This is a genomic window from Microbacterium sp. H6 (genome assembly GCF_003314775.1).
Classification (GTDB): domain Bacteria; phylum Actinomycetota; class Actinomycetes; order Actinomycetales; family Microbacteriaceae; genus Microbacterium; species Microbacterium oxydans.
The window spans coordinates 67608-110534 of sequence record NZ_QOAY01000306.1; the positions used below are offsets into that span (position 1 = coordinate 67608).

44 protein-coding genes and 1 pseudogene are annotated in these 42927 nt (G+C 67.0%); 31 read left to right on the forward strand and 14 right to left on the reverse strand.

What is annotated here, in order from left to right; all coding sequences use genetic code 11:
• The 3 genes from DSP71_RS24430 to DSP71_RS20345 form a co-directional block, all read left to right on the forward strand.
• Positions 1-1279 (forward strand): AAA family ATPase (locus tag DSP71_RS24430; protein WP_258546582.1); only part of this gene is annotated, 1279 nt, incomplete at its 5' end.
• A 56-nt stretch (positions 1280-1335) separates the two neighbouring features.
• Positions 1336-2208: a signal recognition particle-docking protein FtsY gene (gene ftsY / locus DSP71_RS20340; RefSeq protein ID WP_113681914.1), complete on the forward strand. Its 873-nt coding sequence runs from the start codon at positions 1336-1338 to the stop codon at positions 2206-2208.
• 44 nt (positions 2209-2252) lie between these two features.
• Positions 2253-2753, forward strand: coding sequence for a DUF2004 domain-containing protein (locus DSP71_RS20345; protein ID WP_046748457.1), 501 nt, complete (start codon positions 2253-2255; stop codon positions 2751-2753).
• Between the two features lie 33 nt (positions 2754-2786).
• Here DSP71_RS20345 and lipA read toward each other — a convergent pair whose 3' ends face one another.
• Both lipA and lipB read right to left on the reverse strand, forming a co-directional pair.
• Positions 2787-3776, reverse strand: a complete 990-nt coding sequence (gene lipA, locus DSP71_RS20350; RefSeq protein ID WP_113681915.1) for a lipoyl synthase — start codon at positions 3774-3776, stop codon at positions 2787-2789.
• Positions 3773-4426, reverse strand: coding sequence for a lipoyl(octanoyl) transferase LipB (lipB, locus tag DSP71_RS20355; protein WP_061017677.1), 654 nt, complete (start codon positions 4424-4426; stop codon positions 3773-3775). The genes lipA and lipB overlap by 4 nt, the downstream gene beginning before the upstream one ends.
• Before the next feature lie 97 nt (positions 4427-4523).
• Here lipB and DSP71_RS20360 point away from each other — a divergent pair, with 97 nt between their 5' ends.
• On the forward strand, positions 4524-5108 hold the full coding sequence (locus DSP71_RS20360) for a TetR/AcrR family transcriptional regulator (protein WP_046747082.1): 585 nt from the start codon (positions 4524-4526) through the stop codon (positions 5106-5108).
• Positions 5109-5160: 52 nt separating this feature from the next.
• Positions 5161-6726, forward strand: a complete 1566-nt coding sequence (gene ffh / locus DSP71_RS20365) for a signal recognition particle protein (protein WP_113681916.1) — start codon at positions 5161-5163, stop codon at positions 6724-6726.
• A gap of 6 nt (positions 6727-6732) precedes the next feature.
• Here the strand turns inward: ffh and DSP71_RS20370 are convergent, their stop codons facing one another.
• Positions 6733-7647, reverse strand: coding sequence for an EamA family transporter (locus DSP71_RS20370; protein ID WP_058630602.1), 915 nt, complete (start codon positions 7645-7647; stop codon positions 6733-6735).
• Positions 7648-7724: 77 nt separating this feature from the next.
• On the opposite strand from DSP71_RS20370, the gene DSP71_RS20375 reads away from it, so the two are divergent.
• Entirely contained in the window at positions 7725-8648 is a 924-nt protein-coding gene (locus tag DSP71_RS20375; protein WP_113681917.1) for a LysR family transcriptional regulator, read from the forward strand.
• Between the two features lie 30 nt (positions 8649-8678).
• Here DSP71_RS20375 and glpK read toward each other — a convergent pair whose 3' ends face one another.
• From glpK to DSP71_RS20390, 3 genes are all read right to left on the reverse strand, one after another.
• A complete protein-coding gene (gene glpK / locus DSP71_RS20380; protein WP_113681918.1) occupies positions 8679-10193 on the reverse strand; it encodes a glycerol kinase GlpK in 1515 nt (504 codons plus the stop codon).
• A gap of 26 nt (positions 10194-10219) precedes the next feature.
• Positions 10220-10972: an MIP/aquaporin family protein gene (locus DSP71_RS20385; protein WP_028501983.1), complete on the reverse strand. Its 753-nt coding sequence runs from the start codon at positions 10970-10972 to the stop codon at positions 10220-10222.
• 92 nt (positions 10973-11064) lie between these two features.
• Complete coding sequence (locus DSP71_RS20390) at positions 11065-12774, reverse strand: glycerol-3-phosphate dehydrogenase/oxidase (RefSeq protein ID WP_113681919.1); 1710 nt, start codon at positions 12772-12774, stop codon at positions 11065-11067.
• Positions 12775-12876: 102 nt separating this feature from the next.
• Here DSP71_RS20390 and DSP71_RS20395 point away from each other — a divergent pair, with 102 nt between their 5' ends.
• Complete coding sequence (locus tag DSP71_RS20395; RefSeq protein ID WP_021200458.1) at positions 12877-13848, forward strand: sugar-binding transcriptional regulator; 972 nt, start codon at positions 12877-12879, stop codon at positions 13846-13848.
• A 32-nt stretch (positions 13849-13880) separates the two neighbouring features.
• Here DSP71_RS20395 and DSP71_RS20400 read toward each other — a convergent pair whose 3' ends face one another.
• Positions 13881-15032, reverse strand: a complete 1152-nt coding sequence (locus DSP71_RS20400; RefSeq protein WP_046747076.1) for a glutamate--cysteine ligase — start codon at positions 15030-15032, stop codon at positions 13881-13883.
• A 210-nt stretch (positions 15033-15242) separates the two neighbouring features.
• Here DSP71_RS20400 and rpsP point away from each other — a divergent pair, with 210 nt between their 5' ends.
• Genes rpsP through trmD form a run of 4 tightly spaced genes read left to right on the forward strand, consistent with a single transcriptional unit; the run spans position 15243 to position 17250 of the window.
• Positions 15243-15677 (forward strand): 30S ribosomal protein S16, encoded by a 435-nt coding sequence (rpsP, locus tag DSP71_RS20405; protein ID WP_046747075.1) that lies wholly within the window; start codon positions 15243-15245, stop codon positions 15675-15677.
• Positions 15678-15683: 6 nt separating this feature from the next.
• The gene (locus tag DSP71_RS20410) at positions 15684-15914 is read left to right on the forward strand and encodes an RNA-binding protein (RefSeq protein ID WP_017830729.1); all 231 of its coding nucleotides are present in this window, start codon (positions 15684-15686) and stop codon (positions 15912-15914) included.
• Complete coding sequence (gene rimM, locus DSP71_RS20415) at positions 15907-16515, forward strand: ribosome maturation factor RimM (RefSeq protein ID WP_113681920.1); 609 nt, start codon at positions 15907-15909, stop codon at positions 16513-16515. The genes DSP71_RS20410 and rimM overlap by 8 nt, the downstream gene beginning before the upstream one ends.
• 18 nt (positions 16516-16533) lie before the next feature.
• On the forward strand, positions 16534-17250 hold the full coding sequence (gene trmD / locus DSP71_RS20420; protein WP_058630607.1) for a tRNA (guanosine(37)-N1)-methyltransferase TrmD: 717 nt from the start codon (positions 16534-16536) through the stop codon (positions 17248-17250).
• 28 nt (positions 17251-17278) lie between these two features.
• Here trmD and DSP71_RS20425 read toward each other — a convergent pair whose 3' ends face one another.
• Positions 17279-17872: a histidine phosphatase family protein gene (locus DSP71_RS20425; RefSeq protein WP_218867351.1), complete on the reverse strand. Its 594-nt coding sequence runs from the start codon at positions 17870-17872 to the stop codon at positions 17279-17281.
• 85 nt (positions 17873-17957) lie between these two features.
• Positions 17958-18740, reverse strand: a complete 783-nt coding sequence (gene map, locus DSP71_RS20430; RefSeq protein ID WP_046747071.1) for a type I methionyl aminopeptidase — start codon at positions 18738-18740, stop codon at positions 17958-17960.
• A gap of 109 nt (positions 18741-18849) precedes the next feature.
• On the opposite strand from map, the gene DSP71_RS20435 reads away from it, so the two are divergent.
• The 9 genes from DSP71_RS20435 to DSP71_RS20475 all read left to right on the forward strand — a co-directional run bounded on the left by DSP71_RS20435 (position 18850) and on the right by DSP71_RS20475 (position 25917).
• Complete coding sequence (locus DSP71_RS20435) at positions 18850-19338, forward strand: MFS transporter permease (protein WP_113681922.1); 489 nt, start codon at positions 18850-18852, stop codon at positions 19336-19338.
• 168 nt (positions 19339-19506) lie between these two features.
• Complete coding sequence (rplS, locus tag DSP71_RS20440) at positions 19507-19854, forward strand: 50S ribosomal protein L19 (RefSeq protein ID WP_045265383.1); 348 nt, start codon at positions 19507-19509, stop codon at positions 19852-19854.
• 117 nt (positions 19855-19971) lie between these two features.
• A complete protein-coding gene (lepB, locus tag DSP71_RS20445) occupies positions 19972-20697 on the forward strand; it encodes a signal peptidase I (RefSeq protein WP_058630610.1) in 726 nt (241 codons plus the stop codon).
• Positions 20694-21353 carry a ribonuclease HII gene (locus tag DSP71_RS20450; protein WP_046747069.1) on the forward strand — a complete coding sequence of 220 codons (660 nt, stop codon included), beginning with the start codon at positions 20694-20696 and terminating at the stop codon, positions 21351-21353. The genes lepB and DSP71_RS20450 overlap by 4 nt, the downstream gene beginning before the upstream one ends.
• A gap of 72 nt (positions 21354-21425) precedes the next feature.
• Positions 21426-21752: a DUF2469 family protein gene (locus DSP71_RS20455; protein WP_045265213.1), complete on the forward strand. Its 327-nt coding sequence runs from the start codon at positions 21426-21428 to the stop codon at positions 21750-21752.
• Positions 21753-21880: 128 nt separating this feature from the next.
• A complete protein-coding gene (locus DSP71_RS20460; RefSeq protein WP_046747068.1) occupies positions 21881-22243 on the forward strand; it encodes a YraN family protein in 363 nt (120 codons plus the stop codon).
• A complete protein-coding gene (locus DSP71_RS20465) occupies positions 22240-23769 on the forward strand; it encodes a YifB family Mg chelatase-like AAA ATPase (RefSeq protein ID WP_113681923.1) in 1530 nt (509 codons plus the stop codon). Before DSP71_RS20460 ends, DSP71_RS20465 begins: the two co-directional genes overlap by 4 nt.
• The gene (gene dprA, locus DSP71_RS20470) at positions 23766-24959 is read left to right on the forward strand and encodes a DNA-processing protein DprA (protein WP_113681924.1); all 1194 of its coding nucleotides are present in this window, start codon (positions 23766-23768) and stop codon (positions 24957-24959) included. Before DSP71_RS20465 ends, dprA begins: the two co-directional genes overlap by 4 nt.
• 55 nt (positions 24960-25014) lie before the next feature.
• Positions 25015-25917, forward strand: a complete 903-nt coding sequence (locus DSP71_RS20475; RefSeq protein ID WP_113681925.1) for a tyrosine recombinase XerC — start codon at positions 25015-25017, stop codon at positions 25915-25917.
• A gap of 22 nt (positions 25918-25939) precedes the next feature.
• Here DSP71_RS20475 and DSP71_RS20480 read toward each other — a convergent pair whose 3' ends face one another.
• The gene (locus DSP71_RS20480) at positions 25940-26476 is read right to left on the reverse strand and encodes a M23 family metallopeptidase (protein ID WP_113681926.1); all 537 of its coding nucleotides are present in this window, start codon (positions 26474-26476) and stop codon (positions 25940-25942) included.
• Positions 26477-26847: 371 nt separating this feature from the next.
• On the opposite strand from DSP71_RS20480, the gene rpsB reads away from it, so the two are divergent.
• The 9 genes from rpsB to DSP71_RS20525 all read left to right on the forward strand — a co-directional run bounded on the left by rpsB (position 26848) and on the right by DSP71_RS20525 (position 33584).
• The gene (rpsB, locus tag DSP71_RS20485; protein WP_046747065.1) at positions 26848-27798 is read left to right on the forward strand and encodes a 30S ribosomal protein S2; all 951 of its coding nucleotides are present in this window, start codon (positions 26848-26850) and stop codon (positions 27796-27798) included.
• Positions 27799-27839: 41 nt separating this feature from the next.
• The gene (tsf, locus tag DSP71_RS20490) at positions 27840-28667 is read left to right on the forward strand and encodes a translation elongation factor Ts (RefSeq protein ID WP_045265219.1); all 828 of its coding nucleotides are present in this window, start codon (positions 27840-27842) and stop codon (positions 28665-28667) included.
• A gap of 92 nt (positions 28668-28759) precedes the next feature.
• Positions 28760-29476 carry a UMP kinase gene (pyrH, locus tag DSP71_RS20495; protein ID WP_046747064.1) on the forward strand — a complete coding sequence of 239 codons (717 nt, stop codon included), beginning with the start codon at positions 28760-28762 and terminating at the stop codon, positions 29474-29476.
• Between the two features lie 67 nt (positions 29477-29543).
• Positions 29544-30098 carry a ribosome recycling factor gene (gene frr, locus DSP71_RS20500; RefSeq protein WP_017830710.1) on the forward strand — a complete coding sequence of 185 codons (555 nt, stop codon included), beginning with the start codon at positions 29544-29546 and terminating at the stop codon, positions 30096-30098.
• Positions 30099-30103: 5 nt separating this feature from the next.
• Positions 30104-31249: a phosphatidate cytidylyltransferase gene (locus DSP71_RS20505; protein WP_061018443.1), complete on the forward strand. Its 1146-nt coding sequence runs from the start codon at positions 30104-30106 to the stop codon at positions 31247-31249.
• Entirely contained in the window at positions 31249-31827 is a 579-nt protein-coding gene (locus tag DSP71_RS20510) for a DivIVA domain-containing protein (RefSeq protein ID WP_058630616.1), read from the forward strand. The genes DSP71_RS20505 and DSP71_RS20510 overlap by 1 nt, the downstream gene beginning before the upstream one ends.
• A gap of 66 nt (positions 31828-31893) precedes the next feature.
• A complete protein-coding gene (locus DSP71_RS20515; protein ID WP_218867353.1) occupies positions 31894-32568 on the forward strand; it encodes a transglycosylase SLT domain-containing protein in 675 nt (224 codons plus the stop codon).
• A gap of 9 nt (positions 32569-32577) precedes the next feature.
• Positions 32578-32865, forward strand: coding sequence for a hypothetical protein (locus DSP71_RS24435; protein WP_113681927.1), 288 nt, complete (start codon positions 32578-32580; stop codon positions 32863-32865).
• Positions 32862-33584 carry an alpha/beta hydrolase gene (locus DSP71_RS20525; protein WP_058630617.1) on the forward strand — a complete coding sequence of 241 codons (723 nt, stop codon included), beginning with the start codon at positions 32862-32864 and terminating at the stop codon, positions 33582-33584. Before DSP71_RS24435 ends, DSP71_RS20525 begins: the two co-directional genes overlap by 4 nt.
• Before the next feature lie 19 nt (positions 33585-33603).
• Here DSP71_RS20525 and DSP71_RS20530 read toward each other — a convergent pair whose 3' ends face one another.
• Positions 33604-34665, reverse strand: a complete 1062-nt coding sequence (locus tag DSP71_RS20530) for an AI-2E family transporter (protein ID WP_046747060.1) — start codon at positions 34663-34665, stop codon at positions 33604-33606.
• Between the two features lie 179 nt (positions 34666-34844).
• Between DSP71_RS20530 and DSP71_RS20535 the strand changes: the two genes are divergently transcribed.
• Both DSP71_RS20535 and DSP71_RS20540 read left to right on the forward strand, forming a co-directional pair.
• A complete protein-coding gene (locus tag DSP71_RS20535) occupies positions 34845-36794 on the forward strand; it encodes a hypothetical protein (protein WP_058630618.1) in 1950 nt (649 codons plus the stop codon).
• Positions 36791-37714, forward strand: a complete 924-nt coding sequence (locus DSP71_RS20540) for a tetratricopeptide repeat protein (RefSeq protein ID WP_113681929.1) — start codon at positions 36791-36793, stop codon at positions 37712-37714. The genes DSP71_RS20535 and DSP71_RS20540 overlap by 4 nt, the downstream gene beginning before the upstream one ends.
• A 55-nt stretch (positions 37715-37769) precedes the next feature.
• Here the strand turns inward: DSP71_RS20540 and glgB are convergent, their stop codons facing one another.
• The 3 genes and pseudogenes from glgB to DSP71_RS24440 form a co-directional block, all read right to left on the reverse strand.
• Complete coding sequence (gene glgB, locus DSP71_RS20545) at positions 37770-39974, reverse strand: 1,4-alpha-glucan branching protein GlgB (protein ID WP_113681930.1); 2205 nt, start codon at positions 39972-39974, stop codon at positions 37770-37772.
• On the reverse strand, positions 39971-42112 hold the full coding sequence (locus DSP71_RS20550; protein WP_396652071.1) for a maltotransferase domain-containing protein: 2142 nt from the start codon (positions 42110-42112) through the stop codon (positions 39971-39973). Before DSP71_RS20550 ends, glgB begins: the two co-directional genes overlap by 4 nt.
• Positions 42109-42927: pseudogene (locus DSP71_RS24440) on the reverse strand (glycogen debranching enzyme); the annotation flags it as partial. The pseudogene DSP71_RS24440 and the gene DSP71_RS20550, both read right to left, overlap by 4 nt.

Genomic DNA, 42927 nt, shown 5'->3' on the forward strand with positions numbered 1-42927 from the left:
CGCAGCGCCGCGGCCGGTTCTGGATGCATCCGCACGGGACGGACTCCTCGAAGCTCTCGAGCTGGCACGTGAGGGCGAGGTGCGGGCTCGACTCGAGATCGAGACCCTGCGCGAGCGCGTCCGCGCCGCGCAGTCCCGGGTCGCGAGCCTGGAACGGCAGCGCGAGCAGGAACGTGACGCTGCGGCTGAGGCGGCCCGACGCGCGGTCATCCGCCGCGCGCAGCGGGAGTCGGCCTCAGGCGTTGCGGACGAGTTGCCGCGCATCCTCGATTCGCTCGATCGTTCCGTAGCCGAGGCACGTCTCGCGCTCAAAGAGGCCGAGGCCGCTCGGTCGGCCCAGAACCAGGAACTCGTCGGCCTCAGGGCTCAGGAGGCATCGCTGCGCGAACGTCTGACAGGGCTCACCGAGAGCGTGCACGGGCTCGAGCTGCAGATACACGAGAAGAAGCTGCACCTGAACAGCCTGCTGGAGCGGGTCTCCTCCGAACTGGCCCTGGACGAAGATATTCTCATCGCGGAATATGGTCCTGACCAGCTCGTCCCGCGCGATCCGACCACGACGACAGCGGCGGACCGAGACGCCGGAGACGGCGCCGCGGCGATTCCTTTCGATCGCCGCATCCAGCAGCGCCGTCTCGCAGAGGCGGAGCGCAAGCTGGCGCAGCTCGGACGCGTCAACCCGCTGGCCCTCGAGGAGTTCGCCGCGCTGGAGCAACGCCACGCCTTCCTCACCGAGCAGCTGGCCGACCTCACTCAGACGCGACAGGACCTGCTGACGATCATCGCCGACCTCGACGAGCGGATGCAGACCATCTTCGCGAGCGCCTTCGAGGACACGAAGGAGGCCTTCGGCCAGGTGTTCCCGCTGCTGTTCCCGGGGGGAACGGGCAGCATCTCGCTCACAGATCCCGACAACATGCTGACCACCGGCATCGAGGTGTCGGTCCGTCCTGTGGGAAAGAAGATCGAGCGCCTGTCGCTGCTGTCGGGCGGCGAGAGGTCGCTCGCGGCGGTGGCTCTGCTGGTCGCGATCTTCAAGGCTCGGCCGAGCCCGTTCTACATCCTTGACGAGGTGGAGGCAGCTCTGGACGACGCGAACCTCGGTCGTCTGCTGACCGTGTTCGAGCAGCTGCGGGAGAGTTCGCAACTCCTCGTCATCACGCATCAGAAGCGCACGATGGAGATCGCTGATGCGCTGTACGGCGTCTCGATGCGGCAGGACGGCGTCTCGGCGGTCGTAGGACAGCGGGTCGGCGACCGAGCTGCGGCCGCGGTCTGACCGAGTCCATCGGCGCGCACGCCTTCCATCCGCTGAGCACCCCGTAGGCTGGTGGGATGGCGGAGAAGTCCTTGTCTCTTGGTCGTGCACTGCGCGGCATGTTCGTCAAGCCCACCATCGATGAGACGACCTGGGAGGATCTGGAGACCGCGCTCATCACGGCTGATTTCGGCCCTGACATCAGCGAGCGCGTCGTCGACGAGCTGCGCCAGAAGGTCGACCGTTACCGGACGACCGACCCCAAAGACCTCCAGCGCATGTTGCGGGAGACGCTCGAGGAGCACTTCGCGAAGTTCGACACGACGCTGAAGCTCACCGAGCGCCCCGCAGTGGTCCTCGTCGTCGGCGTCAACGGCGTCGGCAAGACCACGACCATCGGGAAGTTCACCAAGTTCCTCCGGGGGTACCAGCGCAGTGTGGTGGTCGGTGCCGCCGACACGTTCCGCGCAGCAGCGGTCGATCAGCTCGCGACCTGGGCGCAGCGCGGTGGGGCGGCGACCGTCCGTCCGCAGCAGGAGGGTCAGGACCCCGCCTCAGTGGCATTCCAGACGGTCGAGTATGCGAAGCGCGAAGGCATCGAGATCGCGATCATCGACACGGCGGGCCGCCTGCACACGAAGGGCGGCCTCATGGACGAGCTCTCGAAGGTCCGGCGCGTGATCGAGAAGCAGGCGCCCATCAGCGAGGTGCTGCTCGTGCTCGACGCCACCACCGGCCAGAACGGCGTGATGCAGGCGGAGGCATTCCTCGAACACGCTGGCGTCACCGGACTCGTCCTCACCAAGCTGGACGGGTCGGCCAAGGGCGGCTTCGTGCTGGCCGTGCAGGAGCGCACGGGCATCCCGGTCAAGCTGCTCGGACAGGGCGAGGGGATCGATGACCTCACCGGTTTCACTCCTCATGTCTTCGTCCAGTCGCTGGTCGGTTGACGACGGGACTACCGCAGTGAGCACGAGGCTGGTTTCATAGCGTTATGGCGATCGAACACGACTACTTCGGACTCCTGTCCTCGGGCCCGGACGGATCGATCTTCTGGTCGGAGACCGTGGAGCTCGGTGATCAGAGTGTGACCGTGGACCTGACCGCTCCGGACCAGGACGACGTCTCGTCCGATGCGCTCGACATCGCCGCCTCGCTCATCGCGGGCCTGGAGAGCGTCGACGACACGGCGCGTCGAGGCATGCTCGCAGAGGTGGACGACCGCACCAGCGAGGTCACCGAGTACATCCTTCAGCAGCAGGAGGCGTACGGCGATGACTTGCCCGACGTGCTCGTCGACGTGTCGGGAGACGCCGCCGTCGACATCATCCGCTCGCTCCGGCTCATGAGCATGACGATCCTCGCCGACGAGCATGGGGGCTCGGAACCATTCGCGGTGCTCGAGTACGCGCTCGACGACAGCTCGTCAGATGACGTCCTGCTCGTCAATCTCGGCTCCGACGGCAGCGTGCAGTCGGTGATGAGCGCGGACTAGCCGCACGAGCGGCTACCCCGGGCAGCGACGAGGTCAGACGGCCTGGGCGAATCCGAGATCGGCGCTCTCTGCGATGTGGGAGAGGTGCGCGGGGATCTCGCGGCCCTTGGACGTCATCGACTGCGCCCACAGGCGCCCCGCCCGGTAGGAGGAGCGCACGAGCGGACCGGCGAGGACGCCGAGGAAACCGATGCGCTCGGCTTCCTCCTTGAACTCCACGAACTCCGCTGGCTTCACCCAACGAGAGACCGGGTGGTGCCGCGGTGTCGGGCGGAGATACTGCGTGATCGTGATGATGTCGCAGCCGGCATCGTGCAGATCGTTGAGCGCCTGCACGACCTCCTCCGGCTCCTCGCCCATGCCCAGGATGAGGTTGGACTTCGTGATGAGCCCGGCGTCGCGGGCTTGAGTGAGCACGTTCAGCGAGCGCTCGTAGCGGAAAGCGGGTCGGATGCGCTTGAAGATGCGGGGAACGGTCTCCACGTTGTGCGCGAACACCTCTGGTCGGGCGTCGAAGATCTGGTTGAGGAAAGCCGGATCGGCGTTGTGCTCGTTCGCGAGCAGCTCCACCCCGGTGTTCGGGTTGAGCTCGTGGATCTTCCTGACAGTCTCCGCGTTGAGCCAGGCACCCGTGTCGGGCAGGTCGTCACGGGCCACGCTGGTCACGGTCGCGTACCGGAGGTTCATCCGCTGCACACTCTCGGCGACGCGGCGGGGCTCGTCGGTGTCGTAGTCAGCCGGCTTGCCGGTGTCGATCTGGCAGAAGTCGCAGCGACGCGTGCATTGCGACCCGCCGATGAGGAACGTCGCTTCGCGATCCTCCCAGCACTCGTAGATGTTCGGACAGCCGGCCTCCTGGCACACGGTGTGCAGGTCTTCGCTCTTCACGAGCGAGTGCAACGCCGTGTACTCCGGACCCATCTTCGCCTTGGTCTTGATCCACTCGGGCTTGCGCTCGATCGGTGTCTCGGCGTTGCGGATCTCCAGACGGAGGAGCTTCCGGCCCTCGGGTGCGGCGGTCATGCGTGGGCTCCTGACAGTTCGGGGGTCGAGTATTCGGCGAGAAACGCACGGGTCACGGCATCGACGAGGTCACGGGGCGAAACGGAGGATCCCGTGACCTCGCTCACGGTCGTGACACCCGCGTCGGTGATGCCGCACGGGATGATGCCGCGGAAACCGGCCAGGGAGTTGTCGCAGTTGATGGCGAAGCCGTGCATCGTGACTCCTTGCTGCACCCGTACCCCGATCGCGGCTACCTTGTCCTCGGAGAGCGGGCGGCGCACCCAGACGCCGCTGCGGCCCTCCACCTGATAGCCGTCGACTCCGAGCGGGCGCAGCACCTCGATGAGCAGACGCTCCAGTCGGCGCACGTGGGCGACCACGTCGATGGGCTCGCCGAGGCGGACGATCGGATAGCCGACCAGCTGTCCTGGGCCGTGCCAGGTGATCTTGCCGCCGCGATCGACGTCGATCACCGGCGTGCCGTCGTGCGGACGCTCATGCGGTTCCGTGCGCTTGCCCGCCGTGTACACGGCTTCGTGCTCGAGCAGGATGAGGGTGTCCTGCCGAGTGCCTGCGACCACGTCGGCATGGACCCGGCGCTGAAGCTCCCACCCGTCGAGGTACGGCACCGGCGTAGGAACGAACCCGGGCGTGAGGATCTCGAGCATCACAAAACCGCCTTCGGTGTAAATGGACTGAGAGCAACAATACTCCTTCGGGTCGAGGACGGCGTTCTCGATCCGCGCCGCGCGGTAGCGTGAGTGCATGAGTTCGACGGGGAAAGCCGGGCGCCCGAAGGCATCGTCACGGGAGACGCTCGCCGAGGCTGCGTGCGAGCTCTTCTTGGAACGCGGTTACGCTGCCACTTCGGTGGCGGACATCACGCAGCGCGCCGGGGTGAGCCGTTCGAGTTTCTTCAACTACTTCGCTTCGAAGAGCGACGTGCTGTGGTCAGGAATCGACGAACGGGTCGGTGAGGCTGTCGAGTCTCTCCGGGGCCTGGGCCGGGTCGCGACGGGGGAGTCGGTGCGGGAGATCCTGCTGCGGGTCGTCCACGACTTCGCACCGGATCCGCTTGCTCTCGCCCTTCGCAACGCGGGGGCGATGGGGCTGGAGGACGAGCTCGTGCGCGACACCGGCCTGCGAATGGCACGCTTGTCCGCTGCCGTGTCGCTCGCGGCGTCCTCGGCGGGCGTGGACGTGATCCGGGCCGACATCCTCGGGGCGGCGCACGCGGCTGCGGTGCTCTCGTCGCTGCGCGTGTGGGCAGAGCAGGGCGCGGGGCGCGGAACGCCGGAGACCGTGTTGCGGGAAGCGCTGGCGATGATTCACGACCTGCCCTGGTCCTGAGCCCGCACGGCGCTGAGCGGCGCCGCTTCACTCGCGTAGAATCGTACGCACCATGGCTACCTTTGGCACGCTCTCCGATCGGCTCACCGAAACCTTCCGCAATCTGCGCACGAAGGGAAAGCTCACCGCCGCCGATGTCGACGGCACCGTGCGCGAGATCCGTCGCGCTCTGCTCGACGCCGACGTCGCGCTCGTGGTGGTCAAGGACTTCACGGCGAAGGTGCGCGAGCGTGCCCTCGGCGACGAGGTCAACAAGGCGCTGAACCCGGCGCAGCAGGTGGTGCAGATCGTCAACGAGGAGCTCGTGCAGATCCTCGGCGGCGAACAGCGCCGCCTGCAGTTCGCGAAGACGGCACCGACCGTGATCATGCTCGCGGGACTCCAGGGCTCGGGTAAGACGACCTTCGCCGGCAAGCTGGCCAAGCAGCTCGAGGGCGAGGGGCACACGCCTCTGCTCGTGGCCGCAGACCTCCAGCGTCCGAATGCCGTCAACCAGCTGCAGGTGGTCGCGGAGCAGGCGGGCGCGACCGTGTTCGCTCCGGAGCCCGGCAACGGCGTCGGCGACCCGGTGAAGGTGTCGCGCGACGGTGTCGAGTATGCCCGTCGTCAGCAGCACGACGTCGTCATCATCGACACCGCCGGACGCCTCGGCGTCGATGCCGAGCTGATGAAGCAGGCTGCGGACATCCGCAAGGCCGTGAGCCCCGACGAAGTGCTGTTCGTCATCGACGCGATGATCGGTCAGGATGCGGTGAACACCGCCAAGGCCTTCCAGGAGGGCGTCGATTTCACCGGCGTCGTCCTGTCGAAGCTCGATGGTGACGCCCGTGGTGGCGCTGCGCTCTCGGTGGCCTCCGTGACCGGACGCCCGATCATCTTCGCCTCGACCGGTGAGCGTCTCGAGGACCTCGAACCGTTCCACCCCGACCGCATGGCGAGCCGCATCCTCGACCTCGGCGACATCCTGACCCTCATCGAGCAGGCCCAGCAGGCCTTCGATGAGGAAGAGGCCATGAAGATGGCCGAGAAGCTCGCAACCGAGGCCTTCACCCTCGAGGACTTCCTCGAGCAGCTTCAGCAGATGAAGAAGATGGGCTCCATGAAGAAGATGCTCGGGATGCTCCCGGGCATGGGGCAGATGAAGCAGCAGCTCGCCGACTTCGACGAGCGCGAGATCGACCGCACCGAGGCGATCATCCGCTCGATGACTCCGGGCGAGCGACGCAACCCGAAGGTTCTCAACGGCTCGCGTCGGCTGCGTATCGCCCGCGGCTCCGGCATGACCGTCACGGATGTGAACCAGCTCGTGCAGCGCTTCGAGCAGGCCGCGAAGATGATGAAGACCGTCGCTCGTGGGGGTACCCCCAACATCCCCGGCATGGGACCCGTGCCTGGTATGGGACGACCCGGCGCGTCGTCCAAGCGAGGGAAGAAGAGCAAGTCCTCCTCCGGCAAGTCCCGCTCGGGAAACCCTGCGAAGCGTGCAGCGGAGAACGCGGGCATCGCATCCTCCACGACCACGCCCACCGGATCGGGGTTCGGGATCGGCGGCGGTGCTGCCCAGGCTCCGAGCGAGGCCGACCTCGCCGAGATCCAGAAGCTCTTCGGCAAGAACTGAGTGCACTCAGCGCGGCGCCGAGAGCGCTTCGCCGAGTGTCTCCTCGGCACGTCGGTCTGAGCTCGGCTTCGGACGCGTGACGAACTGCCCCAGGACGAGCGCGCCGAGCGTGAGCACGAATCCGATCGCCTGAGGCGCGGTGAAACGCTCACCGGCGACCACCAACCCCAGAAGTGTCGCGACGATGGGGGACAGGAGTGCAAGGAGCCCCGGCGCGACGACCGGTAGCTGCTGGACGCCTCGGAACCAGAGCGTGTACGCGATGATTCCCCCGGCGGTGGCGAGCCACAGGTAGCCGAGAGCGGCATTGCCGTCGATCTCCCGAGGCACGCCCTCGACCATCAGAGTGACCGGTAGCAGCAGCATGCCGCCCGCGCTGAGCTGCCAGCCCGCGTAGGACACGGGCCCCACCCCGACGGGGCGACCCCAGCGTTTGGTGAGGATCATGCCCACACCCGTCGCTGTGACACCGCCGAGCGCAGCGAGAACGCCCCAGAGATCGAGTTCGGCGGCCGGGCCGAGCACGACCAGAGCGACGCCTCCCGCGCCCACGAGAGCCGCTGCGGCCGTGATCGGCCGGATGCGCTCGTGTAGGACGAGCGCTCCGAGAGCCAGGACGATGAGTGGCTGCGCTCCGGCGACGGCGGCGGCGACGCCGCCGGGAAGCCGCTCCGCGGCCAGGAACAGCAGAGGGAAGAAAGCGCCGATGTTGAGCGCGCCGAGGGCGAAGGACTTCCACCACCACGACCCTGACGGAAACCGCCGACTGATGGCGACCGCGAGAAGACCCGCAGGGAGTGAGCGGAGCAGACCCGCGAACAGCGGGTGCCCGGCCGGAAGCAGTTCGGTGGTCACGAGGTAGGTGGTGCCCCAGGCGATGGGAGCAAGAGCAGTGGTCAGCACGAGCGTCATGCGGTTCATGCCTTCAGCCTGCGACCATGGAGCCGATGAGTCCAACGCATAATTGCACCATGACGCATGAAGAGAGATCATGAATCGTGGAACTCCAACAATTGCGGTACGTCGTGGAAGTCGCCGACACCCTGAGCTTCACCCGCGCCGCCGAGCGATGCTTCGTGACGCAGTCCGCGCTGAGCCATCAGGTCGCCTCACTCGAACGCGAACTCGGCCGGCGCTTGTTCGTTCGCTCCAGTCGCCAGGTGCGCCTGAGCGAGGCGGGCGAGGCATTCCTCGGTCATGCGCGCGCTGCCCTCCGAGCTGCTGAAAGAGCCAGAGAGGATGCGGCCGCGGTAGACGGTGTCGTCGAGGGGACGCTTCGGGTCGGTGTCATCCCTACGGTGACCGCCGTCGACGTGCCGGCCGTGCTCGTCGCCTACCGTGCGGCGTACCCGGACGTGCGGGTGGAACTGCAGGTCGGGAACAGTGATGTCCTGATGCGCAGGCTCCGGCACGATGAGCTCGATGTCGCCCTGCTGGGCCTGCGCGAAGGCGTTGAACCTCTGGGAGTGGCGTCCCGTGTGCTCTCTCGTGAGCGGCTCGTCGCCGTCTTCCCTCGAGGGCACGAGCTCGCGCACAGGAGCGACATCGCACTGGAGGACCTCGCGGGGATGACGTTCGCGGACTTCCCCGTCGCGACTTCGGGACGAGCCCAGAGTGACGCGGCATTCCACGCGGCCGATCTCCCGCGCGATGTGGCTTTCGAAGCCGACTCCGCGACCCTCATCCTCGGCTTGGTGGAGGCGGGCTTGGCGGTGACCTTGCTGGCGCCGGGAACCGTCCAGCGCTCCGCGTTCGACGTGTCCATCTCGACAGTGCGCGGTGGCCCGGTGCGGGTCGAGTATCTCGCCTGGGATACGGCGGCACCGAGGAACGTCGCTCGCGCGTTCGTCGGTGTCGTGGAAGCCGTCACGTCGAGCTGGGAGAGCTCGGACAGCGCATGGAGAAGCGGGTCCGGAGCATGAGCTCCGAACCCGCTTCGCCTTCGTGTCAGATCACTTCACGTCGTCGTCGACCCAGTCCATCGACTTCGTGACGGCCTTGCGCCACAGCCGCAGCTGACGGTCGCGCTCTGCTTCGTCCATCGACGGCTCCCAGCGCTTGTCCTCCTGCCAGTTGGCGGAGAGGTCGTCGAGCCCGTTCCAGAACCCGACTGCGAGGCCTGCCGCATAAGCGGCACCGAGGGCCGTGGTCTCCGCGACGACCGGACGCACCACCGGCACGCCGAGGACATCCGCCTGGAACTGCATGAGCGCGTCATTCGCGACCATGCCGCCGTCGACCTTGAGCTCGGTGAGGTCCACACCGGCGTCCGCATTCACGGCGTCGAGCACGTCGCGCGTCTGGAAGGCGACGGCCTCGAGCGCTGCGCGAGCGATGTGGTTCTTGTTCGCGTAACGGGTGAGCCCGACGATCGCGCCTCGGGCGTCAGGACGCCAGTACGGTGCGAACAGACCGGAGAAGGCGGGCACGATGTACACGCCGCCGTTGTCCTCGACCTTGTCGGCCAGCTCTTCCACCTCAGGGGCAGAGGAGATGATGCCGAGCTGGTCGCGCAGCCACTGGATCAGGGATCCGGTGACGGCGATGGAGCCCTCCAGCGCATAGTGCGTCGGCTGGTCGCCGAGCTTGTAGCCGACGGTCGTGAGCAGCCCGTTCTTGGAGTGGACGATCTCCTCGCCCGTGTTGAAGATGAGGAAGCAGCCCGTGCCGTAGGTGTTCTTGCTCTCGCCCTTCTGGAAGGCGGCCTGCCCGAACGTCGCGGCCTGCTGGTCGCCCAGGATGCCGGCGATCGGGGTCTCGCGAAGCAGCGAAGAGTCCTCCGCCGCACCGTAGACCTCGGAAGAGGAGCGGATCTCGGGCATCATCGAGCGCGGCACGCCGAACGCCTCGAGGATGTCGTCGCGCCACTCGAGCGTCTCGAGATCCATGAACATCGTGCGCGACGCGTTCGTCACGTCCGTGACGTGCACACCGCCGTCGACGCCGCCGGTCAGGTTCCAGAGGACCCAGCTGTCGGTCGTTCCGAAGATCAGGTCGCCGGCCTCCGCCTTCTCGCGAGCGCCTTCGACGTTCTCGAGGATCCAGGCGATCTTGGTTCCCGAGAAGTAGGTCGCCAGGGGGAGCCCGACGACCGGCTTGAACCGCTCCACGCCGCCGTCTGCCGCGAGACGATCGACGATCGCCTGCGTGCGGGTGTCCTGCCACACGATCGCGTTGTAGGCGGGCTTGCCGGTGGTCTTGTCCCAGACCACCGCGGTCTCGCGCTGGTTGGTGATGCCGACGGCCGCGATGTCGTGGCGCGTCAGGTCGGCGCGGCTCAGGGCGAGTCCGATGACCTCCTGGACGTTGCGCCAGATCTCCGAGGCGTCGTGCTCGACCCAGCCGGCCTTCGGCAGGATCTGCTCGTGCTCCTTCTGGCCCGTCGCGATGATGCTGCCCTTCTTGTCGAAGATGATCGCGCGGCTCGAAGTCGTTCCCTGGTCGATGGCGAGGATGTAGTCAGCCATGTTGTTCTCCTTTGAATTCAGGTCGTTCAGGCGAGGTGCAGCAGGACGGGCGCTGCGGCAGCGGCGATCGCGCCACCGATCAGCGGACCGACCACCGGGACCCAGGAGTAGGACCAGTCGCTGGAACCCTTGCCCTTGATCGGGAGGATCGCGTGCGCGATACGCGGACCGAGGTCGCGGGCAGGGTTGATCGCGTAACCGGTCGGGCCACCGAGCGAGGCACCGATAGCGACGACGAGCAGAGCGACGGGGAGGGCCGTGAGCGGTCCGAGGCCTCCGGGGGTTCCCACCTCGATGTCGCCGTAGTCCGCGAACGCGAGGATCACGAAGACCAGCACGAAGGTGCCGATGATCTCGGTGACCAGGTTCCATCCGTAGGAGCGGATCGCGGGGCCGGTCGAGAAGACGCCCAGCTTGTTGGCGGCCTCCGGCTCCTCGTCGAAGTGCTGCTTGTAGGCGAGCCACACGACGATCGCACCGATGATCGCACCGACGAGCTCCGCCGCGGTGGCGACGAGGAACATCGGGAAGTCGATCGTGCCGGAGATCAGCAGTCCGATGCCGACGGCCGGGTTGAGGATGGCACCGGAGTACGCGGAGACGAGCACACCGGCGAAGACCGCCAGACCCCATCCCCAGTTGACCATCAGGAAGCCGCCGCCGAAGCCTTTGTTCTTCGCGAGCGCGACGTTGGCGACGACACCACATCCGAGCAGGACCAGCATCGCTGTTCCTACCAGTTCGGAGAGGAAGTAGAGACCGAGATTCACATCAGCCATGTCTTCTTTGACCTTTCTTGTGTGTCGGGGCCCCACTGCCCCGACACTTTATGGGAGTTGCACCGCGAGGAGGGCGGCAGTCCGAGACCCCGTCAGCCGCGGGCGCGGGACGGGATATCGAGTCCGTGACGTTCGTTCAACAGTTCGCGGGTCTGCTCGACCTCGGCATCGTGGCGCGCTCGGTCCCAGCCGAGCATCGGCGCGAGGGCATCGGCGATCTCGTCAAGAACCTCGGCGGTCGCCCCGCCGGTGAACGCGATGCTGGTGCGACGCAGGATGACATCCTCCAGGCGGGTCACCAGCTCGTTCTGCACCATCCACTCGAGTTCACGCGTGGAGAGGTCACCGCCGGCGAGTGGCGCGTCCGCACCCTGCTCGACGAACTCCCAGACCTGTGCCGCGCGGGTACCGTATCGGGCCAGCAGCTGATCGGCACGTGCGCCGGCGCCGGGAAGGTTCTCCTGGAACCAGATGCGCTTGGCCTTCTCGGTGCGGGGGAACTCGCGCCCACCGCCGATCGCGCGCCCTGCCGTCGAGACCGTCCTGGTGCGATCGATCAGGCCGAGCACCGTGTCGGAGAGGGACTCGCCGAGTGCGCGGAACGTGGTCCACTTGCCGCCGACGAGGCTCACAAGCGGCACGGCGCCCTTCTGGTCGACCTCGACGCGGTAGTCGCGGGAGACGAACCCGGGGGCCGTGTCCTCGTGACGAGGCAGGGGACGGATTCCCGAGAACTTGTAGACGATCTGCTCGCGCGACACCGGAATGGTGGGGAACACGTGGTGGATGAGATCGAAGAAGTAGTCGACCTCCTCCTCGGTGCACACGGCCACTTCGCGTGGATCGGCATCGATGTCGGTGGTGCCGACGAGAACGCGTCCCTTGAGGGGGTAGATGAGGACGATGCGACCGTCGGAGTGCTCGAAGAAGATCTCGCGTCCGCGGGTCGCCTCGAGCAGTTCGGGGTGGTCGAGCACGATGTGCGAGCCCTTGGTTCCTCCCATGAACCTCGTCTCGGTGCCGAGGGCATCGTTCGTGAGGTCGGTCCAGGGACCCGATGCGTTCACGACGACATCGGCCTGCACAGAGAACTCCGTGCCGCTCTCACGGTCGCGGAGCACGACCTTGTCGCCGTCACGAGAGACGGCTTCGACGTAGTTCAGCGCGTGCGCGCTCGGGTGGGCGGATCGTCCGTCCTGGAGCACGTCCAGAGCCAGGCGCTCGGGGTCGTGCATCGAGGCGTCGTAGTAGGTCGCGGTGTACTTGATCTTGGGGTCGAGAGAAGGCAGCTCGGCGAGCGACTTCTTGCGGCCGAGGAAACGGTGCCGAGGAACGGTGCCACCATCGCGCGAGAAGGTGTCGTAGATCGTCAGCCCGATCTTGATGAGGAAGGCTCCGCGCTCCTGCGGCTTGCCGCTCTTGTGCGTGAGGAAGCGCAACGGCGCGGAGAGGATGCCCGAGAAGGTCGAGTAGATCGGGATGGTCGTCTCGAGCGGCTTCACGTAGTGAGGGGCGATCTTCAGAAGACCGTTGCGCTCCTCCACGGATTCGCGGACGAGTCGGAACTCGCCGTTCTCGAGGTAGCGGATGCCGCCGTGGATCATGTGGCTCGACGCGGAGGAGGCGCCGGAGGCGAAGTCCCCTCGTTCGACGAGCACGACGTCGACTCCCTGCAGCGCCAGGTCGCGGAACGTGGAGATTCCGTTGATCCCGCCGCCGATGACGAGGACGCTCGTGCGCCCGGATTCGCGGACAGCGCGAATCTCCGCGCGCTCCGCCGACGAGTGTGCCGAATCGATCATCGTCGACCCTCTCTTCCTTGCTTGCCACCAGCATCGACCTGTGTGACATCCCGCGCAAGCCCACTGCACATATGTGCAAGGATCGAAGCTGAGGAGGACGTCATGGCCGGTGCAAGCGCGGAATCTCGCGACAGCAAGCTGATCGCGGCGCTCACAGCGGCGCAGCTCTACTACATGCAGGACAAGACCATGGAGGTCATCGCGAAGGAACTCGGCACGTCGAGATCATCGGTCTCACGTCTGCTGAGCTTCGCGCGGGAGAGCGGACTGGTCGACATCAGGATCAACTCGCCGCTCGAGCGTCTCGGGATGCTCGAACACCGGATCCGGGATCGGCATCGAGTGGCCGCGCACGTCGTGCCGATGCCGGAGATCCTCAGCGAGGTCGAGCGCCTCGAGCGCGTGGCTCTGACGGCAGGGCGTCTGCTGTCGCAATTCGTCGACTCGAACATGGTCATCGGCGTCGCGTGGGGGTCGACGATCAGCGCTGTGAGTCGTGGACTCACCCAGAAGGAGACCCACAACACGACCTTCGTGCAGCTCAACGGCGCAGGCAACACCCAGACCACGGGTGTCGAGTACTCCAGCGACATCCTGCAGCGATTCGGCAGTGCGTTCGGCGCGCAGGTCCAGCAGTTCCCGGTGCCCGCGTTCTTCGACGATCCTGCGACGCGCGAGGCGATGTGGCGTGAACGCAGCACGCGACGTGTGCTCGATCTGCAGGCGAAGATGGATGTCGCCGTGTTCAGCCTCGGTTCGCCCGCTGCCGAGGTGCCGAGCCGTGTCTATGTGGGCGGGTACCTCGGACGTGACGACTATCGCAGCCTCCGCGAGGACCATGCGATCGGCGATGTCGCCACGGTCTTCTTCCGCTCCGACGGGTCGTGGCGGGACATCCGGGTGAACGCGCGCGCCACGGGCCCCGGCCTGGATCGACTCCGTCGGGTTCCACGCCGCGTGTGCGTCGTATCCGGCATCCCGAAGCTGGTGAGCCTCCGCGCCGCCCTGGCGGCCGGACTCATCACCGATGTGGTCCTGGACGAGGGACTCGCGAGGCGCCTCGTCGAGGACTGAACAGCGGCGTCCGCCGTCAGGCGTGCCGGGAGCTACGGCTCTTCGGTCGACGACTCGGGTCCGGAACGGAACTCCCTGATCAGATGATGCACGACCGCTGCGAGGTCGCCGTCCGCGGCGTCGGCGACGGCGAGCTGACGCGCGTAGCTGGCACCGCCGTCCAGGATCGTGGCGATGCCGCCGAACTCCCGGCCGCATCCGAGTTCGACAGCGGTCGGTGCCAGTGATTCGAGAGCTTCGGACAGATGCTCGCGAACGGGGCGCTGTGTGCCTGTCGCATCCACGATCACACGGGCGTCGAGCCCGTAGCGTGCCGCCCTCCACTTGTTCTCGCGGTGGAACCAGGCGGGAAGCTCGGGGAGGGTCCGCCCTTCGTCGAGCTGACGTGAGAAGTCCTCGACCAGGACCTGCACGAGCGCGGCGACCGAGGCGAGCTCGGGCAACGTCGACAGCCCGTCGCAGGCGCGCACCTCGATGGTCCCCCAGCGCGGAGCGGGACGGATGTCCCAACGCACCTCCGTGGCATCGGCCATCACCCCGGTGCGCACCATGTCGTCGAGATACGATTCGTATTGCGCCCAGTCGTGCAGGGGCCAGGGGAGCCCGGCGGTGGGAAGCTGCTGGAACACGAGCGCGCGGTTCGATGCGTAGCCGGTCCGCTCTCCCGCCCAGTAGGGACTCGACGCGGCGAGCGACTGTAGATGAGGGAGGTACCCCGCGAGGGCGTTGATGATGGGGAAGACCTTGCGCTGATCCTCGACGCCGATGTGCACGTGGATGCCCCAGATCATCATGTTGCGCCCCCACCACTGCGTGCGTTCGATCAGCGTGTGGTAGCGCGACTTGTCGGTCACCTGCTGGTCGTACCACTGTGCGAACGGGTGACTTCCCGCCGACAGCAGCTCGATGCCAGCGGGATCCGTCGCCGCGCGGACCGCCGCGATGGCGTTCCCGATGTCGTCGACCGCGTGCGCAACGGAGTCGCCGATGCCGCTCGTCACCTCGATCGTGTTGGTGAGCAGCTCGCCCGTGACGGTGTGTCGCTCGTCCGCACTCTCGGCTTCGAGCGCGGCGAGCAGTTCGGGTGCGCGCCCGACGAGGTCACCGCTCACCGGATCGGCGAGCATGATCTCCCATTCGAGACCGACGGTGGACCGGGCCGAAGAGGCGAACTCGAGTTTCACCCGCACAGTCTGGCACGCAGCAGGCGCGACACGGCAACGGGGGTTTCGCCACGTTTCGCGCCCGGCCCTCGGATCTGGCAGAATAGAGGGTCGGACGACCTGCTCGACCCTCTATCCAGCAGGAGTCCACACTCATTAGAGCTTCCGCCGGGTGTGCACCCCACTCTCCAGGCGACCGGTTCGTTTCCTTCCACACAATTCAGGAGAATCGTGGCTGTCAAGATTCGTCTCAAGCGCCTGGGCAAGATCCGCGCGCCGTACTACCGCATCGTCGTCGCCGACTCGAAGACCAAGCGCGATGGTCGCGTGATCGAGGAGATCGGCAAGTACCACCCCACCGAGGAGCCCTCGTTCATCGAGGTCGACTCCGAGCGTGCGCAGTACTGGCTCTCCGTCGGCGCACAGCCGACCGAGCAGGTCGCTGCCATCCTCAAGATCACGGGTGACTGGGGCAAGTTCAAGGGCGACAAGGACGCGAAGTCCACGCTCAAGGTCGCCGAGCCGAAGGCCCCCTTCGAGATCGACGCGTCCAAGAAGTCCGTCGTCAAGCCCAAGGCCGAGAAGAAGGCGGAGGCTCCTGCTGAGGAGGCTCCCGCCGCGGCCGACGCGGAGGCCGCTGAGGCTCCCGCAGCAGACGCAGAGTAATCCGCCGTGCTCGCCGCCGCGCTCGAACACATCGTCAAGGGGATCGTCGATCACCCGGAAGATGTCCGCATCAACGAATCCACATCGCCGCGAGGCGACCTCCTCGAGGTGCGTGTGCACCCCGACGACCGTGGACGCGTGATCGGGCGCGGCGGCCGCACCGCGAAGGCCCTTCGCACCCTCGTCAGCGCACTCGCTGACGGGCGGCGGGTCCGCGTCGATGTCGCGGATGACTGACGTGGTGGCGAAGGACCGCAACCAGGGCAAGAACCAGCTGCGAGTCGGGCGTCTCGTCAAGGCGCATGGGCTCAAGGGCGGACTCAAGCTCGAGCTGTACACAGACAACCCCGAGGGGCGCTTCGTCCCCGGAGCCGGTTTCACGTTGCAGGTGCCCGAGGCATCTCCGTGGCACGGCAAGGAGATCACGGTGCGCGAGTACCGGGTGATGAACGGCAACCCCGTCGTGTTCTTCCAGGATGTCGAGGACCGCGACGCGGCTGACAGCCTCGTCCGTGCCATCCTCTGGATCGATCAGGATGTCGACGAGGCCGAAGACGATGCGTGGTTCGATCACCAGCTCGTCGGCCTCGAGGTGGTCCGCGATGACACCGTGATCGGTCGGGTCGTTCGGGTGGAGCATTTCCCCGCACAGGACCTCCTCATCGTCAAGGCAGGCGAGGACGAGGTGATGGTGCCCTTCGTCTCCGCCATCGTCCCCACCGTCGATGTGCAGGCCGGTCGCGTGATCGTCACCCCGCCGCCCGGCCTCTTCGAGGAGGTCCCGGAGTCCACTGACGCCGAGCCGCAGGCAGGCGCGGACGCCGACGCGTCCGAGTGATCGCTGATACGGGTCCCCGTGCGCATCGACGTCCTCTCGATCTTTCCGTCCTACTTCGACGGTCTGACGCTCTCGCTGCTCGGAAAGGCTCAGGCGACCGGGATCATCGATCTCCGCATCCGAGACCTTCGCGACTGGACCTCGGACCGTCATCGCACCGTTGACGACACCCCCTACGGCGGCGGAGCGGGCATGGTGATGAAGCCGGAGCCCTGGGGACTCGCCCTCGATGACATCAGTGAAGCAGCTGCCGCAACGGTCGCTGAACGTCCCACCATCATCTTCCCGTCGCCCGCCGGAGAGGTGTTCACCCAGAAGACCGCGCGTGATCTGGCGACTCGCGAACATCTCATCTTCGGCTGCGGCCGCTACGAGGGCATCGACGAGCGCGTGTTCGAGTACGCCGCCGAGCGGGGCGATGTCCGGCTGATCAGTCTCGGCGACTACGTCCTCAACGGGGGAGAGGTCGCCACGATGGCGATGATCGAGGCCATCGGCCGGCTGATCCCTGGTGTCGTCGGCAATCCCGAGAGCCTCGTCGAGGAATCCCACGAGGACGGTCTGCTCGAGTATCCGTCGTACACCAAGCCCGCATCGTGGCGGGGACGATCGGTGCCCGACGTGTTGCTGAGCGGAAACCATGCGGCGATCGCCGCGTGGCGCCACGAGCAGCAGATCGAGCGAACACGGTCGCGCCGTCCCGATCTCCTCGACGACACGTCGCCGTCTTCCTGACTGAGGCCTCGAACCGGGAACGTGTCTCTCAGAGCATGCGCTCGGAGGCACCGTCGATCTCGAACACGACCCCGTGTGGGTGCCTCAGCCCGAGTGCGGTGGAGGCATCCAACCCTCGCAGTTCCGCACGCAGCATGCGCCCGATCATCTCGTGACTGATGAGAAGGGGGATACCTTGTGACACCCATCCGCAGCTGCTGAGCGCCTTGCGTGCGCGCGCTCTGGCCTGCGCGTAGCTCTCCCCGCCGGGAAAGGCCCACCCGTAGCGGTTGGCCGCCCGCTCTTCCCTTGCGGTCGGATACTCCGCGTCGATCTCCTCCCACGTCAGGCCGCTGAGCTCGCCATGGTCGAGCTCAGCGAGCTCGGGCACCTCGACCACGTCGGCACCGAGGCGCTCTGCGACGATCGTCGACGTGTGTACCGCCCTGCCGAGCGGACTGGAGCACACCGTGCGCACGTCGACGTCCGTCAACCGATCCGCGATCGCATGCGCTTGTTCGACTCCCTCGGGAGTGAGGGGCGAATCAAGCTGCCCCTGCAGGCGATGCTCTCTGTTCCACTGGGTCTGCCCGTGACGCGCGAGGAGCACTCGCTCCGGCACATGACGATCCTGCGGAATCATGGACTCAGGATGGCACACCGGAGCGCCGACCGCGCCTGCGTGCTACGTCTGCACGACCCGATACGACGATCAGTACCGTGGCAGGTCAGTCGACGCCGAGGAACGACCGGTCGGTCAGGATGATCGGGCCCTGCTCGGTGATCGCGATCGTGTGCTCGGAGTGCGCGCCGCGGGACCCGTCTGCGCTGCGCAGCGTCCACCCGTCGGGGTCTGTGACGAGTTCGTCGGTCGTGGCGAGAAGCCAGGGCTCCAAGGCGAGGACGAGGCCGGCGCGCAGGGGGAAGCCACGACCGGGGCGGCCGTCGTTGGGGACGTGGGGATCGCCGTGCATCGTCCGGCCGACGCCGTGGCCGCCGAAGTCGGTGTTGATCGAGTAACCCTCACCGTGTGCGATCGTGGCGACCGCTGCGGAGATGTCGCCGATGCGGTTCCCGACGGATGCGGCGTCGATCGCCGCGGTCAGGGCGCGCTCGGTCGTGTCGATGAGTCGGAGATCTTCGTCGCTGGCTGTTCCGACGACGAACGAGACGGCGGAATCGGCGACCCAGCCGTCGACTGCGACAGCGAAGTCGAGGGTGACGAGGTCGCCATCGCGGAGCACGTAGTCATGGGGGAGGCCGTGCAGCACGGCGTCGTTGACGGAGGTGCAGATGACCTTCCCGAACGGACTCGCTCCGAACGAGGGGTGATAGTCGATGTAGCACGACTCGGCGCCGGCGCGACGGATCATGTCGTGTGCGCGACGATCGATCGAGAGCAGGTTGGTTCCGACCTTGGTCTCGTCACGCAACGTCGCCAGGGTTTCGGCGACGAACCGCCCTGCGGCGCGCATCTCTTCGATCTCGGCGGGGGTGCGCAGTTCGATCATCGGTTGTCCTCTCGTCCCTCCCATTCTCCCTGATCGTGAGGCCGAGGAAGGCCGAGCGCTCTCAGCGAACACAGGAGCGCGCGTCGGATCGTCGTCGTACGATCTCAGCATGTGGTTGCGACAGGCCTACTTCCGATGGCTTCTCCCGGCGGCCTTCCTGCTGCCCCTGTGGCTGCTGATCGGGTGGGGTGTCTTCCAGGGCGGCTGGTCGATCCTGTGGGTGCTGCTCGTCGCCATGCCCTCCGTGTTCCTCGGGCAGCTTCTCCTCACCCTTCTGACGCGGTCCCGTCCGTCCGTCCGCATCGAGCGAGCGGTCTCGTGGTGGGACGTCGCCGGGTTCACGATCTGGAACGGCCTCACGATCGCGGTCGGGTTCTTCATCGACGGCGCATTCCCGTGGTTGCTCACGGGGGCTATCGTCGCGGGGATCGCGCTGATCTGGCTGCAGTTGTGGCAGCTGTGGAACGAAGCGAGGGGAAGTGGGGCGCGGTTGCGCGAGACCATCTCCTGGTCCACGATCCCCACCGTCGATGAGCCGACCGTGCCGACGCGTGCGCACGAGGTCATCGTGGTGCGGGAGACGGACACCCGGGACTGACATCGCGTTTTGGTCCGTCACCGCATTCGTGGCAGAATGAATGTTTGTGCTGTGACCGGCTCTGCCACAGGGGAGCCCGCGGACGCGTCAGCTCCGTACAGTTCAACCCTTTTCTTGTTCCTTTGAATACATGCATGCGACCTGTGGCGGGTGCAGAGAGAGACGATCATGCAGATCCTCGACGCCGTCGACGCGGCTTCCCTCCGTTCGGACATCCCGGACTTCTTCCCCGGTGACACCGTCAAGGTGCACGTCAACATCACCGAGGGCAACCGCTCTCGTATCCAGGTCTTCCAGGGCGTCGTCATCGGTCGCCAGGGTGACAGCGTGCGCGAGACGTTCACCGTGCGCAAGATCAGCTTCCAGGTCGGCGTCGAGCGTACCTTCCCGGTGCACTCCCCGGTGATCGACCACATCGAGGTCGTCACCCGCGGTGACGTGCGTCGCGCGAAGCTCTACTACCTCCGCCAGCTGCGTGGCAAGAAGGCGAAGATCAAGGAGAAGCGCGACCGCTGAGTCGACGCATCTCCGAAGCACCCCGGGACACGATGTCCCGGGGTGCTTCGTTCTCCCTCCGGTGTGCGACCCTAGATATCGTCGCCGCGCGCCGGCGCATGATCGCGAAGGAACCAGATGACTGAATCCCCATCCGCGCCCACGTCCAGACGACGCCGCGGGTTCCTGGTCTTCCTTCGAGACGTGCTGGTGATCGTGGTGATCGCCGCGTTGGTCTCCTTCGTCGTGAAGACCTTCGTGGTCCGTTCGTTCTACATCCCCTCCGCGTCGATGGAGCGCACGCTCCTGGTCAACGACCGCATCCTCGTCGACGAGCTCACTCCGCGCTGGACCGACTACGAGCGCGGAGACGTCGTCGTCTTCAAGGACCCGGGAGGCTGGCTGGACGGACAGCCGCAGACGCCCGCGCAGCCGCCTCTGGTCGAGGCCGTCGACTGGGTACTGAACTTCGTGGGCATCTCCGCCACCGACTCCCAGGATCATCTCGTCAAACGGGTGATCGGGCTTCCCGGCGACCACGTGGTCTGCTGCAATGCGCTCGGACAGATCACGATCAACGGTGCGCCCATCGACGAGCTCAGCTACCTGAATCTCCCTCAGGGCGACACTGCCGCGTCGAACGAGCCGTTCGATGTCGTGGTCCCGGAGGATTCCGTGTGGCTGCTGGGTGACAACAGAGACCGCTCGCGCGACGCCCGCGCGCACCAGGACCTGCCCAGCGGAGGCTTCGTCCCGATGGAGAACATCGTGGGCAAGGCGTTCCTCACGACCTGGCCGTTGAACCGGCTGGGACCGATCGACGGCCACCACGAGATCTTCAACGGCGTTCCGGATCCGGAATGACCGTCATCGCGCCGAAGCTCACCCTGGAACGTCGGCTCCTCGGTGAATGCGAACTGATCATCTCCCTGGACGAGGTCGGTCGTGGTGCGCTCGCGGGGCCGGTCGCGGTGGGTGCTGCCGTGATGGATGCGACCGGTGCCCGCCGTCGTGTGCCCGAAGGATTGCGTGATTCGAAGCTCGTGACGGAGAAGCGCAGGCCGGAGGTGGCCGCCCGTGCCGCCGCGTGGGTGCAGGCGTCAGCGGTCGGTTGGGCGAGTGCGGCGGAGGTCGACGAGGTCGGCATCATGAGGGCGCTCGGACTCGCCGCGTCCCGCGCGGTCTCGGCCGTCGCTGCGCAGGGTGCCGTGCTCGACGGAGCCCTCATCCTGCTCGACGGGAACCACGACTACGTGTCGAAGGTGCACCCGACTCCGCTGAATGTGCGTCCCGTGGTCAAGGCGGACCGTGATTGTGCTTCGGTATCGGCGGCCTCCGTCATCGCGAAGGTCGCGCGGGACGGCTACATGGCGGAGCTTCATGAGACGCATCCCGCGTATCAGTGGAACCGCAACAAGGGCTATGCCAGCATCGAGCACCGCGATGCGATCCGGACGATCGGGCTGTCGCCGCACCACAGGGCGTCGTGGGCCATAGCTGACGCTCCCACGCTGTTCTGACAGAGGCACCGAGGACGCGCCCCGGCAGCCGATGACGCTCCCCGGTGCCCGCGACTCTAGGATGGACACATCATGGATGAGGAAGCCTTCGACGACTACGACCGCGAACTCGAGCTGGCACTGTTCCGGGAGTATCGGGATGTGGTGTCGCAGTTCCAGTACGTCGTGGAGACCGAGCGCCGGTTCTACCTGGCCAATGACGTGAACGTCGTCCGCCGGGACACCGAGCACGACTTCTATTTCGAGATCTCGATGACGGACGTCTGGGTGTGGGACATCTACCGTGCCGATCGCTTCGTGAAGGCTGTGCGCGTGCTCACGTTCAAGGACGTCAACGTCGAGGAGCTGCAGCGCAGGGAGTTCGAACTCCCGCAGGAGCTCTCGCTCGACGGCGAGTGACGAAGACTCTCGCGCCGATGCGCCCGGACTCACTCCACACTGCGCTGAAGAGCTGACTTCTCCCCAGACGCCGTGAATCTGCAGCCGTGCCCCGACCCCGGGAAGCGTGTCCACGTGATGCTGGGCAGATGGCAGCGAAGGATGAACTCGGAAGAGCGGGAGAAGACCGCGCCGCGCAACATCTGAGGAGCAGCGGGTACACCGTGCTCGCGAGGAACTGGCGGTGCGCACAGGGTGAGATCGACATCGTCGCCGTATGCGGCGATCATCTCGCCGTGGTGGAGGTCAAGACACGGCGGACGGACGCATTCGGGCACCCGTTCGAGGCGATCGACGCGCGCAAGCGCCGGCGGCTCTGGCAACTGGCGCAGGCGTGGATCGCAGAGCATCCGGGAGTCGCGCGAGGGCGAGACGTGCGCCTCGAGGCGATCGGCATCATCGGAGCCGATCCGACCACCGGTGTGCTCGAGCATCTCGTGGACATCGCGTGAGCACCGCGCGCACCTGGGCCGTCGCACTGACCGGCGTGGACGGACACCTCGTCGAGGTCGAGGCCGACATGTCGAGCCAGACGCCCGAGTTCCGGATCATCGGTCTTCCTGACAAGTCATTGGGCGAAGCCGTCCAGCGCGTGCACAACGCCTGCAAGAACGCCGGTTTGGATCTGCCACGTCGACGGCTCACCGTCAATCTCTCGCCCGCAAGCCTTCCGAAGCATGGCGCCGGGTTCGACCTGGGCGTGGCCGTGGCGTGTCTGGCGGCGGGCGGAGCCGTCGAGTCGCGTTCCATCGCCCGGACGGTCCATATCGGTGAACTCGGTCTCGACGGCAGGATCCGACCGGTGCCCGGTGTCCTCCCCGCGGTCTTCGCGGCGGCACGAGCGGGATTCGAGACGGCGATCGTGCCATACGGGAACGAGGCAGAGGCGAGGCTGGTGCCCGGTATCGACGTACGCGCAGCCGGGTCTCTGGCGGAGGTCGCCGTCTGGCACGGCGCCGACGTGGAGGTGCCCGATGTCGAATTCGTGGAGGTCGCATCCGACACGCGGAGCTCGCGCGACGCCCTCGATCTCGCCGACGTGATCGGGCAGGAGGAGGCCGTCGAAGCTCTCGTCGTCGCCGCTGCCGGTGGGCACCACTTGCTCTTGAGCGGTCCTCCCGGCGCCGGAAAGACGATGCTCGCCCGGCGTCTCCCCGGCATCATGCCCGCACTCGATGAAGAGGAGGCACTCGAGGTCGCATCCGTTCGCTCGCTCAGTGGAGAAGCGGTGTCCGCGCTGGATTCTCTCCCTCCGCTGGAGGCCCCGCACCACAGCGCGTCGGTCGCGGCACTGGTCGGTGGCGGGTCCCGTGCCGCGAGACCGGGAGCGATAGCGCGTGCGCACCGCGGCGTGTTGTTCCTCGATGAAGCGGCCGAGTTCTCACGCGTCGCGCTGGATGCGCTGCGCCATCCGTTGGAGTCGGGGGTGATCGCTGTGCATCGGGCCGGATTCACCGCGACCTTCCCCGCGAAATTCCAGCTCGTGCTCGCGATGAATCCCTGTCCCTGCGGAAATCATGGGGTGCGCGGTGCGGAATGCGTGTGCCCGCCGATGGCGATCAGACGCTACGCCACCCGTCTGTCCGGACCGCTCCGCGATCGCATCGACATCGATCTCCAGGTGACGAGGGTCGCCGCATCGCGGGCGATGGGTGACGCGAGTGCGGAGCTGACAACCGAGCGGGCGCGGGACCGTGTCGCGGACGCGCGGGCGAGAGCAGCGTCGCGTTGGCGGAGCACCCGATGGCGTCGCAATGCGGATGTGCCGGGCACCTGGCTGCGGCAGGGAGCGCTCCGGCTGCCCGCTTCGACGCGATCGCCGCTCGATCGGGCCCTGGAGCGTGGAGCGCTGACACTTCGCGGCTACGACCGCGTTCTCCGGGTCGCATGGACGATGGCGGACCTGGCTGCGCTGGACAGGCCGGGAACCGATGAGATCGGCCGCGCGCTGCACCTTCGACGGGGGTTGCCGCGATGATCGACGAGCTCCTGGCCGACGCCGAAGCTGTGGCCCTCACGGAACAGATCCACCCGGGTGGGAGTATGGACGAGTGCATGGCACGCGCCGCATGGACCGTGATCGCGGAGCCGGGCGATGCCGTCGCCGGCGCTCTGATCGCGGAGCTCGGTGCTGCGGAAGCACTCGCCGTGGCCGTGGGGAACTCGTCATCGCTGCTGTCTCCCGGGCGCGCGAACGCGGCGGCATCCCGCATGCTCGCCGACGGGCGTGCACGTTGGACCCCGCGGGCAGCACCACGAGCCGTGCTGGCAGCGCTCCACGGAGCCGCTGCCGCTGGTGTCCGGCTGCTGATTCCCGGCGACGCGGCGTGGCCCGTCGCCCTCGACGATCTCGGACCGCATGTCCCCGCCGCACTGTGGGTGCGGGGTCGTGTGGAGCTGCTCGACCATCAGCCTCGCGTGTCCATCGTCGGTGCGCGCGCCTCCTCGGGATACGGCGAGCACGTGGCCTCAGAGATCGCGGGAGATCTGGCAGCCACAGGCGTGGTGATCGTTTCGGGCGGTGCGTACGGGATCGACGGAGCCGCCCATAGAGCTGCCCTCGGAGTGGAGGGCGCGACGGTGGCCTTCCTCGCGGGCGGGGTCGACCGTGCTTATCCGGCGGGGCACCAGGCGCTCCTGAGGCGGATCGCCGAAGAGGGGGCACTGGTGAGCGAGCCACCCTGCGGCACGGCGCCCACGAAGTGGAGGTTCCTGGCGAGGAATCGTCTGATCGCCGCACTGGGACACGCGACGGTCGTCGTGGAAGCGGGCTGGAGGAGTGGATCGCTGAACACCGCCGGTCACGCTGCGACGCTCGGGCGTCCACTCGGTGCCGTCCCCGGAGCGGTGACCTCCGCGTCCTCAGCGGGATGCCATCGGTTGCTGCGCGAGTACGACGCGCAGTGTGTCACATCGGCGCAGGAGGTGCGCGAGCTGTTCGGCGCGATAGGTCATCGACCCGACACGAGCCCGGGGGAGCGGGATCCTCACCACGCTCGCATCCTGGAGGTCATGACCGTTCGGGCACGCCTCTCCATCGACGAGGTCGCCCGCCGGTCGGGGCTCTCCCCTGATCGCGTCCGATCAGTGCTCGGACTGCTGCACCTGGAAGGAGATGTCGCACTCGACAGCGCGGGGTGGCACCGGGCTGCGCCGCCCAGACGGTAGCCGATCCGACGGCGAGGCTGCCGGTCAGGGAGCTCGATCGCGGCAAGCTGGGGTCATGGAGATCGCGGCGGCCGCAGACGCATTCGCCGACCACCTGCTGCGGGTGCGTCGGCTGTCGTCGGCGACGGTGAAGGCCTATCGCTCCGACCTTCGCGACCTCGCCGCTTCTGCAGGGGGAGTCGCCGTCGAGGACGTCGACCTGGAAGTCCTCCGGGACTGGCTCTGGAACGCCACGCAGCGTGGAGACGCGCGGTCCACTCTCGCGCGCCGCGCCGCGACCGCACGGTCCTTCTTCGGCTGGGCAACTGAACAGGGGATCGCCGCGCATGACCCGAGCCTGAGATTGGTCGCGCCGAAGAAGGGGAGGACGTTGCCGACGGTCGCCTCGCGCGATGCGATGTCCGAGCTCCTCGACGCGCATCGCGCCACAGCGTCGGAGGTTGACCCGCTCGCGCTGCGAGACCATGCCATCCTCGAGCTGCTCTACGGGTCCGGTATCCGCGTCTCCGAGCTTTGCGGTCTGGACGTCGACGATCTCGACCTCGAGCGCGGCACAGCCCGAGTGGTCGGCAAGGGAGACAAGGAACGCGTCGTCCCCTACGGGGCGCCGGCACGAGATGCGCTCTCCGCGTACCTGCGACGAGGAAGGCCGGTCCTCATCGCCAGGTCACGGACCTTCACCCCCGCCGTGATGCTCGGAAGCAGAGGAGGGCGAGTGGGCCCGCGAACGGTGTACGAACTCGTCGCGCGTGTCCTGGCACCGATCGTCGGCGCGGAGACGATCGGTCCGCACGCGCTCCGTCATACCGCCGCCACCCACCTCCTCGACGGCGGAGCGGACCTGCGGGCGGTGCAGGAGATACTCGGGCATGCCAGCCTCGGCACCACGCAGATCTACACGCACGTCTCGACCGAGCGCCTGACGGCCACCTACCGGCTCGCCCATCCCCGCGCCTGACTCCGACGACTCGGAAGCTCGATCACGGGGCTTCGCAGCAGGGGAGGAGCACTGCGCGCGGAACATCGCCGAAGAGAAGCATCGGGTTGATGTAGTCCCCGTCGAGACGCACGCCGAGATGGATCGCGCCGGGCGGTGTATGCCCGCCAGCATCGACCACTCCGATCTCCTGACCCTCCGCAACGAGATCGCCGACCAGGAGATCGGATCGCAACGGTTCGAATGTCGACACCAGCCCGCCGGCGTGCTCGATGGTGATGAGCTGCCGATCCACGACCGTCCCGCGGAAAGCGACGACTCCGTCAGCAGGAGCCGAGACCGTCGTCCCCATCGCGGCGCTGAGATCGACGCCACGATGCCCGGCGCCGTATCTATGAGCCGGAGCGCGGTAGGGCGCGATGACCGAGCGTGGTCCGGTGACCGGCCAGCTCCAGGCGGGTACGTCAGGCTCGTCGGACCGCGCCGCCGCGCCGGGGGAGAGCATCACTGCGAAGACGACCGTCGAGACGACGAGAAGAGTCGCGGTGAGCAGGGCTCGTGTTCTGGATCTCAAGCGCATGAAGGCATCCTGATGGCTCGACGCTGCCGCGGTGCACCGTGCGCAGTACGGCGTACACATCCGGGGAGTAAGACGTGACACGACGCCACTGTGCAGAGGAAGCCACTGTGCAGAGGAAGCCACGGTGCAGAGGAAGCCACGGTGCAGGGGAAGCCACGGTGCAGGGGAGCCGGCCGTCTGATCCTGTATGCTGGAGGAGCACCTCGAGATCGAGGTGACTACGCGTGCCCAGAGCGACTCGTTTCGCGGCATCCACTCCCACAGGTCCTGTCCTCCGACAGGCGGGTGTGAGCCGGGCACCAGGGAGTCCGATCATCCGGTCGGCTTGCAACCTCAACGGCGCAGAATCGCGCCAGAACCAGGAGACGACCATGGCTGTGGTCACCATCCGCCAGCTGCTCGACAGCGGCGTGCACTTCGGACACCAGACCCGTCGGTGGAACCCGAAGGTCAAGCGCTTCATCCTCACCGAGCGCAGCGGCATCCACATCATCGACCTCCAGCAGTCGCTCGGCTACATCGACAAGGCGTACGACTTCGTCAAGGAGACGGTCGCCCACGGCGGCACCATCCTCTTCGTCGGCACCAAGAAGCAGGCGCAGGAGATCCTGGCGGAGCAGGCGACGCGTGTCGGCCAGCCGTTCGTGAACCAGCGCTGGCTCGGCGGTCTCCTCACCAACTTCCAGACGATCTCGAAGCGTCTGGCTCGTATGAAGGAGCTCGAGGAGCTCGACTACGAGACCCCGGCGAACAGCGGCTTCACGAAGAAGGAGCTGCTCCTCAAGAAGCGCGAGCTCGACAAGCTGCACAAGTCGCTCGGTGGTATCCGCAACCTCACGAAGACGCCGTCTGCCATCTGGGTCGTCGACGCCAAGCGCGAGCACCTCGCCATCGACGAGGCCAAGAAGCTCGGCATCCCCGTGATCGGCATCCTCGACACGAACGCCGACCCGGACGACTTCCAGTACCCGATCCCCGGCAACGACGACGCCATCCGTTCGGTGTCGCTGCTCACCCGCATCATCGCGGACGCTGCGGCCGAGGGTCTGCAGCAGAAGCACAACCCGGAGACCGGTGACGCCGAGCCTCTCGCCGACTGGGAGAAGGAGCTCCTCGAGGCCCCCGCACAGGAGGTCCAGGAGTCCGCTGACGCCGCCGAGGTCACCACCGCGGATGACGCTGCCGCGGTCGTCGAGACCCCCGCTGCCGACGAGACCGCCGCCGACGAGGCCGGTGCAGAGGCACACGACGAGGCGATCGCCGCCGCTTCCGGTGAGGAGACCGCTGAGGTCGCCGCCGCCGAAGCCGCTGACGCCAAGTAATCCCTCGTACACACACCTAACGAAGCAAGGAGCCACCACACATGGCCAACTTCACCATCGCTGACCTGAAGGCGCTGCGCGAGCAGCTCGGCACCGGAATGGTCGACACCAAGAAGGCGCTCGAGGAGGCCGACGGAGACGTCGCGAAGGCCACCGAGATCCTGCGTCTCAAGGGTGCGAAGGGCAACGCGAAGCGCGCTGACCGTTCGACCAGCGAGGGACTCATCGTCGCTCGCGAGCAGGATGGCGCCGTGACGCTCATCGAGCTCGCGTGCGAGACGGACTTCGTCGCGAAGAACGAGCGCTTCATCGCGCTGGCCGACAAGGTCGCCGACGCCGCTGCCGCGGTGAAGGCCGACTCGGTCGACGCCGCCCTGGCTGCATCCGCCGGCGACAAGAGCGTCGAGCAGGTCATCTCCGAAGAGGCTGCGATCATCGGCGAGAAGGTCGAGCTGCGTCGAGTGCGCACGATCTCCGGCGACAAGGTCGAGGTCTACCTGCACCGCACGAGCAAGGACCTGCCGCCGCAGATCGGCGTCGTCGTCGCCTACACGGGTGACGACGCCGAGACCGCGCGCAGCATCGCTCAGCACATCTCCTTCGCCAACCCGTCGTACCTGTCCCGCGAGGACGTCCCGGCGGACGCTGTCGAGAAGGAGCGCGAGATCGTCACCGAGATCTCCCGCAATGAGGGCAAGCCGGAAGCGGCTCTCCCGAAGATCGTCGAAGGCCGCGTCTCCGCGTTCATCAAGCAGGTCGCCCTGCTCGAGCAGGACTACGCCAAGGACAACAAGCTCTCTGTCGCCCAGGTGGCGAAGGACGCCGGTATCACCGTCACGGACTTCGCGCGCTTCAAGGTCGGCGCGTAGCAACGTCGAAGGGGTTCGGATCGTCATGATCCGAACCCCTTCTTCATGCCCACGAGGCACTATCTTGAATCGGGACGAGAGGACACCCACCCATGACTGAACGCACCGGACGCCGCCGCGTCCTTCTCAAGCTCTCCGGAGAGGCCTTCGGCGCTGGACAGCTGGGCGTCAACCCGGATGTCGTCAGCCAGATCGCGCGCGACATCGCCGCTGCCGTCGACCGCGTCGAGGTGGCGATCGTCGTCGGGGGAGGGAACTTCTTCCGCGGAGCCGAGCTGAGCCAGCGCGGCATGGACCGTGGACGCGCCGATTACATGGGAATGCTCGGCACGGTCATGAACGCACTTGCGTTGCAGGACTTCCTCGAGCAGGCCGGTGCCGCCACGCGCGTGCAGTCGGCGATCTCGATGACTCAGGTCGCGGAGCCCTACATCCCGCGTCGGGCTGAGCGTCACCTCGAGAAGGGGCGCGTCGTGATCTTCGGAGCCGGCGCGGGTCTTCCGTACTTCTCGACCGACACGGTCGCGGCTCAGCGTGCGCTGGAGATCGGTGCGGAGGAGGTCCTCGTCGCCAAGAACGGCGTCGATGCCATCTACACCGCGGATCCGAACAAGCACGCCGACGCCGAGCGCATCGAGCGGGTCACCTACAGCGACGCACTGCAGCGGGGCCTGAAGGTGGTCGATTCGACAGCGTTCAGTCTCTGCATGGACAACAACATGAACATGCGGGTCTTCGGCATGGAGCCGGCGGGCAACGTCACCCGCGCTCTGCTCGGAGACCCGATCGGCACGCTGGTCACCACCTGAGTGTGCGACGGGCGGAGACGACTTCGCCCGATAGAATTTGCAGAACACCCCGACGATAGGAGTCACCGTGATCGCGGACGTCCTCGCTGAAACCACCACTCGCATGAACCGGGCGGTCGAAGCTGCCAAGGAGGACTTCTCCACGGTGCGCACCGGTCGTGCGAACCCGCAGATGTTCCAGAAGGTGCTCGTGGACTACTACGGCACTCCCACGCCGATCGCGCAGCTCGCGTCCCTGGCGAACCAGGAGGCGCGGACGCTCATCATCACGCCGTACGACAAGTCCGCTCTGAAGGCGATCGAGCAGGCCATCCGCGACATGCCGAACCTCGGTGCGAATCCCACGAACGACGGCAACCTGGTGCGTGTGACAATGCCGGAGCTCACCGCCGAGCGGCGCAAGGAGTACGTCAAGCTCGTCAAGACCAAGGCAGAGGACGCGAAGGTCCACGTCCGTGGCATCCGCCGCAAGGCCAAGGATGAGCTGGACGCGCTCAAGAGCGAGCTCGGCGAGGATGAGATCGCTCGCGGTGAGAAGGAGCTCGATGTTCTGACGCGCCAGCATGTCGATCTCATCGATGACGCGCTGAAGCGCAAAGAGGCAGAACTCCTCGAGGTGTAGTCGGGATGTCTGACGAAACGCGAGATGCCGACGACGACAAGCCGTTCGCGCGTCGAGACGCGCATCACGGTACCCCGTCCGAAGGCGTCCCGCTCGTCGATGCGGCGTTCCCCACGTTCGACAGTGCCGAGGTACCCCCTCGGCCGCCACTTCCAGCCCCCGCGGACCGCGTCGCAGTCGGGGACATCAGCTCCCTGGACACGGCAGATCACAACGCCATCCGCGAGCAGTGGCGGGCGGCGAGGGATGAGCTCGGCAGCCACGTCTCCCACGCACGTGACCAGCTCGACCAGGCGAACGAGCGCATCAAGGAGCGCACCGGCCGGGATCTCATCCTCGCCACGGTGATCGGCCTCGCGTTCGGAGCTGCGCTGCTCGGCTCCCTGCTCTTCCTCAAGGTGCTCTTCGTCCCGTTCGCCCTCGCGGCCGCGTTGCTGGGCGTGTACGAGCTCTCGAGAGCCCTGCGGGGTTCCGGGCGGCGAGTCGACGTGGTGCCCCAACTGATCGCAGCCACTTTCCTGGTGCTTTCGGCATACTTCGCGGAGCCGTGGCTCTGCTGGGTGATGCTCTTCGTGTCCGTTGCCTTCGTGATCGTCTGGCGACTCATCGCGCAGATGGTGGAGAAGGACGGACGGACTTACGGCGACGTGCTCGCAGACGCCGTGATCAGCGGCTTCGTCCAGGTGTACGTCCCCTTCCTCGCGGGTATCGCGCTCATCCTGCTCAAGCAGGAGGGCGGTGAGTGGTGGGTGCTCAGCTTCATCGCGATCGCCGTCGCCGCCGACACGGGTGCCTACGCCGCCGGTCTGGCCTTCGGCCGACACCCCATGGCGCCGAAGATCAGTCCGAAGAAGACCTGGGAAGGGTTCGGAGGTGCGGTCGCCGCGTCCATCGCCGCTGGCGTGCTGCTGGCGATCTTCCTCCTGGAGCTGCCGTGGTGGTGCGGCCTCGTGTTCGGTGTCTCGATCCTGCTCTCAGCGACGCTCGGCGACCTGGGCGAATCCATGCTGAAGCGCGACCTCGGCATCAAGGACATGAGTTCCTGGTTGCCGGGTCACGGCGGGCTGCTCGATCGACTCGACAGCATCCTTCCCTCCACCATCCCCGCTCTGTGTCTCTACTTCCTCTTCTCTCCTTGGGTGGCTCTGTGATGACCGAAGATCAGTTGGACGAACAGCCCACGCAGGCGCCCGCGGCGTTCGCCCTCACCTCCGGACGCGTGCGCGGATACCACCGTGCAGCCGTCGACACGTTCCTCGCCTCGGCCCGCCGCGCCTTCGAAGAGGGCGGCGCTGACCTCAGCGCGGAGGATGTGCGGACGGCCTCGTTCCCTCTGGTCAAGAACGGCTACGTGGTCGCCGATGTCGATGCTGCACTCGGACGCGTCGAAGATGCCTTCGCCGCGCGGGAACGCGAGCGAGTGGTGCGCGCACAGGGGGCCGGAGCCTGGGTCGAGCGGGCACGGGAGGACGCGCAGGTCATCTTGGATCACCTGGCTCGCCCCCGTCGGCATCGTTTCGCCCGCACCGGGGTGCTCACTTTCGGCTATCGTCTCGACGAGGTCGACCACGTGTCGACCCGCATCGTTCGTTACCTGCGTGACGGGGACGCCCTGACCGCCGAGCAGCTGCGGTCCGCAGCCTTCCGGATGCAGCGCGGCGGGTACCGCGAGGAGCAGGTGGATGCCCTTCTCGACGCCACGATCGACGTCATCCTCGCGGTTCGTTGAGGTTCCTGATGGTCGATTCAGGCGACCTTGCGTAGACTGTCCCTCATCGTGAACTCCCGAAACGACATGACTCTAGACAGAAACGACCGTTCGCCTGTGCCCGCAGCGAAGGCCGGTTCGGCGCGCACGGGCACCCGTCGCTGGTCTCGGAGCCGCGGCGTCGTCGGCGTCTTCAGCGCCCTCGCGGTCGTCGGCTTCGCCGGCGCGCTCGTCGCTCCGACCGGGGTAGCACTGGCCGCGCCGGCACCGGAGGAGTCGCCGGACTCGGCGTATTCGCTCGCGCTCGCTGACACGCAGAACCTCACCGTCACCGTCGAAGGTGCCGAGATCGCGCCGGTCGTGCGCGGAGGCTTCGAAGTGTACGTGAAGCCGAAACCGGCTCCCGTCCCCACGGTTGCTGCAGCGCCCAAGACCGGGTCGTCCGGCGGTTCATCCCGCGGCGCGCTTCCTCCGTACACGGGTGGTGGGGCTCCTGCGGAGTGGATGGCCGCCGCCGGTATCGCGCAGAGCGACTGGCAGTACGTCGACTACGTCGTATCGCGTGAGAGCGGCTGGAACCCCAACGCCACGAACAAGTCGTCAGGGGCATGTGGACTGGTGCAGGCTCTGCCCTGCAGCAAGGTTCCCGGCAACGGCTACAACCCGGTCGACAACCTCCGCTGGGCGACGGGCTACGCGACCGGCCGCTACGGCAGCTGGGCCGGCGCCTACAACTTCTGGGTCAACAACCACTGGTGGTGAGCAGGCACGATGCCCCGCTCTCGCAGACGCCCTTCGGCGCGCCCTGAATCCGAGGACTCATTCGATCGTCTCCTCGCCGGCTGGAAGCGCACCGAGACTCGACGTGGCAGCGAGTGGACCGTTCAACCGGTGTCGGCCGCGCAGGCGCAGAAGGAGTACGTGTGCCCCGGCTGCGGCCGGGGCATCGTCGCCGGGACAGCTCATCTCGTCGCCTGGCGTGCGGACGGGGTACTCGGGGACGCCGCTGACCTGGCGGCCCGTCGGCACTGGCACACGCGCTGTTGGAGGCTTGCATGACCATCGAGATCCGTGGACCGCTGGAGTTGCCCGCACGACGCGAGGACATCGAACTGATCACGGCGGACGGCCTCACCCTCGTCGGGGAGCTCTCTCAGCCCGAGGACGCACCACCGGTCGCGACGCTCGTGACGTTGCATCCCCTGCCGACCGCCGGCGGCTTCATGGACTCGCACATCATCCGGAAGGCGGCCGCACGGCTGCCCGCCCTCGCAGACCTGGCCGTCCTGAGGTTCAACACGCGAGGCACCACATCCCCACGAGGCACCAGCGACGGGAGTTTCGACGGGGGAGCCGCTGAACAGTTCGACGTGGCCGCCGCGATGGACTTCGTCCGCGAGCGCGCTCTACCGCGCCCCTGGCTGCTCGGATGGTCCTTCGGCACGGAGCTCGCTCTGAAGTACGGCCGGGAGCACGACATCGAAGGCATCATCCTTCTCTCGCCGCCGCTGCACCGCGCCACGCCGGAAGAGGTCGCCGCCTGGGCGTCGACCGACCGCACCGTCGTGGTCCTGGTGCCGGAGCTCGACGACTATTTGCGTCCGGCCGAGGCAAAGGACCGCTTCGCCTCGATTCCGCACGCCACGCTCATCGCGGTGGAGGGCGGCAAGCATCTCTGGGTGGGCGAGACGCAGACGCGGCGCGTGCTCACCGAGATCGTCGCGGCGGTCAACCCCTCCGCATTGCCTCTCGCCACCCACTGGCCCGCCGACGACTGAGAGGCTGACGGTCTCGACGTCAGAGCTCGTTCATCCGAGGGATGAGCACCTGGCGGTAGATGATCAGGATGCTCGCGGCCACGGGGATCGCGATCAGAGCGCCGAGGAGGCCGAGCAGGCTTCCTCCGGCGAGGGCCGCCACCACGACCACGGCACCGGGCACCGATACGGCGCGGCTCATGATGCGAGGCGAGATGATGTACGCCTCGATCTGCATGTAGATCAGGTAGTAGATCGCGGCGGCGATGGCGGTCGCCGGGGAGCCGAGTCCGGGGATGAGACATACCAGCACGATGATCGTCGAGCCGGTGAGCGTGCCGACGAGCGGGATCAGCGAGAAGAAGAAGGCGATCACGGCCAGGACGGCGGGGAAGGGCGCATCGATGATCGAGAGGTAGATCGCGCTGAGCACACCGTTGAGCACACCCTGCGATACCTGGCCCATGACGTAATAGCCGACCGAGTCGGTGATCTGCTCCGACAGGTCGATGAATCGATCGCGCTTCGACGCGGGCGCGAGCTGGTAGACAGCGCGCTTGAGCGACGGCGTCGATGCCGTCAGGTAGATCGTCAGGATCAGGACGATGAACGCTCCGAACAGACCGCCCAGCACAGCGCCGCTGGCAACGAGCACGCCCTGACCGATGGATCCGCCGATCTCGGCGAGGTTGCTCGTCAACCAGTTGGTGACGTACGTGAACACATCGTCGACGAGAAGGTTCGGGAAGGCGTCCTGTATCCACTCTTTGAGATCGGGGATCAGATTCCCGCGCTGGACGATCGCCGAGATCTGGGCGACCAGCTGGGAGATCTGGTCCACCAGGACCGGGAGGACGATGAGCACGATGCTCACGAAGACGCCGAGCACCGCGAGGATCGTCACCAACACGGCCGCCCAGCGGGGGAGCCGTCGGCGTTCGAGGAACGAGACGAGCGGGTCGAGTCCGAGACTCAGGAACAGGGCGGTGCCGAGATAGAGCAGCACGGTGGAGAGATTCTGCACGCTGTTGATCAGCAGGATCCCCAACCCCACGCCGAGCGTCGCCACCAGGGCGGTGCGGAAGGGATTGTGGATCTTCATCGGAGACTCCTCGGGACGGCTCCCGCAAGATTATCCAGACGCGCTTCGTCGGCGCGGACGACGTGCCGGTCCAGCCGTCACTGCGTCTGCTCGTGGGCAACACACAGCTGATTTCGCTAGTCTGAAATGTCGAGTGTTGCGTCGCGGACAGAGGTCCGTGATGCGTGAGGAGACTATTCGTGCGTTTCGTATGGGCCGTGGTGGCCTTCGTGCTGGCTGCCGTACTGATCGGTGCAGGGATTGCTCAGCGCACCATCTTCATGGGCCCCTCCACTCAGAAGACCCAGGTCGAGATCAGTGAACCGGCACCGTTCGTTCTCATCGACGGCGATGTTCTTCGAGCGAATCCCGGTGCCCAGACACTGATCGTCCGTGGGCAGGGCGAGATCTTCGGCAGCTACGGTCGCACGGCCGACATGGAGGCCTGGCTCGCGGACTCCGACTACAACCAGGTCACGATGAAGAAGGACGGCGATCTGGCCGTCAAGCACATCGCCGCCTCCGACTCCGAGACCGACACGTCCACCGATGCTCCGAGCGACGGACAGGCCGATCCGTCAGAAGGCGCTCCGACGGGCCGTGACCCGCGCGGCTCCGACCTCTGGCTCGACTCCTTCGTCAAGGAGGATCGCCTCACCGCGGAGAACATGCAGCTTCCCGAAGGCACGAGTCTGCTCGTCGCCTATGACGGGACCGCCGACGCTCCCGATGACATCGTGGTGTCCTGGCCGCTCGACAACTCGACCCCGTGGGCCGGACCGCTCATGGTCGCGGGTGGGGTCATGCTGCTGCTCGGCCTCATCCTCTACGTCCTGGCCATCCGGCATCAGCGTCGGGGCCGTGGTCCGCGTCGCAAGGGACCCGGTCCGCTACCGATCACCGAGCCCATCGACCTCGCCACGCTTCCGCCCGCGGAGCGCGCGGCGATCGAAGACAGCGAGTCCGCCACGGCGACGGCCCCCGCGGAGTCGAGTCCACGGCAGGACGACGATGCGGAGGAGGCCGAGATCGTGGACGAGGGTAAAGACCCCGGCTCCAAGACATCGATGCGAGCCGCGACCGTTCGTCGTCGGCGCCGTCTTCTCGTGATCCCCGCGCTCGGGCTCACAGCCATACTCGCAGCCGGTTGCTCGTCCGACTCCTGGCCGCAGCTGGGCGACGCCTCGCCGACCCCCTCGCCGAGCCCCACGGTGGTCGCACCGGAGAACCAGAAGCCGCCGGCGGTCACCGAAGCTCAGGCCAAGCGCATCCTCAAATCTCTCGCCGGCACCGTGAGTGAGGCCGACGCAGCCCTCGATCTCGATCTGCTCGCGACGCGCTTCGAAGGACCCGCACTCGCGACCAGGACGACGGAGTACGCGTTGCGGACGAAGATCCCGGAGACGGTGCCGCCCGCCGCCATCCCGACCGACGACGTGGAGGTCGTGCTTCCCGAGGCGACCGACCAGTGGCCTCGCACCGTCCTGATGCTGTCGAAGACGGGAGACGACACCGTGCCGCCCGTCGTGCTCACGATGACGCAGGCCGACCCGTGGTCGAACTACAAGGTTTCGCACATGGCGGAGATGTCTGCGGACGCCGCCTTCCCGGAAGTCGCTGCATCCTGGCTCGGCACGTCTCTCGTGCCGTCCGACTCGGCCTTCCTCACTATCCCTCCTGCCGATCTGGCCACGACGTTCGCCGACGTCGTCGATCAGGGGGAACAGAGCGCGTCGTACGGGAAGTTCGACGATCTCGCCCTCACCTACGCGAAGTCGATCACCGACAGCCGTCAGGCCGTGGTCCAGGCGCTCGCGGACAAGGGTGCCGCCGAAACCTCGAAGGCGGCCTTCGATATGGCCGCGACGCAGGATGCCCCCATCTCGATGACGACTCTCGACAGCGGAGCCATCGTCGCCGTCACCCTCACCGATACGGAAACAGTGACGCCGACCGGCGAGGACGTCTCCATCCGCTTCGGTGACAACGCGCAGGCGAAGGCGCTCACCGACGCGACCGAGTCGGCGAAGGGCGTCGAGACGACCTACGAGTTCCAGCTGTTCTTCTCGGTCCCTGCCAAGGGATCGACGGAGCAGATCCGGCTCCTGGCAGCCCACCAGGACCTCCTGTCCGTGAAGGTGATCAAATGAGTGAGATCTCTCCCGCCGCCCTGCGTGGTGCCGTGGACCTGTCGAGCCTCCGCAACCGGCCGGCAACTCCGACCGAGGCGGCCTCCGCACCGCCTGTCGCCGATGTCGTCGTCGATGCGACCGACGAGACGTTCGGACAGATCCTCGAGCTCTCGCGGACCGTCCCCGTGGTCGTCGACCTCTGGGCGGAGTGGTGTGGTCCGTGCAAGCAGCTGAGCCCGATCATCGAGAAGGTGACGCGCGAACTCGGGGGACGAGTGCTGCTCGCCAAGGTCGACGTCGATGCGAATCCCCAGCTCGCCCAGAGCTTCCGCGCGCAGTCGATCCCGATGGTGGTCGCGCTGATCGCCGGGCAGCCCGTGCCCATGTTCACGGGTGCCGTGCCCGAGCAGCAGGTGCGCGATGTGTTCGCCCAGCTGCTCCAGGTGGCGGCCCAGAACGGTGTCACCGGGTCGCTCTCGGTGTCCGAGGAGGGTGCAGAGCCGGCGCCCCCCGCAGAGCCGGAGCTTCCACCGCTGCACGCTGAGGCGTTCGCAGCGATCGAGCTCGGGGACTACGCGGCGGCCATCACGGCCTATGAGAAGGCGCTCGCGGAGAACCCCCGTGACGCGGACGCGATCGCGGGGCTCGGCCAGGTGCGCCTCCTCGACCGCGTGCAGGGCCTCGATCTGCAGGCGGCGCGCGCTGCGGCAGCGGATGGCCCGCTCGATGTCCAGGCGCAGTTCGACGTGGCCGACCTCGATCTCGCCGGGGGACACGTGGAAGACGCCTTCGGCAGGCTGCTCGACCTGTTCGCGCAGCTCCCGGCGGATCAGCGCACTCCGGTGAGGGAGCGTCTTGTCGAGCTCTTCGGACTCATCGGCGCGGAGGATCCGCGAGTGGTGTCGGCGCGCAACCGACTGTCGTCGCTGCTCTTCTAGGGCGACGTTCTCCGGTACCGTTCTCGGCCCTGGCGCGCGTACGCGCCAGGGCGTCTCAGCCGTGGTTGACGGTCGGCACGTGTGGGTCGGACTGGTACCGCAGCCACAGAGTGGACAGCGCAGGCAGCGTCAGGCTCGCGACAGGAGCGCCGCCTTCTAGCGGCTTCGCGTACACCAGGCCGAGGTTCCCCGATCCGCGGCCCCCGTAGTCGGCGGCATCCGTGTTGAGCACCTCCTGCCACACGCCCTCGCGGGGCAGGTTGAGCTGGTAGCCCGTGCGTTCCACGCCGGCGAAGTTGCTGACGACGACCAGGCGCCCCCCGTGGGCGTCACGTCGTTCGAAGGCGATCACCGTGGGATCCCAGCTCGGCGCTCCGAGACGGCTGAACGACGAGCCGTCGTTGTCGCGCTCCCACAGCGGCGCCTGCGCCCGGTAGGAGCGGTTCATTGCCCCGACGAAGTCCTGCAGCTGCGCGTGTGAGGGCTGGTCGAGAAGCCACCAGTCCAGCTCCCGACCCTCCGACCACTCGGCGAGCTGACCGAATTCCTGCCCCATGAAGAGCAGCTTCTTGCCGGGATGACCCCACATGTAGGCGAGATACGCGCGGACGTTCGCGAGCTTGTGCCAGTGATCGCCCGGCATCTTGGCGAGCAGACTGCCCTTGCCGTGCACGACTTCGTCGTGACTGATGGGAAGCAGGTAGTTCTCTCCGAAGGCGTACACGAAGGAGAAGGTCATCTCGCCTTCATGGTGACCGCGGTACATCGGGTCGCGGGCGATGTACTGGAGCGAGTCGTTCATCCACCCCATGTTCCATTTGAAGCCGAACCCCAGACCCGCGTGATCGGTCGGAGCAGTGACCCCGGGGAAGCTGGTCGACTCCTCCGCGATCATCAGGATCCCCGGGTGCAGCCGGTACGAGGTGGCGTTGACCTCCTGCAGGAAGCGGATCGCCTCGAGGTTCTCGCGTCCGCCGTGGATGTTCGGCTCCCATTGGCCGGGTTCGCGCGAGTAGTCGAGATAGAGCATGGAGGCGACCGCGTCAACGCGAAGGCCGTCGACGTGGAACTCCTCGAGCCAGTAGAGCGCGTTGGCGACGAGGAATCCCCGTACCTCCGGCCTGCCGTAGTCGAAGATCAGCGTCCCCCAGTCCTGGTGCTCTCCCCGTCGCGGATCGGGGTGCTCGTAGAGCGGCTGTCCGTCGAAGCGGGCGAGGGCGAAGGCGTCCTTGGGGAAGTGACCCGGCACCCAGTCCATGATGACGCCGATGCCTGCCTGGTGCAGCCGGTCGATGAGGTAGCGGAGGTCGTCGGGGCTGCCGAAACGACTGGTCGGGGCGTAGTACCCGCTCACCTGGTATCCCCAGGATCCGCCGAAGGGGTGCTCCGCGAGCGGCATGAACTCGACATGGGTGAATCCCGCGTCCGTCACGTGCTGGATGAGCGGATCCGCGATCTCGCGATAGCCAAGTCCACCTCGCCACGATCCGACGTGGACCTCGTAGACCGACAGCGGTTGCGCGACGGCATGGGTGGCCGCCCTCCTGGTCATCCAGGCGCCATCGGACCAGGAGTGGGAGGAGGTGGTCACCACGGACGCTGTGTCCGGCGGCACCTCCGCCGCGAGCGCCATCGGATCGGCCTTGAGGATCCACGCGCCGTCGCGGGTGCGGATCTGATACTTGTACCTGGTGCCGATCGGGATCCCGGGGACGAAGAGCTCCCAGACGCCGCTGACTCCCATCGAGCGCATGGCGTGCGACTCGCCGTTCCAGCCGTTGTGGTCACCGACCACGCGCACCGCTGAGGCATTCGGGGCCCAGACGGCGAATGAGGCGCCGATCTCTCCGTCGAAGGTGCGCACGTGTGCTCCCAGCACCTCCCAGAGACGTTCGTGACGCCCCTCAGCGATGAGGTGGAGGTCGAGGTCGCCCAGAGTCGGGGGATGGCGGTAGGGGTCGCCGACGACCGTCTCCTCGTGATCGCCGTACCGCGTCGCGATCCGATACGGGAGTGGAGGGCCGTCGTGCTGAGCTTCCCAGATGCCGTGCGCCACATGGGAGAGTTCGAGCCTGCTCCCGTCGGCGAACACGGCAGCGACCGCACCTGCGAGGGGGCGTCTCGCCCGGATGACGGTGACGGTACGATCAGCGGCATCCTTGTGCGCGTGCGCTCCGAGAACCGCGTGCGGATCGTGATGCGTGGCCGCTGAGATCGCCTCCCACTCGGTGGATGCCGCGACGTCTTCGGTGTAGCTCATGATCGCTCCCTCACCTTCAGGATGTGCACCGGCTCGGCGAACGCGTCGAGTCGTACGTAGTTGTGGTCGCTCCAGGTCCAGATCGCTCCGGTGAGGAGATCCTCCACCTCGAAGGCTTCCCCCAGCGGGATTCCCCATTGCGTCGTGTCGAGGTGCACGGTCGTCTCGCGAACCGAGTGCGGATCGACGTTGGCGACCACGATGATGGTGTCCGGGCGTCCGGTACCGGTGAACTCGGCAGCAAGGTGCTTGCTGTAGACGAGAACGGCGTCGTCGTCGCTCCAGTGCACCCGGAAGTTGCGAAGCTGCTGCAGCGCCGGGTGTGCCTCCCGGATAGCGTTGAGTCTGCGCAGGAGGGGAGCGAGCGATTCGCCTCTGGCTTCGGCTCCCGCCCAGTCGCGGAACTTGAACTCGTACTTCTCGTTGTCGATGTTCTCTTCCGAGCCGGGCCTGGCGACGTTCTCGAACAGCTCGTATCCGGCGTACACGCCGTAGACGGGGCCGGCCGTCGCCGCGATGCAGGCCCGGATACGGTAGGCCGCCCTGCCGCCGAACTGCAGGTACTCGGTGAGGATGTCATGCGTGTTCATGAACAGGTTCGGACGCATGTAGTCGGAGGTCTCCTGCGACACCGACGTCAGGAACTCCTCGAGCTCCGCCTTCGTGTTGCGCCACGTGAAGTAGCTGTAGCTCTGCTGGAAGCCCACGGCCGCGAGCGCGCGCATGACCGCCGGGCGTGTGAACGCCTCAGCCAGGAAGATGACGTCGGGGTCGGCCGCATTCACCTCGGCGATGAGCCACTCCCAGAACTGGAGCGGCTTGGTGTGCGGGTTGTCGACGCGGAAGATCTTCACGCCCTGCGCAACCCAGTGCTGCACGACGCGCAGCATCTCGGCGTAGATGCCCGCGGGATCATTGTCGAAGTTGAGCGGGTAGATGTCCTGGTACTTCTTCGGCGGGTTCTCGGCGTAGGCGATCGTCCCGTCGGGGAGGGTCGTGAACCACTCAGGATGCTCCTGCACCCACGGGTTGTCGGGAGAGGCTTGCAGCGCAAGATCGAGAGCGACTTCCAGGCCCTCCTTCCGGGCTGCACGCACGAAGGCGCGGAAATCCTGGGCCGAGCCGAGGTCCGGATGGATGGCGTCGTGTCCGCCCTCCGCTGCGCCGATCGCGTACGGGGAGCCCGGGTCTCCCGGTTCGGCCGCGAGGGTGTTGTTGCGGCCCTTGCGGTTGGTCGTGCCGATCGGATGGATGGGGACCAGGTAGACGACGTCGAACCCCATGGCTGCGACCTCGGGCAGCCGTCGTGTCGCCGTACGGAACGTACCGCTCCTGACCGTACCGTCCTTGAGGCGTCTGGCGCCCTCGGAGCGCGGGAAGAACTCGTACCAGGCGCCGACACCCGCGGCGCGCCGGTCGACGTCCAGCATCTGGGGGAGTGTGACGGAGCGCAGCGACGTGACAGGACGCTCTCGGAAGATCTGTGCGAGCTCTGCATCCGTCGAAAGGGCGATGGTCGTCGCGGCATCTCCGTTGCGGAGCGAGAGGGCATCAGCGGCCAGTCGTCTCCGCTGCGCTGCAGGACGGTCCTTCTCAGCGGCGGCGGTGGTGAGGAGATCGGCGCCGAGCGCCGCCATGACCGGGACGTCGACGCCGGCCGCCACCTTCAGCGCGGCGGCGTGGGCCCAGGTCGCGAAGTCGTCGGAGAAGGCTTCGAACCGGTAGCTCCAGGAGCCCTGCTCGTCGAGCGCGATCTCCGCCACCCACGCGTCGGTGCCGTCATCGCGCGGCGTGAGGCGATGCAGGCTCTCTTCGCCGGAGGGCGATGTGAGGCGGACATGCACGCCGATGATGTCGTGCCCCTCTCGGAACGCGACCACCCGGAACGGGACGACCTCGCCGACGAAGGCCTTCGGAGTGAACCCGCCAGGGGCGGTGGGCGCAGGCTCGAGGAGCGGGATACGCGTCGTCCGCAACGAGCCGGGAGCATCTGCTCCGTCCGCGGCGCGCGCCGGGATCTGAGCGGGGCTCCGAAGAGCCGAGGACCGAGTACCAGCACGAGCAGCCACCTCCCGAATGTACCGCGCGGACGTGGTGGCGGGTAGCGCGCAGGATGGTGCGTCGGCCGCCGGACTCATTCCACGCGGAAAAGCCTCATCGACGTGCCGGACACCGGAAGGACATCGCCGGGTGCGAAGACCTCGGCGTCGTCAGAGGGACGTTCCTGCGCGCTCGACCACAGCGAGACGAAGCGCGTCGCTCCATCAATCTCCTCGGGGAGACGGACATCGACGGGGGACTCGGTTCCGTGCACGATGAGCAGGATGCGGTTGTGCGCCTCGGTATCAGGCGTGGAGGCGGCGACGTACTGCAGCGTTCTGTTGCCGGGGTCGGCCCATTGCTCCTGTTCCATCGTCTCGCCGTTCTGGTCGTACCAGTCCATCACCGAGGCATTGGGAATATGCTCGCCGAGTCGCGCATAGCGGCTGGGGCGCAGTGCGGGGTTCTCCTGACGAAGGCGGATCAGGCGCGAGACGTGGGCGCGCAGGTCCTCTTGCCACGGCTCGAACTCCCAGCCGAGCCAGGTGAGCACGGAGTCCTGAGCGTAGGCGTTGTTGTTGCCTCGCTGGGTGCGGCACACTTCATCGCCGGCAGTGAGCATCGGGATACCTGCAGAGAGCAGAAGGGTCCCCAAGAGGTTCCGCATCGCCTTGCGGCGGGCGGCGAGGATCGCCGGGTCGTCGGTGGGCCCCTCGACGCCGTGGTTGAAGGCGCGGTTCATATCGGCGCCGTCGCGGTTGTGCTCGCCGTTCGCCTCGTTGTGCTTCACGTCGTAGGAGACGAGATCATGCAGGGTGAATCCATCGTGGGCGGTCACGAAGTTCACGCTGGCGAGCGGGCCGCGGTCTTCGCTGAACGTGTTGGAGGATCCGGCGAGGCGGGTCGCGAACCC

Coding starts and splice junctions, on each gene's coding strand:
- rplS (WP_045265383.1), top strand. CDS start 19,507: ATGCAGATCCTCGACGCCGTCGACGCGGCTTCCCTCCGTTCGGACATC.
- DSP71_RS20435 (WP_113681922.1), top strand. CDS start 18,850: ATGTGGTTGCGACAGGCCTACTTCCGATGGCTTCTCCCGGCGGCCTTC.
- DSP71_RS20505 (WP_061018443.1), top strand. CDS start 30,104: ATGTCTGACGAAACGCGAGATGCCGACGACGACAAGCCGTTCGCGCGT.
- rimM (WP_113681920.1), top strand. CDS start 15,907: ATGACTGACGTGGTGGCGAAGGACCGCAACCAGGGCAAGAACCAGCTG.
- DSP71_RS20385 (WP_028501983.1), bottom strand. CDS start 10,972: ATGGCTGATGTGAATCTCGGTCTCTACTTCCTCTCCGAACTGGTAGGA.
- rpsB (WP_046747065.1), top strand. CDS start 26,848: ATGGCTGTGGTCACCATCCGCCAGCTGCTCGACAGCGGCGTGCACTTC.
- DSP71_RS20530 (WP_046747060.1), bottom strand. CDS start 34,665: ATGAAGATCCACAATCCCTTCCGCACCGCCCTGGTGGCGACGCTCGGC.
- DSP71_RS20550 (WP_396652071.1), bottom strand. CDS start 42,112: ATGAGTCCGGCGGCCGACGCACCATCCTGCGCGCTACCCGCCACCACG.
- DSP71_RS20450 (WP_046747069.1), top strand. CDS start 20,694: ATGACCGTCATCGCGCCGAAGCTCACCCTGGAACGTCGGCTCCTCGGT.
- DSP71_RS20515 (WP_218867353.1), top strand. CDS start 31,894: ATGACTCTAGACAGAAACGACCGTTCGCCTGTGCCCGCAGCGAAGGCC.
- DSP71_RS20510 (WP_058630616.1), top strand. CDS start 31,249: ATGACCGAAGATCAGTTGGACGAACAGCCCACGCAGGCGCCCGCGGCG.
- DSP71_RS20455 (WP_045265213.1), top strand. CDS start 21,426: ATGGATGAGGAAGCCTTCGACGACTACGACCGCGAACTCGAGCTGGCA.
- DSP71_RS20460 (WP_046747068.1), top strand. CDS start 21,881: ATGGCAGCGAAGGATGAACTCGGAAGAGCGGGAGAAGACCGCGCCGCG.
- tsf (WP_045265219.1), top strand. CDS start 27,840: ATGGCCAACTTCACCATCGCTGACCTGAAGGCGCTGCGCGAGCAGCTC.
- DSP71_RS20370 (WP_058630602.1), bottom strand. CDS start 7,647: ATGAACCGCATGACGCTCGTGCTGACCACTGCTCTTGCTCCCATCGCC.
- dprA (WP_113681924.1), top strand. CDS start 23,766: ATGATCGACGAGCTCCTGGCCGACGCCGAAGCTGTGGCCCTCACGGAA.
- DSP71_RS20475 (WP_113681925.1), top strand. CDS start 25,015: ATGGAGATCGCGGCGGCCGCAGACGCATTCGCCGACCACCTGCTGCGG.
- DSP71_RS20345 (WP_046748457.1), top strand. CDS start 2,253: ATGGCGATCGAACACGACTACTTCGGACTCCTGTCCTCGGGCCCGGAC.
- DSP71_RS20360 (WP_046747082.1), top strand. CDS start 4,524: ATGAGTTCGACGGGGAAAGCCGGGCGCCCGAAGGCATCGTCACGGGAG.
- DSP71_RS20540 (WP_113681929.1), top strand. CDS start 36,791: ATGAGTGAGATCTCTCCCGCCGCCCTGCGTGGTGCCGTGGACCTGTCG.
- lipB (WP_061017677.1), bottom strand. CDS start 4,426: ATGCTCGAGATCCTCACGCCCGGGTTCGTTCCTACGCCGGTGCCGTAC.
- lepB (WP_058630610.1), top strand. CDS start 19,972: ATGACTGAATCCCCATCCGCGCCCACGTCCAGACGACGCCGCGGGTTC.
- DSP71_RS20480 (WP_113681926.1), bottom strand. CDS start 26,476: ATGCGCTTGAGATCCAGAACACGAGCCCTGCTCACCGCGACTCTTCTC.
- pyrH (WP_046747064.1), top strand. CDS start 28,760: ATGACTGAACGCACCGGACGCCGCCGCGTCCTTCTCAAGCTCTCCGGA.
- ffh (WP_113681916.1), top strand. CDS start 5,161: ATGGCTACCTTTGGCACGCTCTCCGATCGGCTCACCGAAACCTTCCGC.
- glpK (WP_113681918.1), bottom strand. CDS start 10,193: ATGGCTGACTACATCCTCGCCATCGACCAGGGAACGACTTCGAGCCGC.
- DSP71_RS24435 (WP_113681927.1), top strand. CDS start 32,578: ATGCCCCGCTCTCGCAGACGCCCTTCGGCGCGCCCTGAATCCGAGGAC.
- ftsY (WP_113681914.1), top strand. CDS start 1,336: ATGGCGGAGAAGTCCTTGTCTCTTGGTCGTGCACTGCGCGGCATGTTC.
- DSP71_RS20395 (WP_021200458.1), top strand. CDS start 12,877: ATGGCCGGTGCAAGCGCGGAATCTCGCGACAGCAAGCTGATCGCGGCG.
- DSP71_RS20390 (WP_113681919.1), bottom strand. CDS start 12,774: ATGATCGATTCGGCACACTCGTCGGCGGAGCGCGCGGAGATTCGCGCT.
- DSP71_RS20425 (WP_218867351.1), bottom strand. CDS start 17,872: ATGATTCCGCAGGATCGTCATGTGCCGGAGCGAGTGCTCCTCGCGCGT.
- DSP71_RS20525 (WP_058630617.1), top strand. CDS start 32,862: ATGACCATCGAGATCCGTGGACCGCTGGAGTTGCCCGCACGACGCGAG.
- map (WP_046747071.1), bottom strand. CDS start 18,740: ATGATCGAACTGCGCACCCCCGCCGAGATCGAAGAGATGCGCGCCGCA.
- lipA (WP_113681915.1), bottom strand. CDS start 3,776: ATGACCGCCGCACCCGAGGGCCGGAAGCTCCTCCGTCTGGAGATCCGC.
- glgB (WP_113681930.1), bottom strand. CDS start 39,974: ATGAGCTACACCGAAGACGTCGCGGCATCCACCGAGTGGGAGGCGATC.